We start from the raw sequence: 57671 nt of genomic DNA, 5'->3' as shown, positions 1-57671 counted from the left end.
ACTAATAACCCGAACGTCATATATAAGTAATCCATCATATCATCTCACTTCTATTTTTTTTTGTTACCTAAACCTAATGCTTTCTCGCGATTTTTAAAGTCCTTTTTTGTAATACTGTCTAAATAAGCAATCCCTTTTCTTTCAATTATCTTTGCTGCTTCTAAATCCACTTTAGCTCCGGCACCTTTTGTAATATGAATTCCAGTCTCACGGATAATCTGATCGTAATACTTAACAAAAGCATATCTCGCTATAATAGAACTTGCTGCAATCGCGATTGATTTAGATTCTCCTTTTGTTTCGAAACGGGTTTTCTCGCGTTCGGGTATCGCAGTTAATGCATAATTCTCATAAACGCCTTGCACAGCAAATTGGTCAATCACAATATAATCGAGTGGTGCGCCATCAATTTTTTTCAATACATTCGTAATCGCCTGGTTATGTAACACTGCTTTCATCTTAACTTGAGACCATCCAATCGCTTTTCGTTCATTATATTTAGGATTTTCTAATACTAACAAAGAATGAGGGATAATCGGGATAATTTGTTCTGCTAGTGCAATGATCTTATCATCCTTTAAATTTTTAGAATCCATAACGCCAAGCACTTTTAATATTTCTGCATTTTTCTTTGAAACATAGCTGGCGACTACAGTCATTGGGCCGAAGAAATCGCCTGATCCTGCTTCATCACTGCCGATGCAGTTAAACGCATCATAACTTATTGTTTTTCCGGCAACATTCTTCTTCTCACGACTGGCAGCTACTTTAATGCCTGCATTCCCAAGTAATTTTATCGCAAGCATTTCACTGGCACTACCTTGTACCATAAATTTATTTGAATTATAAATTGTTACTGTATGACCTTCGATTTTCTTACGATATTTCGAACCCGCTGGTAAATTGCTATCGCTCTTAGGCAGTAAACTGATTATTTTAAGTGCTGATTTTTCATCTAATTGGTAAACATTCGAGCTCATATATATATCACTCCGTATTTTTTTCTTCACTTATATGTTTTTATTGTATAACTTCCTCTAAAAATGGTAACATAAACAGTAATAAAAGACGATGTTGGAGTGATTTTATGGGAGAATTTAAAAATCGTATCACTGTAACAATATATGACCAACATTATACGATTATTGGTGAAGATGAGCCGAGTCATATCCGACACGTGGCAAGTCTCGTAGATGACCGAATCAATGAAATTGCCCGTATGAGCGCTGGACTTGATACTTCACGTAAAGCAGTGCTAGCGGCGGTAAATATAATGGATGATTATGTGAAGTTACTAGAAGAGTACGAAATCTTAAAACAAAAGTTAATCAATATAGAAAGAATAGGCGAGCAAAATGATTAATTTATTATTATTATTTTTCTTGATTCTTGGTACTGTGATTGGATTAAGAAGAGGTTTTATATTACAATCGTTGCACTTACTGGGGACGGTTGGTTCACTGATTATTGCACGTATGTATTATGCAGAACTTGCCAAGCATCTTGTACTCATTATTCCTTTTCCTTCAGCTGAAGGTAATTATAAATCCGAATTTTTAAATATGGTTACGAATGAGATGACATTTTATAATGTCGTGAGTTTTATTATCATTTTCTTTATGAGTAAAGTGATTTTACAAATTGTTGCAACAGTCTTTGATTATATTTCGCAGTTACCACTGCTTAAACAATTAAATGCTTCACTAGGTGCGGTGTTAGGGTTTATCGAATGTTATCTGCTGTTATTTATCGTACTATTTTTATTTTCGATGATGCCGAATGGCTGGATTCAGGAACATTTACAAGGTAGTTTTATTTCTAACTTTATCGTCAACTATACGCCTGTCTTAAGCGGAATTGCTAAGTCGTGGTGGGAAAATATCGGATTGATTCACATATTCAAATAAAGTCATAGGCAAAAGTGTCTATGACTTTTATTATGGAGGATGAACATGTTAAATAAAAAAGATTATATAAAGCAACTTGAAACAATTGCTACGTATCTCGAATTATCAGGTGAAAATCCATTTAAAATCTCTGCATATCGCAAAGCTGCAGCGAATATCGAAACTTTTCAGGGGGATATTAACACGCTTCAAAATTTCACAGAAATAAAAGGTGTTGGTAAAGGTGTTGCTGAAGTGCTGGATGACATCAAGCAGAACGGTGAATCTTCACTATTATTAACTTTGAAAGAATCAACACCGCAAGGATTAATCCAGATGCTTAAAATTCGTAATCTAGGTGCTAAAAAAATTGTGAAGATTAATGAAGCACTGGGTATCGAAGATATTGAACAATTGAAGCAGGCATGTATTGATAATAAGATAAGCGAACTACCGGGATTCGGTAAAAAAAGTGAAGAAAATATATTAAAAGGTATTGATGAGATGCTTACGATGACTGAAAAGTTAAGCATTTATCAAATGCATCAATTTACACAGATGATAGATGCGTATCTCGCTGAGTCAAAAGACATATTACAATTTGATGCAACTGGAAGTTTCAGAAGGAAAAATGAATTCTCGAGTGATATTGATTACATCATTAATACCACTGATAGAAAAGCAATTTCAAAATATATCAGTGAAGCACCATTTATAAAAGAGGTTGAGCTGCAGGGAAATGAAAAGATTACAGTGCGGATTGAGCGTGATGATTTAGTGACGACAGCGGATTTCAGATTTACAGATACTATAGGCTATGCACATATGCTACAGCATTTCACTGGCAGTAAGGATCACAATATTCGTATCAGACAGTTAGCTAAAGCAAAGCATGAAAAGATTAATGAATACGGAATTACTAAAGAAGATGGGTCACTTATTCAATATGCAACAGAAAAAGAAATCTACCGTCACTTTAATGTCAACTATATTCCGCCCGAAATGCGCACAGATGGTTCAGAATTTGATATTCAAAATCTTGATGAAATCATTACTTTAAATGACATTAAGGGTGATATTCATATGCATACGACTTATAGCGATGGTGCGCATTCTATCGAACAGATGATCGAACGTGCAATTGAAAAAGGATATGAATACATTGCAATTACTGATCACTCAAAAAGTTTATTTGTAGCAAATGGTTTATCTGAAGAACGTCTGCTTGAGCAAAATGCATTGATTAAGTCTTTGAACAAACAATATAATGAGATAGACATCTATTCAGGTATTGAAATGGATATATTAGGTGACGGCTCGATGGATTATAATGATGATATATTAAAAGAACTCGACTATGTTATCGGTGCAATACATCAATCGCTCACACAATCTGAAGAGGATATTATGAAACGTCTTAAAAATGCCTGCGAAAATCCATATGTCAGACATATTGCACACCCAACTGGAAGATTAATCGGTAAAAGACACGGGTATGCAGTGAATATTGAACAATTGATCCAAATTGCTAAAGAAACAAATACGGTACTGGAAATTAATGCACATCCAATGCGCTTAGATTTATCAGCGAACATATTAATACAATATCCGGATTTACAATTAACCATTAATACGGATGCACATGCGATTAACCAACTTGATTTAATGCCTTATGGCGTAGGTACGGCTATTAAAGGTCGTGTGAAGAAAAATCAGGTTATCAATACGATGGACCGTGCAACGTTTAAAGAATGGGTAACAAAAGGGAAGTAACATTTATGAATAAAAAAGCATTAAATATTTTAGAATACGATAAAATTATAGAACGCGTTGTTGAGTTTTCTCAAAATGAACTGTCTTCACGTATTTTACAATCTACACATCCTACTTCAAATATTGATGAAGTACGTGAAATGATGACGCACCTGGAAGAAGCCCGTGTGATAGAGATGGGGCAAAGCGAACCGGGTATGAGTATGCTTTCTGATATTGAAGGACTTGTGCGACGTGCTGTCATCGGTTCAGTCTTATCTGTAATCGAACTCAATAAAATAAAAAATAACATCAAAGTCATTAACCGTTATAAAACTTATATCTTTAATCAATATGAAGAGCGTGAATTAGAGATTCCGCTCATTTACAATCAATTAAAACAATTACCAACGATAACAGAACTAGCCGAAACTATTCAGGCGAAGTGTGATGAAACGAGTCTATATGACAATGCATCCCCAGAACTTGCTCAAATTCGTCAGGAAATGAATCGTATCAATCGTAAAATCAAAGAAAAATTAGAACAAATTGTGCGTAGTTCAAACAATCAAAAGAAATTGTCTGATGCAATTGTCACTGTTCGTAATGGTCGACAAGTTATCCCTGTAAGAAGCGAATACAAACAGGATTTCCCTGGAATCGTCCATGATACATCATCAAGTGGTCAGACATTCTATATTGAACCGAATAGCATCGTTCAGCTGTCAACAGAATTAAACAGTGTAACACACCGGGAAAACGAAGAAGTAGAACGTATTCTTTATGAACTGACAAACGAAGTAGCAGAGTATGACAATGCACTAACATATTCAACGAAAGTATTAGCTGATTTTGATGTCAATCTTGCCAAAGCGAAATATGGTAACCGCAATAAGATGGTTATGCCTAATATCGCAGATGAACGCACAATAGATTTGCCGCAAGCATGGCATCCGATGTTACCGAAAGAGACGGTCGTTAAAAATAATATTGTTTTTTACCCTGACATTCACACTGTGATTATTACTGGTCCGAATACCGGTGGTAAAACTGTAACGTTAAAGACAGTCGGACTTATTATTCTAATGGCACAAAGTGGTATGATGATTCCCGCATTTGAAGGGGCAACAATAAGTATCTTTGATGAAGTATTCTGTGATATCGGTGATGAACAATCTATCGAACAGTCACTTTCAACATTCTCAAGTCATATGACTAATATTGTATCGATATTAGAAAATATGACTGAGCAAAGCTTTGTAATGTTTGATGAACTAGGTGCAGGGACAGATCCAGCTGAGGGTGCAGCACTTGCGATGAGTATACTTGACCGTTGTTTAAACAGAGGCGTTATGACGATGGCAACGACCCATTATCCTGAACTTAAAGCATACAGTTACAACCGTGATCATGTGATGAATGCAAGTGTGGAGTTCGATGTAGAGACATTAAGTCCGACGTATCGTCTGTTGATGGGCATTCCAGGGAAGAGTAATGCTTTTGATATCGCTAAGAAGCTTGGACTTGATTTGTCAATCATCAAGGAAGCACGTCAAATGATCAATATGGATAATAAAGAAATTGATAATATGATTGCTTCATTAGAGAAGAATGCAAAGCAAATTGAAGATGACCGCGTTCTGACAGAAACTTTAAAGATTGAAGCTCAGAACCTTCACAAAGATTTAAACAAAGCTTTCTCAAGTTACGAAAAACAAAAAGAAAACTTAATTGAAAATGCAAAGCAGCAAGCGAATGATATTGTTAAAAAAGCTGAAAAAGAAGCGGATGAATTATTAAAGCAACTGCGTAATCTGAAATCAAATGCGGATATTAAAGAAAACGAGTTGATAGAACAACGTTCAAAATTATCAGGTATGTATCACGAAACAAAGATTAAACAAAATAAAAAGTCGACTAAGGATGAAGTCATTGCAAAAGGTGATCATGTTAAAGTTTTAAGTTATGGACAAAAAGGTGTTATCTTAGATGTAGATGGGGAAGAAGCTGTCGTTCAGATGGGGATTATCAAGATGAAACTGCCATTAAATGAACTTGAAAAAGAAGCGCCACCGAAACAGGAGAAACACCGCGTTGTACCGCGCGCCAATCGTCAAACGATTAAGATGGAACTGGATCTTCGTGGTGAACGTTATGAAGATGCATTGTATAAAGTTGAGCAGTATTTAGACCAGGCGATTCTATCAAATTACGAACAAGTAACGATTATCCATGGTAAAGGAACAGGAGCACTACAAAAAGGTGTTCAGCAGTATTTAAAGCAATCAAAGGCCGTAAAATCATTTAGAGGCGGTATGCCATCTGAAGGTGGCTTTGGTGTAACTGTTGTGGAATTAAAATAATATAACGTGAGGCGATTGATTTGGATAACTTCGATATGTATAAACTTGCTAAAGTATTGATCGTTGTGTCAATTTTAATGTTAATTGCAGGTGTAATATATTTATTTATTGCATTATAGGGTATAACAAATAGTGAGTGAGCAAAAGTAGTGACCAACGAATTTTAATTTGCTATACTCCATTTATATTAAACAGAAATACTAGGAGGAAATTATATTATGGCTATTATTAAAGGAACTGATACAAACTTTGAAGAAAACATTAAAGAAGGCGTAACATTAGTAGACTTCTGGGCACCTTGGTGTGGACCTTGTAAAATGATTGCACCAGTATTAGAAGATTTAGCGAAAGACGTTGAAGGTAAAGCAAACATTGTTAAAGTTGATGTTGACGAGAACCAGGAAACAGCTGCTAAATTTGAAGTGATGAGTATCCCAACGCTTATCGTATTCAAAGACGGTCAAGCAGTTGATAAAGTTGTTGGTTTTCAACCAAAAGAACAATTACAAGCTGTTTTAGAAAAACATTACTAAGATTTAGCGCATTAATATATTAAGAGTGAAATCTTTTGATTTTGCTCTTTTTATTTTGTTGTGTTTTACTATTTGTAAGTAAAGAAATGTGGTGAACGTAATGGAAGATTATGAATTAAATATTAAACGTAAATTAGCGGTGCTGCCGAATGAACCAGGTTGTTATCAGATGAAAGATAAGAATGGCCAAGTCATCTATGTCGGTAAAGCAAAAAATTTACGTAACCGTGTCCGCTCATATTTTTCAGGTGCACATGATGAAAAAACGACTCGTCTCGTGTTGGAAATACGTGATTTTGAATTCATTGTGACGAATACAGAAATTGAATCATTATTATTAGAGCTGACACTTATCAAGAAGTTTTATCCACGATTTAATATTTTGTTAAAGGATGATAAAAGTTATCCTTTTATTAAAATTACGAACGAGAAGCACCCGAGATTGTTAGTTACGCGTACGGTTAAAAAGAATAGTGGTAAATATTTTGGACCTTATCCGAACGCATATGCCGCTCATGAAACTAAAAAATTATTAGACCGTATTATTCCACTACGTAAATGTAATCATCTGCCGGATAAATTATGTTTATATTATCATATCGGACAATGTTTAGGACCATGTGTCTATAATGTTGAAGAACAGCAGTATCGCCATTACATTCAGGTTGTGACGGATTTTTTAAATGGTCAGGATACAGCAATTATTGATGACTTACGCGCAAAGATGAATGAACGTGCTGAAAATCTTCAGTTTGAAGAAGCAAAAGAATATCGAGACTTAATCTCTCATGTTGAGTCACTTATGTTTAAGCAAAAGATGATGACGAGTGATATGACTACAAGAGACGTTTTCGGATATGCGGTTGACAAAGGATGGATGTGCATACAGGTATTCTTTATTCGCCAAGGTAATCTCATTGAAAGAAAGGTGACGATGATTCCGTTGATTGATGATTCAAAGTCACATTTTTACAATTTTATCGGACAGTTTTATGGTTTAGCCGAAAATTTATTGCCAGCAGAAGTGCATGTACCTACTGGACTGGATGTAAATATGATTAAGTCTGTTGTAGATACAAAAGTCATTCAACCTCAGCGTGGTAAGAAAAAAGAGATGGTCGATCTTGCAGTTAAAAATGCGAAGATTGCTTTGTCAAATAAGTTTGAGATCATTGAACGTGACGAAGAAAGAACTGTAAAAGCGATCGAAGAACTTGGTAATGCAATGGGCATTGAAACACCAGTCCGTATTGAAGCATTTGATAACTCAAATATTCAAGGTGTCGATCCAGTAGCTGCAATGGTGTGTTTTGTTGATGGTAAACCAAGTAAACGAGATTATAGAAAATATAAAATTAAGACTGTAACAGGACCAGATGATTATGAAAGTATGCGAGAAGTCGTTCGTCGCCGTTATTCACGCGTGCTAAGAGAAAATTTACCCTTACCAGACTTAATCGTTGTTGATGGTGGTAAAGGGCATATGAGCAGTGTTATCGATGTGCTTGTTAACGAATTAAATCTGGATATTCCAGTTGCAGGTTTAAAGAAGAATGACAAACATATGACTGCTGAATTACTATACGGTGAAGACTTTGATATCATTCCATTAAATAAAAAGAGTCAAAGCTTCTACTTACTACAACGTATTCAGGATGAAGTCCATCGATTTGCGATTACCTTCCATAGAAACACACGTAGAAAAACAGGTTTATCTTCACAACTAGATGCGATTGAAGGTATAGGTCCTAAGAGAAAATTAATGCTAATGAAACATTTCGGTTCAGTGCGTCGTATTAAAGAAGCATCCATTGAAGAAATAAATCAAATCGGAGTGCCTATTAAACTAGCGACTGAAATACACAATACCTTAAATGCAGAACAGGAAAAAGTTGAACATCAAAGTGAATAATAAAGAATAATATTGAATTAAAATGTTTGTGAAATTACTTAATTGAGAATCATTTTCATACCCCACAGCACGTTAAAGAGTGGTACAATGATGATGAAAATTAAATTTCACAAACTTTTTTTATACGAAATTGTAATCGGTTTCTTGATTTACCGTTTGAACAGGCGTATTATTGAATTTGTGAATTTACTTAAAAAGATGTGTAGGGGGGACTTCACTTGGCAAGCTCAGAAAAATCATTTGCATTACGTAGGTTACATTCTTTACTTGGTGTGATTCCATTAGGTGTATTCTTAATCCAGCACTTAGTGATCAACCACTTTGCAGTAAATAGTCCGGAAGCTTTTAATAATGCTTCAGACTTTATGTGGAATTTACCATTTAAGATTGTATTAGAAACACTTGTTATTTATTTACCAATTTTATTCCATGCAATCTATGGTGTGTATATCGCATTTACTTCTAAAAATAATGTGACTCATTATTCGACATTCAGAAACTGGATGTTCTTGTTACAACGTATTACAGGTATTATCGCTTTTATCTTTATCGCGATTCACGTTTGGCAGACACGTGTTCAGGCAGCATTAGGACATCACATTAATTACGATATGATGGCAGATTTATTCAATAGTCCGATTAATGTTATCGGATACGTTATCGGTATTGTAAGTGTTATCTTCCACTTCTCAAATGGATTATGGTCATTTGCAGTAAGTTGGGGTATTACACAGTCAGATCGTTCACAAAAAATTATGGCTTATGTGTCATTAGGTGCATTTTTAGTCATTACTTTCATCGGATTACGCGCGTTATTTGCATTTATGTAGGATAAGAAATTTAGGGGAGTGACAATATAATGGCAAAAAGTAATATTATTGTTGTCGGCGGTGGATTAGCCGGATTAATGGCAACAATTAAAGCAGCAGAGGCAGGTACAAGTGTTGATCTTTTCTCATTAGTACCCGTTAAACGTTCTCACTCAGTGTGTGCACAAGGCGGTATTAATGGTGCAGTAAATACGAAAGGTGAAGGTGACTCACCTTTAATTCACTTTGATGATACAGTATATGGTGGAGATTTCTTAGCAAACCAACCACCTGTTAAAGCGATGACAGCAGCAGCACCTGGTATCATTCATTTATTAGACCGTATGGGTGTGATGTTCAACAGAACACCAGAAGGATTACTTGATTTCCGTCGTTTCGGTGGAACGTTATATCACCGTACAGCATTCGCTGGTGCGACAACAGGACAACAATTACTATATGCATTAGATGAGCAGGTACGTAAATTTGAAGTTGAAGGTTTAGTTACGAAGTATGAAGGATGGGAATTCTTGGGCGCAGTTATTGATGACGAAGGCGCTGCACGTGGTATCGTTGCTCAAAACTTAACGACTTCTGAAATTAAATCATTTGGTTCAGATGCAGTGATTATGGCAACAGGTGGCCCTGGTATTATCTTTGGTAAGTCTACAAACTCTATGATTAATACAGGATCTGCAGCTTCTGTTGTATATCAACAAGGTGCAATCTATGCCAATGGTGAATTCATTCAAATTCACCCGACAGCAATCCCTGGCGATGATAAATTACGTTTAATGAGTGAATCAGCACGTGGAGAAGGTGGACGTGTCTGGACATATAAAGACGGTAAACCTTGGTACTTCTTAGAAGAGAAATATCCTGACTATGGTAACTTAGTACCTCGTGATATCGCAACGCGTGAAATCTTTGACGTGTGTGTGAACCAAAAATTAGGTATCAATGGCGAGAACATGGTATACCTTGATTTAAGTCATAAAGATGCGCATGAATTAGACGTTAAATTAGGTGGAATCATCGAAATTTACGAAAAGTTCACTGGTGATGATCCGCGTAAAGTACCGATGAAGATTTTCCCTGCGGTACATTATTCAATGGGTGGAATCTGGGTAGATTACGATCAGATGACGAACATTCCAGGTTTATTTGCAGCAGGTGAATGTGATTACTCTCAACACGGTGGTAACCGTCTAGGAGCGAACTCTTTATTATCTGCAATCTACGGCGGTATGGTAGCAGGACCAAATGCTATTAAATATATTAAAGCGCTAGATAAATCTTATACAGATTTACCGGATGATATTTATACGCGTAAAGTTGAAGAAGAGCAACGCCGTTTCGATGCTATATTAAATATGAAAGGTTCTGAGAATGCATATAAACTGCATAAAGAACTTGGTGAAATTATGACAGCTAACGTAACAGTTGTACGTCATAATGACCGATTATTAGAAACAGATAAGAAAATTGTAGAATTAATGGAACGTTACCATGATATTGATATGGAAGACACTGCGTTATGGAGCAACCAGGCAGTATTCTTTACACGTCAATTATGGAACATGTTAGTGTTAGCACGTGTTATGACAATCGGTGCGTATAATCGTAATGAATCACGTGGTGCACATTACAAACCTGAATTCCCTGACCGTAATGACGAAGAGTGGTTAAAAACTACGATGGCTAAGTTTAAAGGCGCTAAAGAAGCACCTGAATTCTACTATGAGCCAGTTGATGTTAGCTTAATCCCACCACGTGTACGTGACTACTCTAAGAAGTCAAAAGGAGGTAAATAATCATGGCAGAAAAAACGATTAAACTGATCATTACACGTCAAAAAGATCAAAATTCTAAGCCTTATGATGAAACCTTTGTGATTCCTTACCGTCCAAATATGAACGTTATTGCTGCGTTGATGGAAATTCAAAGAAACCCAGTAAATGAACGTGGTGAAAAAACGACACCTGTAACATGGGATATGAACTGTCTTGAAGAAGTTTGTGGCGCATGTTCAATGGTAGTCAATGGAAAAGCACGTCAATCTTGTTCAACAATTATTGATACATTAGAGCAACCAATTCGTTTAGCACCTATGGCAACATTCCCTGTTATTCGTGACCTACAAGTTGATCGTACGAAAATGTTCGATAACTTAAAGCGTGTTAAAGCATGGGTTCCAATTGATGGAACATATGACTTAGGACCAGGACCACGTATGCCAGAGAAGAAACGTCAGACAGCATATGAATTATCTAAATGTATGACGTGTGGTGTATGTTTAGAAGTATGTCCGAACGTGAATGCAAATTCTAAATTTATGGGTGCACAACCTATTTCACAAGTACGTTTATTCAACCTACATCCAACTGGAAGCATGAATAAAGATGAAAGAATTCATGCATTAATGGAAGAAGGCGGATTAGCAGAATGTGGTAACTCACAAAACTGTGTAAGAAGTTGTCCAAAAGGCATTCCTTTAACAACATCAATCGCTGCGATGAACCGTGAAGCAACATTCCAAATGTTCAAATCGTTCTTTGGATCGGATCATCAGGTTAACTAAGAGGCTATCGAACTTGCGTTTAGCCCTAAGCAAAATTAGAAAATACCCTATAAATCGTTCTTTGATTTTAGGGTATTTTCGTTTTTGTCGAGAGGACTGCAAGTGAGATGCCGTTTCAGATAAGAGGCTATCGAACTTGCGTTTAGCCCTTATAAAAGGTTTTGAGATTCTACTATCTCAAAACCTTTTTTTATTTGCACATTATTTGATATGATAAGTTTAAAGGTGAATAGAGGTGTAGCGCAGTGGATCAATCGATCGTCACATTAGAATATGAGTTAAGAAGGCTAGCTGAAATTATTAAAAATGAAGGCCGTAGTGAACTAAAAAAACATGAAATTACAGAAACGCAGTTTATTGCAATTCAGTGGATTAAAGAAGCAAGTCCTTTAAATATCGGAACACTTGCAAAACACATGAATTTAGCGATTTCATCCACTTCTGAACTTGTTGACGCGCTTAGTAACAATGGATTTGCAGAGCGTGTGAAACAAACTGATGATAAACGTAAAGTAAGTATACAACTTACTGAAAAAGGTGAATCAGTAATTGAAGCGGTTATCATCAAAAGACAAAAATTTTTGAAGAAGATTGTAGAAGAGAGTATGATTGATACAATACCGATATTTAAGGAACAAATACATAAGTTGTACAGTGCAACAGAAGAAGGTGGAAAGTAGTGTCAGCTCCAATTGGTGTAATTGATTCTGGCGTAGGTGGTTTGACAGTTGCTAAAGAAATTATGCGTCAGCTGCCAAATGAATCAATTTGTTATTTAGGTGATGTCAGTCGTTGTCCTTATGGACCAAGACCACCTGAACAAGTGAAAGATTTTACAATTCAGCTTGCTGAATTTCTATTAACGAAACATATTAAGATGCTCGTAATTGCTTGCAATACTGCAACTGCTGTTGCATTGGAACCTTTGCAGAAAATGCTCTCAATTCCTGTAATCGGTGTAATAGAACCAGGCGCACGTACGGCAATCATGACGACAACAAACAATCAAGTACTTGTATTAGGTACTGAAGGTACCATTAAATCTGAGGCCTATCGTGATAAGATTAAATCCATCAATCCTAAAATAGATGTCAATGGTGTAAGTTGTCCGGATTTTGTGCCTTTAGTTGAGCAGGTAAGATATAAAGATCCTACAATATCAAATATCGTTATCCATAAAACTTTACGCGACTGGCGTCATGATAAGAGTGATACAGTCATTTTAGGATGTACACACTATCCATTATTACAGGATTATATTGAAAAGTATTTTGAAGGTGAAAAGAAAGTAATTTCATCTGGATTAGAAACGGCCAGAGAAGTAAGTGCATTACTTACATTTAGTCAGGAACATGCGAAATATAATGAAACGCCACATCATGAATTTTATGTTAATGGACCAACAGAGAAATTTTCCCGTATCGCTAAAGAATGGTTAAACGATGAAAGCTTAAAAATACAATCAATACACTTGGAGGATATATGAAAGATATCGTAATCGCAACAGGTAATCAAGGAAAAATCAATGATTTTAAACATATCTTTAAAGACTATAATGTTATAGGTATTAAAAGTTTGATTCCAAACTTCGATGTAGAAGAAACGGGAACAACATTTGAAGAAAATGCTGCGTTAAAGTCAGAATACGGAGCAAAAATGTTAAATAAAATTGTTATTAGTGATGACTCAGGATTAGAAGTTGATGCACTTGATAATGCACCTGGCGTATATTCAGCACGTTATTCGGGAGAAGATGCGACTGATGAGAAGAATCTTGAGCTTGTGCTTAAAAATATGCAGGATAAAGATAATCGTCAGGCAAGATTTGTATGTGTGATTGCAGTCAGTATTCCAGGTAAAGATACACGCACTTTCCGTGGTGAAGTAGAAGGAGAATTACTACATGAACCTAAAGGGGAAAATGGATTTGGTTATGATCCGATATTTTATGTAGAAAGTAAAGGTAAGACGACAGCAGAAATGACTGGAGAAGAAAAGGCACAGATTTCACATAGAGGTAAAGCAATACAAAAAATGCTGGATTCTGGCATAATCGAGGAGGCGTAATAATGAAGTGGGTTGTTGTGAGTGATAATCATTCTATGAAAAATATATTAACCGATATTGTATCAATTCATGATGATGCAGACGTCTATATTCATCTTGGTGATTCAGAATTTGATTATAATGATGCTGAATTAAAGCCTTATATTAAAATAAAAGGAAACTGTGATTACGGAAAAGATTTTTATGATACATTTGAATTACAGCAAAAAGATATTAATGCATTTTTAACGCATGGACATCTTTATCAAGTTGGTAATGGGCGTGAACGTTTAGCCAGTGTTGCACGTGATGCAGATTGTCAAATCGCTTTATATGGTCATCTGCATGTTAAACGTGTTGAACTAGTTGAAGGTGTAGTATGTATTAATCCAGGCTCTATTGCACAGTCAAGAAGTCAGGAAGAAGAAACATACGCTGTTCTAACTTTTGATGAAAGTGATAAGATGGTAACTTTCTATAATCAGCAGCATGATATTGTTGGTAAAGAGATATTAATTTTTTAGAGTGTCAATTGAACGATAAAAATTAAGATAACAGTGATGCTATCTTAATTTTTATTGTTAAATTAGAATAAATGTGTAAATATACTTTATTTATTATGGTTATCAATTAATTTCCTTACCAAATGTTATTGACTTTATAGTCAGAAGTTGATTATAATTAATCTTGTCTTAAAAAATTAAGTCCTGGTAGCTCAGCTGGATAGAGCAACGGCCTTCTAAGCCGTCGGTCGGGGGTTCGAATCCCTCCCAGGACGCTAAAAAACCGCTAATTCATTTTAGCGGTTTTCTTTTTGTATTTTTTAAAATACATTACTGATAGTATCTTCAAAAATGATGGCATCTTCCCTTACAGATCGCAGTGGTGTTTTATTGATTACAATGAGATATTTGCCATGAAACAAATCTACAAATCCTGCTGCAGGATAAACTGATAGAGAAGTTCCGGCAACGATCAGCATATCTGCTGAATTGATTGCCTGAATCGCACTTTCTATCGTATTAGTATCTAGCGCTTCTTCATACATAACGATGTCTGGTCTTACAATACCTCCATCTTTAGGGCATCTTGGAATGCCTGCTTCATCTAATGTCAATTCATTAAGTGAATAATTTTGATTGCATTCAATACAAGAGTTATTGATTACTGTGCCGTGTAATTCAAGTACTTTTGATGAACCTGCGAGTTGGTGTAATCCATCGATATTTTGAGTGACGACAGTTACGTCTTTACCGTTATCTTCAAGTGTTCGAAGGAAAGTATGTGCAAGGTTCGGCTGTGCATCTGGATATACAAGTTTGTCGAAGTGGAAATCAAAGTAATGCTTTGGATATCGTTTAAAGAATGAATGAGAAATAATTTGTTCAGGTGAAAATTCTGAATTAGTTTCCTGCATAAATATTCCATTAGCAGATCTGAAGTCTGGTATGCCACTTTCAGTCGATACGCCAGCTCCTCCGAAGAATACGATTTTCTTACTATCAAGTAATGCTTGTTTAAATTGTTGGATACGCATTATTCTTCTCCTTTCATCAATATAATAAGTTTATCATGACGTGTCATTGTGCTCAATTTTGCAACTTTGTATGAATTCAGATATAATCAACATTTGTGAGTTTAGTAATCGTTTCGAATTGTTATCTCATTATAATAAGCTTAAATATATTTGAGTTAGCATAGAAATTTGGTTAAAATTTAACTAAGACAGATTTAAGGAGTATTGTATGAATAAATTTGATGAACAAATAATAGTGGTGAATCGTGAAACCATCTTTAATCATGAGAAAAATCATTTTAATGGCTTTATTTCTATAGAAAATCAAAAGGCGTTAGAAATTTATGAAACACTATCTAAATACGAAGTGAAACGTCGCGGTGATATGGAAGAGGATCCTTCATATAAGCAATTGATTTCATATTGTATCCTAGAAAATGAAAACGATGAGATATTAGTATATGAACGTTTAACAGGTGGTGGTGAAGCGCGTCTTCATGGGTTAAGCTCAATTGGTATCGGCGGTCATATGAATCAGCTAGATGATACTCAGATTGAAGGGGTGTTACTAGATAATGCTGCACGTGAATTAGAAGAAGAAGTAGGCGTTAAAGATGTTAACCCACTAAATTTAAATTTAATCGGTTTTATTAACGATGATGACAATGAAGTTGGCCGTGTACATATCGGTTTAGTATTTAAACTAAAAGTTAAAGCGTCTGAAGTTTATGTGAATGAAACAGATACTTTAAAGATAGAATGGAAACCGGAAAATACTTTAATGCAAGTTGATGAATATGAATCATGGTCACGTATTATCATAGAATCTATATATAATGTAGGTCATTAGTATGTCTGATATTATTATCTTTCCGAAGTTGCAAGGAAATTTAATGAAACAGATAAAAGCAGCAATGAAGCGTGCAGATTATGAAACAGCATATGATTTATTCAATGATTATGAAAAGCATTTCGAGTTAACTGAAGACGAGCATCTTATAAAACTGGATTGTCTTTATCAGTTAGAGAGTTTCCTTGAATTACGTGAAGAATCTAGTATATTGCTTAATCAAGGACATTACGCATATTCAACAATTGTTCCGTATTTTATAGAAAGTTTATTAAAATTGAAACAATATAAAACGGTGATTGAGTTAATTGAAGGGCTGCGTAGTGAAGATGTTGATCACAAACTGATAGTGTCACTTATGCCTTTTTATGATGAGGCAAATCATCAGTTGAATAAAAGAAATGATGCACATTTAAAGTTTATACAGACTTTTAAAGATAATGATTACAATAAACAGCTTGAATTGATTATGGAGTTGATAGAATCTGAAGATTTTCGATTCCAGATGAGCTTTGTTCAGCTATTAGAATATAATGAAATACATCCTGTAATTAGCAGTATGATGATAGAGTATTTATTATTATCGAACTTTAAAGGTGAAGTGAAATTTACTAAGCTCAATGTCGATACTAGAATCAATGTTTCGAATTTAAACACGATGGTCCATTCATCATTCATGTCTGAAGTAGTTGCAGAAGTTAAAGCATACTATGAGAACAATAGTCCGAACATCGTTGATGTTATTGTAGAAACGATGAAGTTACACAATACTGTAATGCATCCAATTCACTTTCAGACATTCTTTAATAGCGCTACTCTAACTGTTGTGGATGCTTATATTGCAATGTTTAATAGACTATTTAATATTGAAGACAGTGCGATAGATTTGTCTAATACACAATTTGAAGATATAATTAAAGCTATTAATTTACTAGAAAATTATAATCTGATACATGAATAAAAACATGTTAGATACATAGATAGATGTAAGTATTATCATGGCATTGATAAAAAAATATAAAAAATGATATTATAGTTTGTAATTTCAGCTAAAAATGTTGAAGCAAGATTGTTATATGCTATAATTAATGAGTTGAAAAAATTTTAGAAAAACGTGGAGGAATTACACATGTCAGCAAAATGGGAAAAACAAGAAGGTAATGAAGGATTATTAACAGTAACAGTTCCTGAAGAGGAAGTTAAAGCTGGATTAGATAAAGCATTCGCTAAAGTTGTTAAACAAGTTAACGTACCAGGTTTCCGTAAAGGAAAAATGCCTCGTCAAATGTTCGAACAACGTTTCGGTGTTGAATCTTTATTCCAGGATGCATTAGATATCATCTTACCGGATGCATATGCTAACGCAATCGATGAAGTAGGTATTAACCCTGTAGATCGTCCTGAAATTGATGTAGAACAAATGGAAAAAGGTAAAGAATTAATCTTTACTGCTAAAGTTACTGTAGAACCAGAAGTTGAATTAGGTGATTACAAAGGTCTTGAAGTTGAAAAATTTGAGACTGAAGTAACTGAAGAAGAATTAAATGAAGCAATCAATGCTGATCTAGCACGTAAAGCTGAATTAGTTGTTAAAGAAGAAGGCGAAGTTGCTGAAGGCGATGTTGTTAACTTAGACTTTGATGGTTATGTTAATGATGAAGCATTCGAAGGTGGAAAAGCTGAAGGATACGATTTAGAAATCGGTTCAGGTCAATTTATTCCTGGTTTCGAAGAGCAATTAGTTGGAACTAAAGTTGGCGACGAAAAAGACGTTAACGTTACATTCCCTGAAGAATACCATGCTGAAGAATTAGCTGGTAAAGAAGCAGTGTTTAAAGTAAAAATCAACGAAGTTAAATCTAAAGAAGTACCTGAATTAGATGATGAAATGGCTAAAGAATTAGATGATTCAGTTGATTCAGTTGATGCTTATAAAACTAAATATAAAGCAGATTTAGAAGAACAAAAGAAATTACAAGCTGAAAACGATACGAAAGAAAGCTTAGTAATGCAAGCAGTTGAAAATGCTAAAGTAGATATCCCTGAAGCAATGATCAACACAGAATTAGATCGTATGATGCAAGAATTTGAACAACGTATTGCACAACAAGGTTTAAATTTAGAATTATACTTCCAGTTCTCAGGTCAAACTGAAGAGCAATTAAAAGAGAGCATGAAAGCTGATGCTGAACAACGTGTTAAAACGAACTTAACTTTAGCTGCGATTGCTAATGCTGAAAATATTGAAGTAAGCGATGCAGATGTTGATGCAGAACTTACAAAAATGAGTGAGCAGTTCGGTATGTCAGTTGAAGATATTAAAGCTGCATTAGGTAATGGAGCAATCTTAAAAGACGATCTTCGTATCCAAAAAGCAATTGACGTTTTAGTTTCTGAATCTAAAACTAAATAATAAGTAGTATTGTATATAGTTTAACTATCAATATAATCAGAAACCGAACAAACCGTAAAATCGCTTTTGATTTTTAAGTTTGTTCGGTTTTGTTATGATAATGATTAATTTAAATTATAGATAAATAAAAAGCAGATGATTTTCGAATTAAAAGTTTGCAAACAACAGGAAACTTTAGTATATTCTTTAAAAGATAGGGGTGTTAAGTGTGTCTAAATTTAATGAAGAAGAGAACTTAAAATGCTCATTCTGTGGTAAGGATCAAGATCAGGTTAAGAAACTTGTAGCAGGTAGTGGTGTATACATTTGTAACGAATGTATCGAATTATGTTCAGAAATCGTTGCTGAAGAACTTAAAACGATTGAACATGAAGAAATCACTGAAATTCCTAAACCACATGAAATGTTAGCTTTATTAGATGAATATGTAATTGGTCAGACAAAAGCGAAAAAAGCGCTGTCTGTTGCAGTATATAATCATTATAAACGTATTTTTAAACCGATGGATGAAGAAGAGGTTGAATTACAAAAAAGTAATATCGCTTTAATTGGTCCAACGGGTTCAGGTAAAACGTTATTAGCACAAACTTTAGCACGTTCATTAAACGTTCCATTTGCAATTGCAGATGCAACAAGTTTAACTGAAGCGGGTTATGTAGGTGAAGACGTTGAAAACATTTTGCTCCGTTTAATTCAAGCGGCTGATTTTGATATTGAACGTGCTGAAAAAGGGATTATCTATGTCGATGAAATCGATAAGATTGCCCGTAAATCAGAAAATACATCGATTACGCGCGATGTAAGTGGTGAAGGTGTACAACAAGCGTTACTTAAAATTTTAGAAGGTACTGTTGCAAGTGTTCCGCCACAAGGTGGTAGAAAACACCCAAACCAGGAATTTATTCAGATTGATACGACGAATATTCTATTTATTTTAGGTGGCGCGTTTGATGGTATTGATGAAGTGATTAAACGTCGTCTCGGTGAAAAAGTTATTGGATTTACCGGAATTAAAGAGAAAGATTTTGATGATGAGACGCTTTTATCACAAATTAAACCAGAAGATTTACAAAGCTATGGGTTAATACCTGAATTTATCGGTCGTATTCCTGTAGTCGCTAACCTTGAACAACTTGATGTTGAAGCGCTGAAAAGTATTTTGACACAACCTAAGAATGCCTTGGTTAAGCAATATACTAAAATGCTTGCTTTAGATGAAGTTGAATTAGAGTTTACTGAGGAAGCTTTAACAGCGATCAGCCAGTTAGCAATTGAAAGGAAAACAGGTGCGCGTGGATTACGTTCAATTATTGAAGAATCCATGATGGACGTAATGTTCGACATTCCTTCACTAGAAAATGTTAAACGCGTTGTTATTACAGAAGCTGCAATAAAAGATGATGCTGCGCCAGAAATGTATGATGCAGATGATAAATTAATTAATGATATTGTAACTTCAGCATAAAACCTGCCGTATGGTGGGTTTTTTACTATTTATAAATCAATTATCATATATTTATTAAAAAATCGTGTATAATAGTAAGACGTAAATGAAGAATAGGAGAAAGTCATGAATATAAATCCAAATAATGTAGAAATATTAATCAGCGCAGTAAAACCTGAACAGTATCCAGATACAGGTTTACCGGAAGTTGCTTTAGCTGGACGTTCGAATGTTGGTAAATCATCTTTTATAAATACGATGATTGGCCGTAAGAGTATGGCACGTATCTCTTCGAAGCCAGGTAAGACACAAACATTAAATTTCTTTAAGATTGATGACCAATTAGTCTTTGTCGATGTACCTGGATATGGGTATGCAAAAGTTTCTAAAACAGAGCGTGAACGCTGGGGAAAGATGATTGAGACATATATTACGACCCGTGAGCCTTTAGCGGTTGTTATTCAACTTGTTGATATACGTCATAATCCTAGTGAAGATGACAGATTAATGTACGACTTTTTAAAACATTATGATATACCAACAATCGTTATCGCTACGAAAGAAGATAAAATTCCTAAAGGAAAAGTTCAGAAACATCTTAAGGTGATTAAACAAGATTTGGATATGGATCCAGATGATACACTTATTAGTTATTCTTCATTAAGTAATGCCAAGAATGATTTAATCCTTAATGCAATTGAGAAGTACTTAAAATAATTTGTGAATTTTTAGTGACGAATATTTATATTTTGTAAATAAAACATAAAAGAAATGTTAGTATAGAAGTAATGGCAAAAAAATGGGGGCGGAATACATGCATATCGTTGTTGTGAGTGTGAATCACAAAACAGCTGATGTGAGTTTGAGGGAGAAACTTACATTTTCAGATGAAACGATTGAACGTGCACATAGTGCACTTATTAATCAAAAATCAGTGTTAGAAGGTGTAATCCTATCCACATGTAATAGAACAGAAATCTATGCTGTCGTTGATCAGGTGCATACAGGTAGATATTATATAAAATCATTTTTATCTGAATGGTTTGATGTGGATATAGACATCGTTAAATCAGTAACAGATGTAAAAGTTGGACATGCTGCAATTTACCATCTATTTAAAGTAATTACAGGACTAGATTCAATTGTACTAGGTGAAACTCAAATTTTAGGTCAAATGAGAGATAGTTTCTTACTTGCTCAAACAGAAGGTACAACAGGTACGATTTTTAATCGTTTATTCAAAGATGCAATTACGCTTGCAAAGAAAGCACATGCTGAAACAGATATTTCTTCAAAAGCAGTATCTGTTTCGTATGCAGCAGTTGAATTATCTAAGAAAGTCTTAGGCACATTAGAAAATAAAAAAATCTTAATCATTGGTGCCGGAGAAATGGCTGAGCTTGCATTAGAGAACTTAGTAGGTTCTGGTGCAGCGGAGATTACCGTAATTAATCGTACAGCAGAAAAAGCAATCTCTCTTGCAGATAAATACGGTGGGAGTCAAAAATCTATGGATGAATTACAATGTGCATTAATTGAAAATGATATTGTTATTTCTTCTACAAGTGCTCAGGATTTTATTATTACGAAACCGATGATGTATGATTTAATGAAGATGCGTAATAATCGTTCAATCGTATTAATTGATATTGCAGTGCCACGTGACATTGATCCTGCTGTGAATGATATTGATCTTATCTTTAACTACGACGTTGATGATCTTAAAGGATTAGTGGATGCAAATTTAGCTGAGCGTCAAAAAGCAGCAAATATCATCGAGACGATGATAGATACACAAGTCGAAGATTTTATTGCCTGGATTAATATGCTAGGTGTTGTACCAGTTATTACTGCATTACGTGAAAAAGCATTACGTATTCAGGAAACAACGATGGAAAGTATTGATCGTAAAATGCCGGACTTAACAGATCGTGAAAGAAAAGTAATTTCTAAACATATGAAGAGTATCATCAATCAAATGTTAAAAGACCCAATTTCACAGGCAAAAGAAATTAGTGGTTCTGAAAATAGAGAAGCAGAACTTCAGTTTTTCCAGGATATCTTTAATATTTCAAATGAAGTTGAAAGTTTAAATCAAAATGTAACGATGGTACATCGTACGGAAGAGAGCTTTACGTTAAGTCCTAAACATTAGGTGATAAAATGAATGAATTATTATTAATGCGTTTACATGAAGCAATACTTATTCTATACATGATAAGTATTGCTTGTTATTTCTTTGACTTTGTAGAGAAGTCACCCCGACTTAAACGTTATGGATATTTATTATTACTTAGCGTATTTGTTTTGCAGTCAATTTCAATTATCTTGTTTATTTTTATAGTGGGGCGAATTCCTATAGAAACGATCAATGAAGGTTTCTATTTTTTTACGTGGCTCATAATTTTGATATCATTAATATTATCTAAGGTAATTCGAACAGAGTTTTTTATCTTTTTGATGAATTTAATAGGATTCGTATTTATGATGATTCATACGTTTCAACCTTTAGATCTTTCTACTGGAACAACTGTTTCACATATGATGAATGAACTATTGTGGATACATGTTACACTTGCAATAGTTTCTTATGTCATGTATTTAATAGCTGCTTTGCATGCCGTGTTATACTTAATACAAATGCACCAATTAAAACAAAAGAAATTTAATCATAAATTTTTCAGAATAAGTGATCTGGAAAGTTTGAGTCGATTTGTACAAATATTCTCGATAATTGGCTGCGTTATGTTAATGATTTCATTAATATTAGGCATTTACTGGGGAATTACTTTTGAAGGGAAATCCATCTGGACGGACTCTAAAGTGTTAGGTTCACTGTTACTACTTATCGGTTATTCCGTATATATATTTTTACATCAAAAAAACAAGTTGATGATGCATAGATTGATGGATTTTAATATCGTGTTATTCTTATTATTACTCATTAATTATTTAATCATTTCTCGTTTTTCAGGATTCCACCAGTTATTCTATTAATATTTGGAGGCTAATATGAAAAAATTTATCGTTGGTTCTAGAAGAAGTCAGCTTGCACTTACTCAAAGCAAGCAGTTTATCGCTAAACTTAAAGAAAAGAATCCAGGCGTTGAAATAGAAATTAAAGAGATTGTGACTAAAGGCGACCAGATTGTTAATGTGCAATTATCTAAAGTTGGTGGAAAAGGATTGTTCGTTAAAGAAATTGAAGCTGCGCTTTATAATAAAGAAATTGATTTTGCGATTCATTCTTTAAAAGATGTACCAAGTGTATTGCCAGAAGGGCTCACATTAGGTTGTATTCCAGATAGAGAAGATGCACGAGATGCATTTATTTCTAAAGGACACGTTAAGTTATCTGACTTAAAAGAAGGTGCAATTGTAGGGACATCGTCTTTACGTCGTGGCGCTCAAATATTAAATTTATACCCACATCTTAATATAGAATGGATTCGTGGAAATATTGATACACGACTTAAAAAGCTTGAAACTGAAAACTTTGATGCCATTATATTAGCTGCGGCTGGACTTAACCGTATGGGTTGGGGTGAAGATATTGTAACAGAATATCTTGATCCTGAAACAATGCTTCCAGCTATTGGGCAAGGCGCTTTAGGGATTGAATGTCGTATTGATGATTTAGAGACGCTTTCATTACTTGCTACCGTTCACAACAGTGAAACTGAAGTATGCACACAGGCAGAGCGCGAATTTTTAAAACTTATGGATGGCAGCTGTCAAGTACCGATTGCGGGACATGCAGTAATGTCTAATGATGAAATTACTTTTACCGGTCTGATTATGTCTACTGACGGTAAAGAGAAATATAAAGTAACTGAATCAGGTACTGACCCTGTTGCATTAGGTGCGAAAGTAGCTGATGCCATGCAACGAAATGGTGCACAAAAGATTATCGAAACTTTAAATAATACGCCAAAATCAAATTAGAGGATGGTAACCATGAAGCCAATTGTATTGATGACAGATAGTAAATTGTATAAGGATGAGCGCGTTGAAATTATTCACCTACCGTTTATCGGTGTTGAACCTCTTCCTGTACAACCTACACGTCAGCACTATGATTGGCTTATTTTTACGAGTAAAAATGCAGTAGAAATCTTTTTTAAACTGTATGCTCATGTTACTTTTGAAAATATCGCTGCGATAGGAATAAAAACAAAAGAACATATTGAACATTACAATCATAAAGTAGCATTTATGCCGTCTCAATTTAATCAGGAAAGTTTCATCGATGAAATGGATAATATATTTTGTCACAGTACAGTGTGTTTACCTATTTCAACAGAAGCGAGACCGAAAATGTATGAAGCATTGAAATCTTTGGCGGATGTCGATAGAATTGATTTATACAGTCCTGTAAAAATTGATGAAAATATTAATTCAGCATTACAATTGATGCGAACACAGCAGGTAGACTGGATAACTTTCATGTCACCATCTAGTGTTAATGCGTTTGGTAAACAGAAATTAGAACAGTATATATCTGTTATGGCGATTGGCCATGTCACGAGCAGTGCATTAAATCAATTAAATATTGAGCATTATGTAAGTCAGTTTGAAACGAAGAAGAGTATGATTGATACTATATTGAATATAGAAAACAAGAGAAAAGGTGGATTATAATGAATTTTGATAGACATAGACGTTTACGTTCTTCAATTAATATGCGAAACATGGTAAGAGAAACGAGTATTGCGAAGAGAGATTTAATCTATCCAATATTCGTCGTTGAAAAAGACGATGTAAAAAATGAGATTACATCAATGCCGGGGATTTACCAGTGGAGTTTAAATATTGTTGAAGAAGAAATTAAAAATGCATATGATTCAGGAATTCGTGCAATTATGTTTTTTGGCATCCCGAATCATAAAGACGAATGTGGTACAGGCGCATTTGATGATGATGGTGTTATTCAGAAGGCAACTCGTTTAGCGAAGTCATTATATCCGGATTTACTCGTATTAGCGGATACTTGTTTATGTGAATATACAGACCATGGTCATTGTGGTGTGCTAGATGATCATACACATGACGTCATCAATGATGAAACGTTACCCCTTCTTGTTAAAACAGCAGTTTCTCAAGCGAAAGCGGGCGCAGATATTATTGCGCCAAGTAATATGATGGATGGATTTGTTGCAGAAATTCGTAAAGGTTTAGATGAAGCTGGCTTTATTAATATTCCGATTATGAGCTACGGTATTAAATATGCGTCAGCATTTTACGGTCCATTCCGTGATGCAGCTGAGAGTGCGCCAAGTCATGGTGATAGAAAGACATATCAAATGGATCCGGCAAATCGCCTTGAAGCACTACGTGAGCTACAAAGTGATGAAAAAGAAGGTTGCGACATGATGATTATTAAACCAGCTTTAAGTTATTTAGATATTATTCGTGATGTACGTAATAATAGTAATCTTCCGATTGTTGCATATAATGTCAGCGGAGAATATTCAATGACAAAAGCTGCTGCAGCAAATGGCTGGATAGATGAAGAACGCGTTGTAATGGAACAGATGCTTTCAATGAAACGTGCTGGTGCAGATATGATTATTACTTATTTTGCGAAAGACATTTGTAATTACATCGATAAAGGAGAATACTAATATGAATTTTAATAAATCACATGATGCATTCAAGTCAGCTATAGAATTAATGCCTGGAGGCGTTAACAGTCCAGTGCGTGCATTTAAAAGTGTAGATATGGATCCAATATTTATGGATCACGGTAAAGGTTCAAAAATATATGATATCGACGGCAATGAGTATATCGATTATGTATTAAGCTGGGGACCGTTAATTTTAGGTCATGCTGATGAAAAAGTTACGGATGAACTTCAAAAAGCTATCTTGAAAGGTAGTAGTTTTGGTGCACCTACAACACTGGAAAATGAAATGGCAAAACTTGTGATTGAACGTGTGCCGTCAGTTGAGATGGTTCGTATGGTATCAAGTGGGACAGAAGCAACCCTTGCTGCACTTCGTTTAGCACGCGGATATACCGGAAAAAATAAAATATTAAAGTTTATCGGATGTTATCACGGACATAGTGATTCATTATTGATTAAAGCAGGATCTGGTGTAGCAACGCTTGGATTACCTGACTCACCAGGTGTACCTAAAGGAACTGCTGAGAATACCATTACAGTTCATTACAATGATTTAGATGCAGTTCAAGTTGCTTTTGAAAAATATGGTGATGATATTGCGTGTATAATTGTAGAACCAGTAGCCGGGAATATGGGCGTCGTGCCACCAGTCAAAGGGTTCTTACAAGGTTTACGTGATATTACGACACAATACGAAGCATTACTTATCTTTGATGAAGTGATGACAGGTTTTAGAGTAGATTATAATTGTGCACAAGGATACTTCGGTGTGACACCTGATTTAACGTGTCTTGGAAAAGTTATAGGTGGAGGACTGCCTGTTGGGGCTTTTGGTGGTAAACGTGAAATTATGGAGAACATCGCTCCAGCCGGTAGTATTTATCAGGCGGGAACGTTAAGCGGTAATCCTTTAGCTATGACAGGTGGATATTATACTTTAAGCCAATTAACTAAGGAGAGCTATGTGCACTTTAATCAATTAGGTGATCAGTTAGAAAAAGGATTATATGAGGTGTTTAATAAACATAACGTACCGATTACTGTAAATAGAGCAGGCAGTATGATTGGTTACTTCCTGAACGATGAAAAAGTGACGAACTTTGAAATTGCTGCTCAATCAGATTTGAAATTATTTGCAGCGATGTACAAGGAAATGGCGAATAATGGCGTGTTCTTACCACCTTCACAATTTGAGGGGATGTTTATGTCTACACAACATAGTAGCGATGATATTGATAAGACGTTAAATGCATTTGATATGTCCTTATCTAAAGTCAAAAAATAAAAAATTAAATACGAAAATTTAAATATAAATATTTTTGAAAAGGAACAATTATCGATTGTATGTGATTATTGTTCCTTTTTTATTATTATTGTAATTTGAAAGAATATAGTACAATATATTTTATTGAATATAGTGAAAATTTCTTTCGAACAATGTCTGCTACAAATTAAAAATGAAAAAAAAGCATCGCGTTATGCATTGATAATAAAGGTTTTTAGGCACTTTTTGAATTTTTTTCGAGCAAAAATGTTTATAACTATGTTTTTAAGGTTATCTTACTTATGTAATTAATTTTCAATTACATAAAAACAATTTGTGGAGGTAGTTATCATGTCAAACAATAGAAACGATAATAACAGAAATAATCAAGACAGAGATGTAATTTATAATTCAGAAACTGATCGTAACAAAACGCACGTTACGCATCAAGCAGACGGCGACACTTACAAAGATGGCCGTAAAGTTCGTGAAGGTGAACATCATGATAAGGTCGTAGTTGAAGAACATGACCGTGTACGTCATGATCACATCGAACGTGAACCTAAGAAGAAAAGCCCATGGGCATGGTTATTACCATTATTATTACTTGCTTTATTAGCAATCTTAGCGTTAAGTTTCTGTAATAATAAAGATGATAATGATGATAAAGACAAAACAGATACAGAAACAACTACTGAAGAAAAAGCAACGACAGAAGAAGAAACTACTGAAGATGCTACAACTGAAGAAGCTTCAATCAAAAAGTTTGATCTTGCAACAATCACAAACTTTGATTTAGCTGCTTAATATAATTAATTAACAGGACTCGATATGAGTCCTGTTTTTTTGTTATAAGCAATTTATATGTTTTTTTTTTATTCTTCTATATATTAATAGTAACAAATGTTATTTTATCGTATTAAATTTGATGGAAGTGTTTTTTATGAGTTATTTATTATTATTTTTAATCAGTATTACTTTTAGTCTCATATTAGCTCAGATAGGTATGATACTACCATGGTTATTTGGTCCGATTTTAGCTACGATAATGCTCAGGAAATTTACCGCCTTAACATATAGGTGGCCAAAGTGGCTTGGTGATATCGGATTATATATTCTTGGCGCGCAAATTGGTGTATCTTTTACGAAAGAAATTTTTGTAGATATTGCTAATGATTTCTGGTCTGTCATATTTTTAAGTTTAATGATTATTCTTTGTGCTGTTGTTATTTCATTTTTATTTAAACGCATTGTTAATTGTACAACGGAGACTGCTTTACTGGCGTCCATTCCAGGTGCATTAAATCAAATGATCGTAATGGCAGAAGACAATAAAAATGCCAACATCTTAGTAGTAACTCTTGCACAAACGTCTCGTTTATTGTTCGTAATTATGATTGTACCGTTTATTTCTAGTATGACTTCAGACAATCATGAACGTTATCAAATTGATAAAGCAAAGCAGTTATTTGAAGTTGTATCGCTTGATCAAATTGTTATGATTGTTGCGATGATTGCGGCAGGTATATATATTTTAAAGCTTATCCATTTTCCTGTGCCAGATATGTTAGGTCCGACATTTGCCATATTAATCTGGAATTTAAGTACGGGATTAAATTTTACTGTTCCGATGCCATTGATAAACTTTGCACAATTATTGTTTGGTGTACGTATTGGATTGCAAATGTATGATTTATCTAGTCAGATAAATAAAAGATTGTTTATAGGGATTTTTGTACAAAATATACTGCTTATCATATGCGCTATTGTTTTGAGTATCGTTATCAATATTTTTACGGATCATAATTTTAACGATGTTTTCTTAAGTGCAGCACCAGGTGGGATGGCACAGATAATCGTGGTCGCTCTTGAGACAGGGGCAAATGTTGCGATGATATCAAGCTATCATATTTTTAGAATTTTTCTTATTTTATTAATTGTAGCGCCAATGATGTCCTGGTATTTAACGCATAGACTGAATAGTGATATAGGCAGTGGTGATTGACAGTTAAATGATAATCTTATACAATATGTTTAACTAAATATTCCTACAGGAAGAGTAGTTAGATGGATATCAAAGAGAGTGCATGGCTGGTGGAAATGCATATTGAAATTTAACGAAGGTAGCCTGACATAAAATGTGCTTTGAACCTAAGTAGAAGTACACGTGTGAGAGCGTTAATCGAAATGAGTGCAGCGTAAGCTGAATTTAGGTGGTACCACGGTTATCCCGTCCTATTGTTATAGGACGGGATTTTTTTGCAGGAAATTTTGGAATATTAATATTGGAGGAATGACTATGGATACAAAATACAATCCACAACAAGTAGAGCAAGGACGTTACCAGGAATGGTTAGATAAAGGTTTATTTAAAGCGACAGAGGACGATCATAAGAAGCCATTTACTATAGTGATTCCGCCACCGAATGTTACTGGTAAATTGCATATTGGACATGCATGGGATACAACTTTACAAGATATTATTACGCGTATAAAACGCATGCAAGGTTATAACACATTATACTTACCTGGGATGGATCATGCCGGTATTGCGACACAAGCCAAAGTTGAAGCGAAGTTACGTGAAGAAGGTATTTCACGTCATGATATTGGTCGTACAAAATTTTTAGAACATACGATGGATTGGAAAGAAGAATATGCAGGTTTTATTCGTGACCAATGGGCGAAACTTGGCTTAGGGCTAGATTATTCTCGTGAACGATTCACCCTAGATGAAGGATTAAGTGAAGCGGTTAAAGAAGTATTCGTTAAAATGTATGATAAAGGTTTAATTTACCGTGGCGAGCGTATTATTAACTGGGATCCAGCAGCGCGAACTGCATTAAGTGATATCGAAGTTATACATGAGGAAGTTGAAGGCGCATTCTATCATATTAAATATCCATATGCAGAAGGTGAAGGATTTATTGAAATTGCAACAACACGTCCTGAAACATTACTAGGTGATACTGCTGTTGTTGTACATCCAGAAGATGAACGATATAAAGATGTAATCGGTAAAACAGTTATCTTGCCAATCGTTGAACGTGAGTTACCTATTTTAGGTGATGATTATGTAGAGATGGATTTTGGTAGTGGTGCAATGAAAGTTACTCCAGCGCATGATCCAAATGACTTTGAAATCGGTAATCGTCATAATCTAGAACGCATCAATGTAATGAATGAAGACGGTACGATGAACGAATTAGCTGGTAAATATGCTGGTATGGACCGCTTTGAATGTCGTAAGGCGCTTGTGCAAGACTTACAGGATGCTGGTCTGATGATTAAAATTGAGAAACATATGCATCAGGTTGGTCATAGTGAAAGAAGCGGCGCGATTGTAGAACCTTATCTTTCAAAACAATGGTTCGTAAAAATGGCTCCTTTAGCAGAGCAATCATTAGATTTTCAAAAGACTGATGAAAAAATTGAATTTGTTCCGCCACGTTTTGAAGGCACATTTAATCGCTGGATGGAAGGTATCCATGATTGGTGTATATCACGTCAGTTATGGTGGGGACATCAAATTCCTGCATGGTATCACAATGAAACAGGAGAATTATACGTAGGTAAAGAAGCACCTGTTGATAGTGAAAACTGGACACAGGATGAAGATGTTCTAGATACTTGGTTCTCAAGTGCACTATGGCCTTTCTCTACGCTTGGCTGGCCAAATGTGGATGCAGAAGATTTCAAACGTTTCTATCCGACAAATGTGCTTGTTACAGGATATGATATTATCTTCTTCTGGGTTGCTCGTATGATCTTCCAGGGTATTGAATTTACAGAGACGAAACCTTTTAATGAAGTATTGATTCATGGACTGGTGCGTGCCGAAGATGGCCGTAAAATGAGTAAATCATTAGGTAACGGTGTAGATCCGATGGACGTTATTGAACAATATGGTGCTGATAGCTTACGCTACTTCTTAGCAACGGGATCAACTCCTGGTCAGGATTTACGTTATTCTACAGAAAAGATTGAAGCAACATGGAACTTTATCAATAAAATATGGAATGCTTCTCGATTCAGTATTATGAACATCGGAGAAGATTTTAAAGCGAGCGATATTAAATTAGATGGAAAAAAATCACTTGCTGATGAATGGATTTTAACACGTCTAAATGAAACGATAGAAGAAGTAACACGTTTAGCAGATAAGTATGAATTTGGTGAAGTTGGTCGAGTACTATATAATTTCATCTGGGACGAATTCTGTGACTGGTATATTGAAATGAGTAAAATACCGATGAACGGTGAAGATGAAGAAGCAAAACAAATGACGCGTTCAATTTTAGCATATACGTTAGATTCAATTATGCGAATGATGCATCCTTTTATGCCTTTCGTTACAGAAAGCATCTGGCAGAACTTACCGGTTGAAGGTGATTCGATCGTTACAGCGAGCTGGCCGGAAGTGCGTCCTGAGCTTTCGAATATTGAAAGTAAGAAATCTATGGAACAGCTTATGGAAATCATTCGTGCCGTGAGAAATACACGTAATGAAGTGAATACGCCAATGAGTAAGCAGATTCCGATGATGATTAAGACGAATCATCAGGCAACGACTGAACGCCTTGAAACAGAAAGACCTTTTATCGAGCGTTTCTGTAATCCAAGTGAATTAACAATCAGTACTGAAGTTGATATGCCTGAAGAAGTGATGACTACAGCTGTAACAGGTGGATTGGTTATCTTACCATTAGAAGGTTTAATTGACATGGACAAAGAAATTGAACGATTAGAAAAAGAGTTAAAGAAATGGGCTTCAGAGTTAGACCGTGTAAATAAAAAGTTAAGTAATGAAAAGTTCGTATCTAAAGCACCTGAGAAAATAATAAATGAAGAAAAAGAAAAACAAGCACTTTATACAGAAAAATATGAAAGTGTTCAAGCACGATTAAATCAATTGAACAGGAAGTAATCATATGAATTATTTAGAGAGCTTATATTGGATCCATGAACGTTATAAATTTGGTATTAAGCCGGGCATTAAACGTATGGAATGGATGCTTGACCGATTAGATCATCCAGAGAGAAATATTAATGGGATTCATGTAGTAGGTACAAATGGTAAAGGTTCAACCGTAAGTTATTTAAAGAATGCATTAATTGAAAATAACTATTCGGTAGGAACTTTTACATCACCTTATATAGAAACTTTCAATGAACGTATCAGTCTTAATGGTTTGCCGATTACGAATGATGAAATCGTTGAACTGGTAAGTATCGTAAAACCGGTGAGTGAGATGCTTGACGCCGAAACTGATTTAGGAGTCGCTACGGAATTTGAAATCATAACGATGATGATGTTTGTGTATTTTGGTCAGGTTCATCCGGTTGATTTTGTAATCGTAGAAGCGGGTCTTGGCGCTAAGAATGACTCGACCAACGTGTTCATGCCTATCATGACCATCTTAACAAGTATCGGTTTGGATCATACTAATATTATCGGAGATTCTTATCTGGATATTGCGAAAGAAAAATCTGGTGTAATTAAGGCTGGCGTGCCTTTCGTCTATGCTGTCAAAAACGATGAAGCAAAGGCATATTTAAATTCAGTCGTCGAAGAAAAGCACGTAAAAGGTATAAAGCTGGATCGTGATATTCAATGTATTTCAAACGGTAAGGAATTTACGTTCAGATATAAAGACTATGAACTAGAAAATATCGAGCTGAAGATGATCGGTACGCATCAACAGGAAAATGCTTCACTTGCGATTGCGACATTATTAGAGATGTTTGATCGTGGAATGATTATGCTTAATTTCAATAAAATGATCGATGCGATTGAAAACACTACATGGACTGGTCGCATTGAGACTGTTCAGGAGAATCCAACGATTATTCTTGATGGAGCGCATAACAAAGAATCTATTGATGTATTAGTAGATACTATGAAAACATATTATCCTGATCGACGTATCGATGTGTTATTCTCAGCAATTGATGGGAAACCAATCGGCAAGATGCTAAAAGCTCTGGAATCAATTGCCGATACATTTTACGTGACAGCATTTGATTTCCCGAAAGCATTACCGGTTGATACAATATATGAGAATGTAGAGCATGAAAAGAAAGTTAAAATTAAAGACTATGCAGATTTTATTAAATCGTACGATGGAGACTTATTGCTTGTTACAGGAAGTTTATATTTTATCAGTGCGGTAAAAGATAAATTAAAAAAATAATCAATATATTTTTGACAAAGCGTCTATTTATAGATTCTTTGTTTTTTTATGCAGAAATTTCAGAAAATTAGGGAATGGTATTCTAAAGGAGGAATTTATATGGAAAAAAAGTTGAAAATGCCCCATACATATTTTTTATTACTATTGATTGTCTGTGTCGCTGCAGTACTGACATATATTATACCTGCAGGTGAATTTGATAGAAAAGTCGTAGATAAACAAAATATTGTCGTAAATGGGTCATATCATGAAGTGGCACAATCTCCAGCACAGCCAATCGAGATATTTAGAGCTGTTCCACAAGGATTGATTGAAGGCGCGGAAATTATTTTTTACATCTTTATCGTCGGAGGCGCATTTGGTGTTATTCATCGCACAGATGCTATTACAACAGGTGTTAATTCTTTGATGAACCGAATTGGAAAAAATGGTAAATGGTTGATTCCAATAACTATGATTATTTTTAGTATATTAGGATTTTCAATTGGGCTGAGTGAAGAAACGATAATTTTTGTACCGATAGGAATCGCACTTGCTACAGCGCTTGGTTATGATGCGATGGTGGGAGCAAGTATGATTGCACTTGGTGCAGGGATTGGATTCCTGGGAGGCATGATAAACCCTTTCACAGTAGGAATCGCACAGAAGATAGCAGAAGTAAAATTATTTTCTGGTTGGGGTTTTAGAACAGTAGTATATTTACTTGTCCTTATATCTGGGATTGCATATGTGATGTTATATGCAAGAAAAGTAAAAAATGATCCAGGAAAAAGTTTGTTAAATCATATTAATGTTGAAGCACGTAGTACAATGAGTGAGGATGTTTTAAATACTAAATTTGATTCATTTAGAAAGCGACATGCGATCATATTAATATTGCTGACAATAACGATTATTATTAATGTATATGGTATTTTTAAATATGAATGGTTCTTGTCACAAATGAGTGCAAACTTCTTATTGATGGGAATCGTTGCTGGCCTCATCGGAGGGTTAGGCTTAAACGGTACATTTGATGCATTACTTGAAGGGATGAAAGATATTTTATTCGGTGCAATTATCGTAGGATTTGCAAAAGCGATTGTCGTTGTTCTAACGTCAGGAAAAATAATCGATACCATCGTATTCTATATGACTGATTTTATTGATCATCTTCCGACAGCATTTTCAGTCATAGCGATGTTCATAACACAGTTAGTATTAAATTTCTTTATTCCTTCTGGATCAGGTCAAGCAATGACTACTATGCCAATTATGGTACCAATCAGTGATTTACTAGGGATTAACCGACAAGTTGCTGTACTTGCTTTCCAATATGGTGATGCAATCAGTAACAACATCATCCCGACATCTGCTTCTTTGATGGGATTACTTGCAGTAGCGGGTATTCCGTATTCAAAATGGTTAAAATTTGTCTGGAAGATTTCCTTGATCTGGGCTGTAATTTGTCTGTCAAGTTTAATTGTATATACTTATTTTTTCTAGTATTAATATTTGCTTCAAAATTAAAATTCTGTAATTATTTTCTGCAGAATATTGATTTTGAAGCTATTTATTTTATTATTCGTATAAATTTTAATGCAATTATTAAATTGCTGCATTTTTACAACAATTTATTTTTGTTTTATATTAGTCGTGACATTTATTAAAGGAGGAGAAGAAAGTGGATACAAGTTTTATATAATCATCTGGTTTATTTTAGGGTCATGCATTGGTTCATTTATGCTTTGTCTGACTTATGAAACGGATTGTATGTGTCGGAAATCAAGGTGTGACCAATGTCATCACAATCTTGCATGGATGGATTTAATACCGGTATATTCATTCTTATTGAATAGGGGTAGGTGCAGATATTGCAATTGTAAATTATCTAGTAAATATTTAATTTGCGAAATATTAACTGGTTTGGCGCTTGTTCATTTAAGTTTGAATCAGCAATTCAATATTGATTTATTAGCTACAATCGCAATCATGCTTATTCCATTATCAATATATGATACTGAACATTTAAAAATACCTAATATAATGCTAATTTTATTATTTATAACGCTAATGCTGATTAATCTAAAAGACATGTTAATCTATCAAATATATTTTTCCTATGAAGTCTTTCTATTTAAACTACTAATTTTTATACTACTTCATTTATTTTTCTTTCTCTCAAAGTGTATTGGTTATGGAGATATTAAATTATTTTCAATACTTCTTCTATTCTTGCCCATTCCATTTTTTATAGCGTTATTTTTTATAACATATTTAATAGGTGGTCTTAGTTGTATCATCTTTTTAAGTTATAAAACTGGGCTTAAAAAAGTACCACTTATCCCTTTTATAACGACATCATTTTTTGTAGTACTCCTATTATATGAACAAATCAAAATATTGTACTTTGGAGGATTTGTCTGATGATTGATATTCCATTAGATATCGATAAACCAAGAGAACGACTAATGATCTATGGTGCCGATAAGTTAACAAACCAGGAACTGTTATCATTGATTATCGGCACTGGTGTACGCGATGAATCTGTTTACCAAGTTTCAGAAAATTTATTGAATCAAGTAGATAATATTAAGGATTTGAGATATTTAACTTTGCAGGAACTGACACAAGTTAAAGGTATCGGTGACAAAAAAGCAGCAACAATGCTTGCAGTAATAGAACTGGCACAGCGTATGCATACACATTCTCTGGAACAGAGGATTAAGATTAACTCACCTCAATGTGTAGCAGATTTATTGATGGAACGCATGCGATATTTTACTCAGGAGCATTTTATAGTATTGATGTTAAATACAAAGAATTACGTCATACATGAGCATACAATCTTTATCGGATCATTAAATGCATCCATCGTTCATCCGCGTGAAATATTTCGAGAAGCCATTAAAAGAAGTGCGGCGAATATCATTGCAGTTCATAATCATCCATCAGGTTGTGCAGAACCGAGTTATGAAGATATTGAAGCGACACGAAGACTCGTAAGTGTCGGAGAACTCGTCGGCATTGATTTACTGGATCATATTATTATCGGAGATGGCACTTTTGTCAGTATTAAAGAAAGGGGACAATTATAATGGGTCTGGATATGTATATCTACTTAAAAGATAAATCTACTGAAGAAATGATTGAATTCTCTTATTTTAGAAAATTTAACGCGTTACACGGATACTTTGATATCAAATATAACCTGGATAATCCATGTAGTATTGAGATTGCAGAGGATGATCTGACGAATCTCATGTTTAAGGTCAATGCCATACGAATGAATGCTAATGTTGCACCTAAAGCTTTACCGGTGTATTACGGACCATTTTTTGGGAGTTATGACTATGGCTATATTTACTTTGAATATATCGATCAGCTATATAAAGATTTAAAGCGTTTGTTACAGGTTGACCGGAAGAAATATGATATATTCTATCAGGCAGATTATTAGATTTTGTAAATTTATTGTTAATTTTGTTCGTAAAGCGAAATTTATTTGTATGAACTATTGAAATTTTCAGAAGATTAATTTATGATTAAAACAACTAATAAAGAAAGGAGGAAAATACAATGAACAACGTTAGACGACAGTATGTTTATTTATCAACAATTTTATATTTTCCTCCTGCATACGAATCAAAAATAACGCTATAATCTTTTCGACGATATTAATATGGAAATGATTATGTATTTTTTTGATTGTCTGTGGGAGTTAATCCCACTCTAAAAATGTGCACATGCTCATCATTTGAGTATGTGTATTTTTTTATGAGTGAACAAGGAGTGTGACACATGTTAGATGTTTTATTTAAGTTAGGATGGTTTTTCAAGCAGGAAAAAAAGAGATATGTTTTTGCGGTAATCTTACTCCTTTGTGCGAATGTTACAGAGATTATTCCGCCTTGGCTAATTGGAAAAACGATTGATTACGTCAATTTAAAAACGTTAACACAAGATACTTTTAACTGGATATTAATCGTATTTACTGTAACGCTAGTGTTGAGTTATTTAATCAATTACTTATGGCGATATCTTTTGTTTAATGGTTCACAATTGCTAGAAAGTATTATGCGCAAGAAAATTATGGCAAAGTTTTTAACGATGAGTCCGAGTTTTTACGAAAAGAATAGAACTGGTGACCTTATGGCAAAGGCTACAAATGATTTAAGTGCCATTCGTCAAACAGTTGGTTTTGGTATTTTGACATTAATCGATAGTACAACATATATGGTAACAATTATTGCGATGATGGCTATTGCGATTTCTTGGAAATTAACGTTAGCAGCGCTTATTCCTTTACCATTTTTAGCATATATTGAACAACGTCTCGGGAAAATGATTCATGAACGATACACTGTGAGTCAGGATGCATTCGGTGATATGAATGACAGTGTATTGGAATCGATTGAAGGCGTCAGGGTAACACGTGCTTTTGCACAGGAAGAACATTTAGATATTCATTTTAAACATATGACGACTGATGTGGTTAACAAATTTATTCACGTAGAAAAATTAGATGCTCTATTCAAACCGATTACGATAATTGTTACATCGTTAAGTTTTATGATAGGTCTCGGTTATGGGAGTTATCTTGTTAATCAAGGTGAAATTACAGTCGGTGATTTAATTGCCTTCAATGTTTATTTAAATATGCTTGTGTGGCCGATGTTTGCAATTGGATTATTATTTAATATTATGCAACGTGGTAATGCATCATTAGACCGTGTAATGGATACATTAAATACTGAAGATGTCATGGAAGATCCGATTGACGCTTCAATTCCAAAGGATCATCACGTTTCCTTTGATGCTGTAACTTTCCAGTATCCATCAAGTGAAGAAGAAAATTTAAAGGATATTGATATAGAGATAAAGGTAGGCGAAACATTAGGTATTGTTGGTCCTACGGGAAGTGGTAAGACGACTTTAATCAAGCAGATTTTAAAAGAATATCCGATGGGAGCAGGGAACATTTCTATTGGTAATTTAAGCGTGAAAGATTTATCCAAGTATGACGTTCGTAATAAGATAGGCTATGTTTCTCAGGAAAATATATTATTCTCAAGAACAGTAAAAGAAAATATTAAGTTTGGTAAGGAGGATGCGACTGACGCTGAAATTGCAGAAGCAATTCGTCTTGCAAACTTTACAAAAGATATTGAAAGATTGCCTCAAGGGTTAGAAACGCTCGTTGGAGAAAAAGGAATCGCTATTTCAGGTGGACAAAAACAGCGTATTTCTATAGCCCGTGCAATGATAAAAAATCCAGATATATTAATATTAGATGATTCATTAAGTGCTGTAGATGCAAAAACGGAGACAGCGATCATAGAAAATATTCAGGCTTCAAGAAGCGGAAAGACGACGATTATATCAACGCATCGACTTTCAGCTGTACAGCACGCAGATTTAATTGTGGTATTAGATCGCGGAAAAATTATCGAGCGTGGTACTCATGAAGCACTGATTGCGAATAATGGCTGGTACAAGTCGCAATTCGATCGTCAACAGTTGGGAGGTGTCTCTTAAATGTCGACTACTAAACGTTTATATTTAGAGGCCAAGAAAGAGAAAACTTTATTTTTCATAGGTTTTATCATATTATTCTTTGCTGTCATTATGGAGCTCATTGGTCCTGTCATCGGGATGTATATTATCGATCACCATATCAAGACGGCAACAGAAGGTATTATTAATATGCAGCCGATATTTTTATTGTTAGCAGTATATTTCATCATTGCAATTATCTATGCGATATTAAGTTACTATCAAACAATCTATTTCCAGACAGCCGGTTCAAATGTTATCAAACACTTACGTACAAATTTATTCAGTCATATACAGAAACTTCCGATTAAGTTTTTTGATAATTTACCAGCTGGAAAAGTTGTAGCACGTATCACAAATGACACACAGACAATATTAGAGTTGTTCACAGTGATGCTTCCAACATATATTGCTGGTATTACAAATATCGTCGGAATTATTGCAGTAATATTTTATTTTAACTTTAAAGTAGGATTGCTTGCGTTAATTGTAGTGCCATTATTATTTGGCTGGTTATTAATTTACCGTAAGATCAGCGATAAATATAATAATATCGTTCGTGAACGTAATAGTGATATGAATGCCATGTTAAATGAATCAATAAATGGTATGACGATCATTCAAGCATTTAATCAGGAAGAGAAGATTCAGCAGGAATTTAATCAGTTGAATGAAGAATATCTAAAGAATTATAGCAAGATTATTCAACTTGATTCTTTTACGAGTCATAACCTTATGGGTACGATTCGATCATTCGTCTTTTTAGTGATGATTTACATCTTCGGACAATCATTCTTAAGTGATGAAGCAACACTTACTGCTGGTATGATGTATATATTAGTTGATTATTTAACTCGTCTATTTAATCCAATGTTCAATATGGTTAATCAGCTAAGTGTTCTAGAGCAGGCACGTGTTTCAAGCAATCGTGTGTTTGAAATGATGGATGAAACAGCAGAAGAGCAGGAAGATAATATCATGACGCATTGTACTGGCCATGTGAAATTTGAAGATGTATCATTCGGATATAAACCTGACGAACTTGTATTAAGAAATATTAATATTGATGCTTTACCTGGTGAGACGATTGGTCTCGTTGGTCATACCGGTTCAGGTAAAAGTTCAATTATGAATCTTCTCTTCAGATTTTATGATCCGACAACGGGTAGTATTACAATTGATGGTATTGATACAACGTCTGTTACTAAACAATCGATGCGTCAATTTATGGGTATTGTATTGCAGGATCCGTATCTTTATTCTGGAACGATTCTTTCAAACATCACTTTAAATGATCCTAAAATTACTCGAGAGATGGCGATTGATGCACTGGAACGCGTGGGTGGATATAGAGTGTTACAGTCACTAGAAAATGGAATCGACACTGAAGTAGTAGAACGTGGCTCAACGCTTTCGAGTGGTCAACGCCAGCTAATATCATTTGCAAGGGCACTGGCGTTCAACCCTAAAATATTAATATTAGATGAAGCGACTGCTAGTATTGATTCAGAAACAGAGTCTGTCATTCAGCAAGCAATGGATGTGTTAAAAGAAGGCCGAACAACTTTTATTATTGCACACCGATTATCTACCATTAAACATGCTGATGAAATTATTGTTCTGGATAAAGGGGAAATCATCGAACGTGGTACACATGATATATTAGTCGAAAAAGGCGATGTTTATGGTAAAATGTATGCATTGCAATCCGGTGTGAAATAATCGAGGTGTAAGTATGTATAACATTATTCCGATGCATCGAACTGCTGCCGAAGAAATAAGCAGGTGGGATTTTGGCAAAGGTTATGAATTTTATAACATAGAAGAAGATCCATATGTTATAGAAACATTTTTGAATGGTCATTATTATATTGTCTATAAAAATGATGAAATATTTGGTTTCTTCTGTGATGGTGAAAGTGCGAGAATCAATGAAACATATCCTATAGATGATGATATCTTAGATGTTGGATTCGCATTAAATCCGAAATGGATCGGTAAAAAAATGGGGGAACTGCTATTAAACATTATGTTTGAATATTATTATGCGCTTTATGACGTTCATATATTTCGGTTAACGGTAGCTTCATTCAATGTAAGAGGTATTAAACTATATGAAAGAATAGGATTTTACGAAGTAAATACGTTTTACGAAACGATTGATAATGAAGCTATTAAATTTATTGTAATGTGCTATAATCAATCCCAGGACTGATGAATCTTTTTCTAAATAACGTTAAAATTGTATCAGAAAGTAGGGGATACAATGTTTAAGTTAATCAGAAGACTTATTAAATTAAGTCTACTTGTAGTTATAGGCGTTATGATATATTTTATCTTTGTTACTAATCCATTTAATGGTGAGGCAAATCAAACAGTAAATGAACCAGTTCAAAATGCATCGACGTATACTTTAGAAGATAATGTGCTGTTTAGAAATATTCCGTTATCTCAGGTGAAGAATGCATTTAATTTTATGGATAAGCAGGAATTTATGGATGTGTCCGGATTAACTCGAATGGGTTATAATGATGAATACTTGATTGGTCAGCGTGGCAGTGACTTTATCATGTATCGATTTGGTGAAAATAAAGTATCTGTATTTCAATCAGAAAATGATTTATATCATGCTCTAAGTGAACGTCAGCAATCTATTGATATGAAAGATAAAAGTTTTTATTAAAGGTTAGAGATTCTAAAGGGGTTTGGAGATAATATTTATTTCCGGACCTTTATTTTGTTTTTCTAATAATTTTGTTTATAATAAATACGGTATATGTAGTAACATCAATCATTTTGACTGGATGGAGTTGTTTTTTTGTTTTATTTTAATAAACCAATCCGCATCATATTTTTATCTATTATTTGTCTCCTATTATCATCATGTAATCAACAATATAGTTTTAAGTCACATTACAGTACTCCGATTATAAAACCGCTAAATCAAGTTTCGCTCTTGCCGTATATAATGAGTAAAATGACTTTAGAACAAAAGATTGCCCAGCAATTTATTTTAGGTTTTCACGGCACGACATATAATAATGTATTGGAAGAATATAATCAGCTGAATATTGGAGGTGTGATTTTATTTGCCCGAAATATCCAGTCAGCTGAACAAACAAGACTGCTTAATCAAACAATTTACGACCAAAATAAAGGTGTTCCAATGTTTATAGCGGTGGATCAGGAGGGTGGACGTGTGAATCGTTTCCCCACGGGTATTCAGAATATTGAACCTGCATTTCAAATTCGTAGCAGTGGTGATCCGCGCGTTGCATATGACAAAGGTGAATACATTGGAAGACAATTAAATGCATTAGGATTTAATGTAGACTTTGCACCATCTTTAGATATTTGGAGTAATCCCGCAAATAAAGTAATCGGGGATCGTAGTTTTGGTACGACTTATCAGGACGTCATAAAGTATGGCATACCTTTTAATAGAGGCATTAATGATCAGGATGTCATTACAAGTGCGAAACACTTTCCTGGGCATGGCGATACTTTTACTGATAGTCATGAATCTTTACCGGTAAGTCATTTGTCAGAGGAACGTTTATTTGATAGTGAGTTACAACCATTTAAATCAGCGATTAAGGATGATATCGACATGATTATGGTCAGTCACATATTATTCCCATCAATTGATGCAAACGCCCCAAGTTCAATGAGTAAAGCTATGGTTACAGACATACTCAAACAAAAATTAGGTTACAAAGGTGTCATAATTACCGACGATCTGGCTATGGGTGCTGTTGTTAAAAATTACTCTCGAGAGCAGGCGCTAATGAATGCAATAAATGCCGGGGAAACATGTTTATTGATTGGTTCAGATATTGGTGATATTCACTACCAGATAGAATTTATTAAATCACAAGTGAAATCCGGTAAGATAGATGAGAAAATTATTGATGAAAATGTTCAAAAAATACTCAAGTTAAAGCAAAAATATGGTATCGTATAATATATTAAAGTCATTTTAATGAGGTGTTAAGTTTGCCCAATTTTTATAAGAGAAATAAATTAGTTTTCTTTCTTTTTGGACTCATCATATTTATGGTTCTGGTTGGATTTTCACTGAGAGAAAGAGAAACGACGACAGTTGAATCTTTTGTAGGTGGTACAACTGCCATCGGTCAAAGAATCGTGTCATATCCTGCAATGTTTGTTACAGGTAATTTCGGTAATCTCATTAATATGTGGGATGCAAATGAAGAAAACAAAAAGTTGAAAGAAAAGATAAAAGGTTTTGCTCAAGTTGAAGCTGATAATTATCGTCTAGAAAAAGAAAATCAGGAACTAAGACAAGCTTTAAAAACGGATAGTATTTCAGAATATGATCCGGTGATTTCTACGATAATCGCTAGAAATCAAGATCAATGGATGAATACTTTTATCGTCAATAAAGGTAAATCATCTGGCATACGTGAAAATATGGCTGTGCTTACAACTGAAGGCTTAGTAGGACGTATCAAGAAGGTTAACAGTTATTCTTCACAAGTAGAATTAATCACTTCTAGTATAAAATCTAGTAAGATTAGTGTTACATTGCAACAAGAAGGTCAAGATATATTTGGTATGATTGATCATTTTGATGAAAGTAAGAATTTACTTGTCTTATCTGATATAAATAATAATGTGAAAGTTAAACTTGGAACAAAAGTAGTTACAAGTGGACTTGGCGGTCAATTCCCTAAAGGCATCTTAATTGGAGAAGTAAAGAAAGTTGAAAATGATGAATTTGGATTGAGTCAAATTGCATATGTCGAAACGCAAGCTGATATTAATGAACTCACACAAGTTTATGTTGCTAAAAAAAGTCCTAAAGTGATTTCATTAGAAGGAAGTGGCGAGTAATGCAGCTTGTGATTATGCCGCTTATTGCGCTCGTGTTGTTTTACATTGATTCATTAATCAACTCAATTTGGCCGGTCACTATTTTTAATTTTGATTATTATTTTAAATCACATTTATTATTTATGTATTTGTTGATAATAACGGTGTATAAAAATCCGAAAGTAGCATTAATACTAGGTGTGTTATTTGGAATCATTTCAGATATTTATTTTGGCACAATCTATGGTATATATCTATTCGGTTTTATCATTGCTATACTTCTTATGGATCAATTATTTAAAGTCTTCTACAAAGATTTAAAGATGATGATTGTATTGTTCTTGGGATTTATCTTTCTTTTTGAAAACTTTTATTACATTGTCTTTGCAATTCTTGGAATCGCACATATCAATTATTTTTTATTTTTGTGGACACATGTTTTACCGTCGTTACTTATTAACTTCATTTTAATACTCGTCGTTTTTCCATTTATCCTGAAATTACTTGATAAGTATATGAAATAATGATTGACGTCGCATTTTTAAAATGATAATATATTGAAGTTGAGTAGTTTCATAAGCTACATACAACCGCACAACTTTAGGTTTCAAGTGAGCAATCCACCTGAAGATGGCGTGACTTAAATAAAATAGGAGGTGCAAGTATGTTTGCAATTATTGAAACTGGTGGAAAACAATTAAAAGTTGAACAAGGTCAAGAAATCTGGGTTGAGAAATTAGACGCAGAAGCTGGTTCAACATTCACGTTTGATCAAGTATTAATGGTTGGTGGAGATTCAGTTAAAGTAGGTTCACCTGTAGTTGAAGGTGCTACTGTTACAGCGAAAGTTGAAAAACACGGTCGCGGTAAAAAAATCACTGTATTCAAATACAAACCAAAGAAAAACTACAAACGTAAACAAGGTCATCGTCAACCTTACACTAAATTAGTTATCGAAGCGATTAACGCGTAATGATTAACGTTACTATCTTAGTAAATGATGAAGGTCAAGTGACTGAGTTTACTATGGAAGGACATGCAGATAGTGCACCACACGGACAAGATCTTGTTTGTGCAGGCGCTTCAGCAATCGTCTTTGGTAGTATGAATGCAGTGATTGGTTTGACAGATGAACGACCGGACATTGATTATGCGGATGATGGTGGTTACTTTACTGCAAGGGTCGTTGACCTGAACAATAAAGAAGCACAGCTCATTATTCAATCAATGCTCGTGTCATTACAGACGATTGAAGCTGAATACGGACAATATATTAAACTAAACTATAAGTGAGGTGTAACTCATGTTAAAATTAAACTTACAATTCTTCGCATCGAAAAAAGGGGTAGGTTCTACACGTAACGGACGTGACTCTGAATCAAAACGTTTAGGTGCTAAACGTGCTGATGGTCAATTCGTAACAGGTGGTTCTATTTTATATCGTCAACGCGGTACTAAAATTTATCCAGGTGAAAACGTTGGACGTGGTGGCGATGATACTTTATTCGCTAAAATCGACGGCGTTGTTAAATTCGAACGTTTCGGACGCGACAAAAAGAAAGTTTCAGTATACGCTGAAGCAAAATAATTAGATGATAAGGGACTGAGACATAACCATGTCTCAGTTCTTTTTTCATTTGTTTACCTCAGTCGTACAATTATTTAATCCATGATATAATATGAGCAGGTGATTTAATGCATAATGTTGAAACTTATATGAAAACTAAACATGATTTAGCGAACCAATTGCAGTTGTTAGATGCTTATTTTACATTAGGTCAACGAGATAAAGCTGAGCGTTTATCCAAAAACATCGTTGCACAGTTTAGAGATGAACAACAATTCCTAAAATTAAATTGTCCCAAATCCATACAGTATTACGTTGATACTATATTAGATGAACGTTTATTTGAATGGGCGTTTGAAATTGAGCTTCTAACCAGTGCAATTGGCAATTATGATGAAATATTAAAAGCGTTTATTCAGACATGTATTATGGATTACAAAAATAGAGTCGATACTAAATCATTGGTTACAATGAGTTTATTTGAAACTGATGATGAGATTGAATGTATTTTCGCATTAACAGGCAATATTAAAGACACGTCAAATGTATTATCAAGTTGTACAATCGCAAATGACGAAATTATTGAATACAAATTAGAAATTAGAAAATAAGAGGTGTTTATATGTTTATAGATCAGGTCAAAATTAATTTAAAAGCAGGTGACGGTGGTAACGGTATCGTTGCATATCGTCGTGAAAAGTATGTACCGTTAGGTGGTCCTGCCGGGGGAGATGGCGGTAAAGGCGCTTCTATTATATTCCAGGTAGATGAAGGGTTACGTACATTATTAGATTTCCGTTTCCAACGTATGTTCAAAGCTGAAAAAGGTGAGAACGGTCAGACGAGCAACATGCATGGAAGAGGAGCAAAAGATTTAATACTAAAAGTACCACCCGGCACGATTGTTAAAAACGCTGAAACCGGAGAGATTATAGCAGATTTAGTGTTACATGAACAAAGTGCAGTAGTAGCACGTGGTGGACGCGGTGGACGTGGTAATTCACGTTTCGCATCAGCAAGTAACCCTGCACCAGATTTCTGTGAAAATGGTGAACCAGGTGAAGAATTAGAAGTTTCTTTAGAACTTAAATTATTAGCCGACGTTGGTTTAGTTGGTTATCCAAGTGTTGGAAAATCTACATTACTTTCAATTGTTTCAAAAGCGAAGCCAAAGATTGGTGCTTATCATTTTACGACAATTAAACCTAATTTAGGTGTTGTACAAACAAAAGATAATCGTAGTTTTGTAATGGCTGATTTACCCGGTCTAATAGAAGGTGCTTCTGAAGGTGTTGGTTTAGGGCATCAATTCTTAAAACACGTTGAACGTACACGCGTTATTATTCATATTATTGATATGGGACGTACTGATGGAAGAGATCCTTATGAAGACTACGTTACTATCAATAAAGAGTTAGAAAACTATAATAAAAAATTAGCGCGACGCCCACAAATTGTCGTTGCAAACAAGATGGATATGCCAAATGCGGATGAATATTTAGCAGAATTCAAAGAAAAAATTGGTGATGAAGTTGAAATTATTGAATTAAGCGCAGCAACCTACCAAAACATAGATACGTTATTATATCGAGCAGCAGACTTATTAGATGCAACGAAAGATGTCGATTATGACATTGATGAAGAAGATACTGCGGTGCACCGTGTTATGTATAAACATGAAAAATCTGCAGATCACTTTGAAATTACACGTGCAGATGATGGTGCTTATGTTGTGAGTGGTAACTCAATCGAACGTTTATTCAAGATGACAGACTTCACGCGTGATGCATCTGTACGTCGTTTCGCTCGCCAAATGCGTACGATGGGTATCGATGATGCATTGCGCGAACGTGGCTGTAAAAATGGAGACATCGTTCGAATTATGCGCGGTGAGTTTGAATTTGTAGAGTAGCAGGTGAAGATATGACGGATCAAAATAAAAAGTTTTATTTAATTCGCGAAGATGTATTGCCTGAATCAGTAAAGAAAACATTATTAATTAAAGATTTACTCGATAAAAATCCAAAGCTATCAATATTTGATGCAGTTAAAACATACGATTTATCCAGAAGTGCTTTTTATAAATATAAAGATACAATTTTTCCGGTAGATGAAAAAACACGTGAACGTAACATTACAATGATGGTCCAGGTTGATGATAAAGTTGGTTTGTTAAGTCGTATATTAGAATTTATCGCAAGTGAGAATGGTTCGGTGTTAACAATCCATCAGACGATTCCAATTAAAGATAAAGCGACGATTACAATTTCATTAAATGCTACGAATATGGATTTAACGATTAATGAACTGATTGAAAAGATAGAAACACTTGATTATGTTAATCAAGTGCAGTTACTTGGTATGAGTTTATAGGAGGGTACGATGTACGCTTATTTAGAAGGTCAATTAAATGAGATTTTACCGACACATCTAGTTGTTGGAGTCAACGGTATTGGATACGAATGTCATGTACCAAATCCATACCGCTTTCAAAAATATATCAATAAAGATTTTAAATTATTTACGCAGCTGATTGTGCGTGAAGATGCACATACACTATATGGTTTCGATTCAATGGAAGAAAAACAATTATTTTTATCTTTAAATAAAGTGACGGGTATAGGTCCAAAGTCTGCTTTAGCTATATTAGCATCAAGCTCACCAAAGGAAATTAAAAATGCGATTGAAAGTGAAAATGATAGTTATTTAATTAAGTTTCCTGGCATCGGTAAGAAGACAGCACGACAAATGATACTTGATTTAAAAGGTAAGCTGATTATTACGGATGAAACAGAAGTATTTAAGGAAATAACTGAACAGAAGACCGAAGTAATTGATGAAGCATTACTGGCGCTAGAAGCATTAGGTTATACGAAACGTGAACTTCAAAAAGTCGAAAAAGTGTTAAAACAAGAACAACTAGCAACTGTTGATGAAAATGTCAAACGTGCCTTTCAAATGCTTGTCTCATAAAGGAGTTGAAATGATTGGATGACAGAATTATAGATGATACACTTTTAAACTCAGAGGAACTGCAAGATGAATTAAGTTTGCGTCCGACAAAACTTTCTCAGTATATAGGGCAGGAAAAGATAAAACATAATCTGGATGTATTTATTCAGGCAGCAAAATTGCGTAACGAATCACTAGACCATGTGCTGTTATATGGTCCACCCGGCTTAGGTAAGACAACGCTTGCTACAATAGTGGCAAATGAACTTGATGTCAATATCAGGACGACTTCAGGACCGTCAATAGAGCGTCCCGGGGATTTAGCAGCAATTCTTTCAAGTTTAAATGCAGGTGATGTGCTTTTTATCGATGAAATTCATCGTTTAAGTCGCGTAGTTGAAGAAGTATTATATCCTGCTATGGAAGACTTTATGTTAGACATCGTAGTAGGTAAAGGTGAAGAGGCAAGAAGTATACGTATCGAATTACCACCATTCACTTTGATTGGTGCGACAACGCGTGCCGGAAGTCTTTCAGCACCTTTACGTGACCGTTTCGGAGTCCATTTAAGACTCGATTACTATTCTATTGATGATTTGTCTCAAGTTGTCAGTCGTACAGCTGATGTGTTTGATGTGGCAATTGATAATGCATCAGTTACAGAACTGGCCATGCGTAGTCGTGGGACACCACGTATCGCTAATCGTTTGTTACGTCGTGTACGTGATTTTGCACAAGTTAAGAATGATGGTCATATTGATTTTAATATTACATCAAATGCCTTGAATTTATTGCAGGTTGATGCGTATGGATTAGATCATATCGATCATAAAATATTAATGGCTATCATTGAGCGTTATAACGGTGGCCCGGTTGGTCTCGATACGATAGCAGTGTCCATCGGTGAAGAACGCATGACGCTTGAAGATGTTTATGAACCTTATTTAATACAAAAAGGGTTTTTAGAACGAACACAACGTGGGCGTGTAGCCACACCACTTGCTTATGAACATTTTAATATTCCGTTTGATAATGAAAAGAGGAAATAAAGTTGGATGTAAATGAATTTGATTTTGAATTACCAGAAAGATTAATTGCACAAACGCCTTTGCTTGATCGTACAGCAAGTCGATTACTTGCTTTAAACAAATTAACTGGAGAGATCACGCATACACATTTTAAATCAATAATTGATTATTTAAATGAAGGTGATACGCTTGTTCTTAATGATACGAAAGTTATGCCGGCACGTCTTTTTGGTGTTAAAAGTGATACAGGTGCAAAAATAGAAATGTTGATGCTTACTGAACATGATAATGGCTGGGAAGTTTTGATTAAACCCGCAAAGCGCGTTCAAATCGGAACGAAAGTATCTTTTGGAGATGGTAAGATTATAGCGACATGTGTCGATATGCTTGAGCAGGGCGGTCGTATCATGCAGTTAAAGTATGATGGGATTTTACAGGAACGACTAGATGAATTAGGTTTAATGCCACTACCACCTTATATAAAGGAAACACTTGATGATCAGGATCGTTATCAAACAGTGTATGCAAAAGCTGTTGGCTCTGCTGCAGCACCTACGGCTGGTCTTCACTTTACAAAAGAATTATTAGCAGCAATAGAAGAAAAAGGCGTTAACATTGCTTATATCACATTGCATGTCGGTCTAGGTACGTTCAGACCAGTAAGTGTTGATTCGATTGAAGATCATGATATGCACAGTGAATACTACGAGATGACTGCAGAAACTGCACAATTGTTAAATCGTACAAAAGCGAGTGGCAAACGCATTATCTCTGTAGGTACTACTTCAACACGAACACTAGAGACAATTGCAGATGAAAATGGTCACTTTGAAGCACAAAGTGGATGGACAGATATCTTCATCTATCCTGGTTATAAATTTAAGGCGATAGATGCAATGGTAACAAACTTCCATCTGCCTAAATCAACACTTGTAATGTTAGTATCAAGTTTAGCAACAAGAGAAATTATATTAGATGCATATCATGAAGCTGTTAAAGAAGAATATCGCTTCTTTAGTTTCGGAGATGCAATGTTTATTTATTAAAAGGAGAACATTTATGCCAGCAGTAACTTATGAACATATAAAAACTTGTAAACAATCTGGAGCGCGACTAGGTATTGTCCATACACCACATGGTTCTTTTGAAACACCGATGTTTATGCCAGTTGGAACGCAAGCAACAGTAAAAACGATGAGTCCGGAAGAATTAAAAGCAATGAACGCTAAAATTATTCTAAGTAATACATACCACTTATGGCTTCGACCAGGGAGTGATATCATTCGCGAAGCGGGTGGATTACACAAATTTATGAACTGGGATAGACCTATCTTAACAGATAGCGGTGGCTTTCAAGTATTTAGTTTAAGCGATATGCGTAAGATTGAAGAAGAAGGTGTACATTTCAGACACCATTTAAATGGTTCTAAATTATTCTTAAGTCCTGAAAAAGCAATGCATATTCAAAATGATTTAGGATCAGATATAATGATGGCATTTGATGAATGTCCGCCGATGCCTGCTACGTATGAGTATGTAAAAGCGAGTATCGAAAGAACTAGTCGTTGGGCTGAACGCTGTTTAGAAGCGCATCAAAGACCAAATGATCAGGCATTATTCGGTATTATTCAGGGTGGAGAATATGAGGATTTACGTACACAATCTGCTAAAGATTTAGTTTCATTAGATTTTCCGGGATACGCGATAGGTGGTTTATCTGTAGGAGAACCTAAACCAATCATGTATAGAATGTTAGAGCATACGACACCACTCATGCCATTTGATAAACCACGTTATTTAATGGGCGTTGGATCTCCTGATGCACTCATTGAAGGTGCAATTCGTGGTATTGATATGTTTGACTGTGTTTTACCAACACGTATTGCACGTAATGGCACATGTATGACAAGCAAAGGACGTGTTGTCGTAAAGAATGCGAAATACGAACGTGATTATACGCCACTTGATGAAAATTGTGATTGTTACACTTGCAAAAATTATACGAAAGCATATATTCGTCACTTAATTAAAGCTGATGAGACTTTTGGAATTCGCTTAACGACAATCCATAATTTACATTTCTTATTGAATATGATGGAACAGGTAAGAGAAGCAATTCGTAATGACCGTCTACTTGATTTCAAGGAAGAATTCTTTGAAGCATACGGTTTAAATGTTGAAAATCCAAAAAACTTCTAGGAGGACTATTATGACACCAGAAATGCAGGCAATTATCGTACAAATATTGCCATTAATCGTATTATTATTTGTGGCATATTTTTTAATGATCAGACCACAGCAAAAAAGAACGAAAGAACAACAGGAACTGCTTAGAAACTTAAAAAGAGGCGACAAAGTTGCAACGATTGGTGGGCTACAAGGAACTGTGAAATCAGTTGATGCAAACTTTGTAACGATCATTGTCAATAACAAAGGTACAGAAATGACTTTTGATAAGATGGCAATCAAAAAAGCTAAGTAAAAGTATTGTGTATAATAATTAATAAAAATTTATATTCAAATAGATAAATCTTAATAAATTAAATATTTTTAATTATTTATCAAATTTTACACATCTTTAATATCGTTTTAAGTTGAGATTATGTTATTATTTATTAAATTGGTAAAATGTGTTTTTAAATTTGAGTTTTGAGGTGGAACTGTGAAAAAACGTAGCAGATTAATAGCATTACTGTTATTAACAATACTTTTGTTTAGCTCAATGGGTGTAACAGTAAAAGGTATTATGGAGAAAGTAAATCTGGGATTAGATTTACAAGGTGGTTTTGAAGTACTTTATAAAGTAGATAAACTAGATAAAAACGACAAAATCGATAGTGAAGTCGTTAAAGCGACGAGTAAGACACTTGAATCGCGTGTCAATGTTTTAGGGGTATCAGAACCAAAAATTCAGATAGAAAATAATGACAGAATTCGTGTTCAGCTTGCTGGTGTTAAAAATCAAAATGAAGCACGAGAGATTTTATCTACAAGTGCGAACCTTACGATTCGTGACGCTAATGATAAATTACTTCTTTCAGGTAAAGATTTAGTACAAGGTGGTGCTAAACAAGCATTTGATCAAAATAGTAATGCACCTGTTGTTACCTTAAAATTAAAATCAGCGAAAAAATTTGCTGATGTTACACGTAAGATTTCAAAACAGAACCCAAATATAATGGTTATCTGGATGGACTTTGAAGAAGGTAAAGATAGCTATAAAAAAGAAGCTAAGCGTGAACAGGCTGGAAAAGAACCGAAATATGTGAGTGCTGCCGGCGTATCACAGGAAATCAATTCGCAAAATGTTGAGATTTCAGGTGGATTCCAGGGTGAAGAAGGATTAATACGTGCAAAACAAATTGCTGACTTATTAAACTCAGGTTCACTACCAGTTAAACTTACAGAAGTTTATTCAACTTCTGTTGGTGCTCAGTTTGGTCAAGATGCGTTACATGATACAATGTTAGCATCTGCAGTCGGAGTAGGATTAATTTTCTTATTTATGATTTTTTATTACCGTCTACCAGGTATATTAGCTGTCATCTCTTTATCTGCTTATATTTGGTTAACGATGATAGCATTTAATATGATCCATGGTGTACTAACGTTACCGGGTATTGCAGCGTTAGTGTTAGGTGTAGGTATGGCTGTTGATGCCAATATCATCATGTATGAACGTATTAAAGATGAATTGAAGATTGGGCGTAGCGTAAAACAGGCATTTAAAAAAGGATCTAGTTCATCATTTTTAACGATACTCGATGCCAACTTAACGACAGTACTTGCTGCTTTAGTATTATTCTTCTTAGGAACAAGTAGTGTTAAAGGTTTTGCGACAATGCTGTTACTAGGTATCTTAATGATCTTTATTACACAAGTATTCTTTACACGTTTATTATTGAGTCTTGCTGTAAATTCAGGATTCTTTGATAAGAAATTTAGTTTCTTCGGAGTAAACAGTAAACAGCGTCATCACTTATCAGAAGGCATCGATGTACATGATCTGAAGACACGCTGGGATCGTATTAATTTTGTAAAACTTGCGAAACCATTGCTTACTGCATCATTAGCATCTATTATTATAGGAAGTATTATCATTGCTATAATGGGATTAAATTTAGGCATCGACTTTAAATCAGGATCTCGTGTGGATGTGAAGAGCGATCAGGTGATAAAAGTTGATGATGTGAAAACATCATTGAAATCATTAGATTTAGAAACTGATAATATTATTGTCAATTCTGATACAAATAAAACAGCAGTTATTCAATTTAAAGATCCGCTGACTAAAAATCAAATTAGAGATTTAAAATCTGATTTTGATAAGAAATTCGGACATGAACCGAATGTAAATACTGTTTCAAGTGAAATTGGTAAAGAATTAGCAAAAAATGCGATTAAATCTGTAATCATTGCATCTATCGGTATCATCATCTATGTAACATTCCGATTTGAATGGAGAATGGGATTAACATCAGTACTTTCTTTATTACATGATGCATTTTTAATTATAGCTTTCTTCAGTATCTTCAGATTCGAAGTGGATGTAACCTTTATCGCAGCGATACTGACAATTATCGGTTATTCAATCAACGATACAATCGTTACATTTGACCGTGTACGTGAGAACCTGCATAAAATGAAAGTGATTACACATCCTGAACAGATTGATGAGATTGTTAATAGTTCTATTCGACAAACATTAACGCGATCAATCAACACTGTTCTAACTGTAATTATCGTAGTTGTTGCACTGATGTTACTTGGAGCATCTAGTATCTTTAACTTCTCGCTTGCATTACTTGTCGGGTTAATTTCTGGGGTATTCAGTTCAATCTTTATTGCTGTTCCACTTTGGGGTATTTTGAAAAAACGTCAACTTAAAGCAAACGGCGGACGTTTGACGGTATATGAGGAAAAGAAAGCAAATGATGAAAAGATATATGTTTAAATAAAAAAAGAAAAATCATGTCTATACATGATTTTTCTTTTTTTTGTATAAATTTCACAAATTACATTAAAATTTTATTATGATGAATATAACAGTCATTTGGAGGAGAATTATGAAAATCACAAAAATTATTGGCCATTATATTCAACTACCTTTGAAAGAACCTTTTATTATTAATTATGCTACTTACGATAGCATGCACTCAGTAATCGTAGAAATACATACGGATACAGGTATTATAGGATATGGTGAAGGCGTTGCTGATGAGCATGTTACAGGGGAAAGTGCAGCTGGCATCTATGCTAATCTGGAAATAATAGCGCCTAAGCTTATCGGAGAAAATCCATTAAATATTGAAAGTATTCATTTATTGCTCGATGAAATGATTTTAGGTAATCCCGCATTGAAGGCAAGTATAGATATCGCATTGTATGATATTTTAGGTAAGCACGCTAATTTACCAATTTATCAGCTGCTTGGAGGTAAAACTGTTGATAGACTGGATTACGCAAAAGTATTAAGTGTGAAACATATTGAAGCAACAAAAAAAGATATCGATATTTTACTCGAATCCGGGTATAAGGTTATAAAAGTTAAGCTTGGTGGTAATATATTTGATGATATTCTAAAACTGAAACAGATATTAGAGTATATAAAAGAAACAGATGCAATCGTTCGTGTAGACTGCAATCAAGCATGGTCAAATCCAAAGGCAATCGTACAAGCTTTGAAATCAATAGAAGATTCGAAATTAAAATGGATTGAACAACCATTGAAATATAATGATATTGAAGGCATGAAATATTTATATGAAAATATGAATGTAAATCTGATGGCAGACGAAATGATTAAAGATGTCCATGATTTAGCAAGACTCAAAACACCACATTTTGATTTATTAAATGTGAAACTTATGAAGTGTGGCGGAATTCATAATGCAGTGAAGTTAATACGATTTGCAGAAGGTTTAGGCATTGAATGTCAAATCGGATCAATGGTGGAATCTTCTATTGGTAGTGCTGCAGGTTATCATACAGCAATGGCATTAAATAATGTTAAATCAACGGAACTTACAGGACCATTATTATTCAGTCAAGATATTGGTGATTTAAAATATGATATACCGTTTGTTGATTTAGGTGATGCACCTGGATTAGGTATTACTATCAATAAAGAAACATTAGCAGCATTAACTGTAAAAAAATTTGAAGTATGAATAATTTAATGAATAATAATATTGATAAATAATAATATATAATATAAATAAATTTAAACAATTTAATAAAAAGGGGATTAACATGAATAACACAGATTTTCATGATAGGATATTAGACATTAATCGTGAACTGAATTTAAGAGCTGAAGTAAGTTGGGATGAAGAGAAAACAACAAAATATATAGAAAAGTTATTTAGAGATGAATACGAAGTTCATCGATTTAACAAGACGGGATTATATATAAAAATACCAGGTGAAATTGATAAGACAGTAGCATTTAGAAGTGACATTGATGCACTGCCTTATAATTTTGAAGATGGTTTGAAAGTCATCCATGCGTGTGGTCATGACGCGCATATGACAACTTTGATCGGTCTGTTGTTTAAATTGAAACTAACGAATTATCAACCTAAATATAACTTATTGTTTATCTTCCAGCCGGCTGAAGAAGCTGGAAGTGGTGCAAAATATGTTTTAGAACATGATATTTTAAATGATGTTGAATTCATGTTTGGTATGCATGTCAGACCAAAAAATGAATTAAAAGGAAATGAATTCTCAAGCAGTATTCAGCATGGAGCGAGTGCAACGCTTCACGTAGATATAACAACGACGGAAGGTCATGCGGGTCGACCATGGGAATCTATCAATAGCATTGATATTGCAATGACACTCAATCAAAAAATAAAAGCGCTGAACAATGAAAAAGACAGATCTTATTCTGTGAAGATGACGACGATTGAAACACTTGGAGGCACACATAATACGATTCCCGGCACGGTAAATTGTGTGTTTGATGTTAGAGCACAATACAATGATAAAATGGCTGCTTTACAAGAAAATATAGATAACATTTGTGAAATGATAAAAGGCCAGTATGATTGTACAATAAAATATTATTATACAAGTAATACAGTAGCAGCTGAAGTAAGTGATGAAGCAAGAAATATCTTAACAGAAGTGTTACGTGAACAGCAGCATGATTATATTGAAACGATTGTAACGCCTGGTGCAGAAGATTTTCATACGTATTCTAACACATTACCTGAAATAAAAACGACGATGCTCGGAATTGGATGTAATATGAATCACGGATTACATCATCCTGAAATGAAATATGATAAAGAATCGATATTTACTGCTATTAATATTTATTTTGATGTGATTAAAAAACTAGATAAAAAAGTGAGTTAATTTGGGGGCATTCATTTTCTAAAATGAATGCCTTCATGTATAATTCTACAGTGTAGGGGGATTGTTATGAAGAAAATGAAATGGCAAGTGTCTAGGATAGAAAATACAATTCCTGATGACTTAATTAAAAAATATAAAATTTCTAGTATCAATCAAAAAATATTAAATGCACGAAATATTATTACAGACGAACAGCTTAGTGATGTTTTTTCTGAAGGGAATATTCATGATCCGTTTTTAATGTTTGATATGGACAATGCAATAGTAAGAATAAAAACAGCAATTGAAAATGGTGAACCGATTCTCGTTTATGGTGATTATGATGCAGATGGTGTGACAAGCACTACAGTACTTGTCAAAACTTTAGAATCCATGGGCGCTATAGTCGGCTGGTATATTCCGAATCGATTTACTGAAGGATATGGACCGAATGAAGATGCATTTCGTCAGGCAGCAGATGAAGGCGTTAAATTAATTATTACAGTCGATAATGGCATTCAAGGTCATCATGAAATTGATGTTGCCAATGAACTTGGAATAGATGTCATCATTACCGATCATCATGAAATTGGTGAGACTTTACCGAATGCTTTTGCAATCATTCATCCGATGCACCCCGAAGGTACTTATCCTTTTGGACATCTTGCAGGTGTGGGGGTTGCATATAAAGTCAGTCATGCACTTCTTGGACAACAAAATGAACAATTTTTACCGTTTGTTGCGATAGGAACAATCAGCGATCTTGTTTCAATGACCGGAGAAAATAGAGCAATGGTAAAGCGAGGCCTTAAAATACTTAATCAGACGCCACCTGTTGGCGTAGCAGCGCTATTAAAACAAGCAGGTTTCTCAGGAATGATAGATGAAGAGACAATAGGTTTTATTATTGGTCCGAGATTAAATGCTGTTGGCCGTCTGGACGACGCAAGAATTGCTGCAGAACTTTTACAGCTGGATGACCCTGTGGAAGCAGAATGGATGGCTGAACAAGTTGATAGTTTCAATGTTGAACGTAAAGCGATTGTAGAGACAATTACACAGGAAGCGATGATTGAAGCAGAAGAGAAAATCAGTAACGGTAATCGTTTTTTAGTGCTTGCTAAAGAAAATTGGAATGAGGGTGTCCTTGGTATAGTTGCGAGTCGAATCGTTGAAAAATATAATCTGCCGGCCATCATTTTAAATATAGATTATGTGA

At 34.5% G+C, this 57671-nt stretch carries 56 protein-coding genes, 1 tRNA gene and 2 other annotated features (1 of these 59 cut by a window edge); of the genes, 55 read left to right on the top strand and 2 right to left on the bottom strand.

Annotation, left to right across the window (positions count from 1 at the left end; genetic code table 11):
- Positions 1 to 50 precede the first annotated feature (50 nt).
- Positions 51 to 980: a ribonuclease HIII gene (gene rnhC, locus BHU61_RS06055; RefSeq protein WP_111715358.1), complete on the bottom strand. Its 930-nt coding sequence runs from the start codon at positions 978 to 980 to the stop codon at positions 51 to 53.
- Between the two features lie 107 nt (positions 981 to 1087).
- On the opposite strand from rnhC, the gene zapA reads away from it, so the two are divergent.
- From zapA to BHU61_RS05985, 14 genes are all read left to right on the top strand, one after another.
- Positions 1088 to 1363 carry a cell division protein ZapA gene (zapA, locus tag BHU61_RS06050; protein WP_111715356.1) on the top strand — a complete coding sequence of 92 codons (276 nt, stop codon included), beginning with the start codon at positions 1088 to 1090 and terminating at the stop codon, positions 1361 to 1363.
- On the top strand, positions 1356 to 1907 hold the full coding sequence (locus tag BHU61_RS06045) for a CvpA family protein (RefSeq protein ID WP_111715355.1): 552 nt from the start codon (positions 1356 to 1358) through the stop codon (positions 1905 to 1907). The genes zapA and BHU61_RS06045 overlap by 8 nt, the downstream gene beginning before the upstream one ends.
- A 45-nt stretch (positions 1908 to 1952) precedes the next feature.
- The gene (gene polX, locus BHU61_RS06040; RefSeq protein WP_239242494.1) at positions 1953 to 3659 is read left to right on the top strand and encodes a DNA polymerase/3'-5' exonuclease PolX; all 1707 of its coding nucleotides are present in this window, start codon (positions 1953 to 1955) and stop codon (positions 3657 to 3659) included.
- A 5-nt stretch (positions 3660 to 3664) separates the two neighbouring features.
- The gene (locus BHU61_RS06035; protein ID WP_170122466.1) at positions 3665 to 6001 is read left to right on the top strand and encodes an endonuclease MutS2; all 2337 of its coding nucleotides are present in this window, start codon (positions 3665 to 3667) and stop codon (positions 5999 to 6001) included.
- A gap of 218 nt (positions 6002 to 6219) precedes the next feature.
- Complete coding sequence (gene trxA, locus BHU61_RS06030; protein ID WP_096076221.1) at positions 6220 to 6534, top strand: thioredoxin; 315 nt, start codon at positions 6220 to 6222, stop codon at positions 6532 to 6534.
- Positions 6535 to 6634: 100 nt separating this feature from the next.
- Positions 6635 to 8446 carry an excinuclease ABC subunit UvrC gene (gene uvrC, locus BHU61_RS06025; RefSeq protein ID WP_111715350.1) on the top strand — a complete coding sequence of 604 codons (1812 nt, stop codon included), beginning with the start codon at positions 6635 to 6637 and terminating at the stop codon, positions 8444 to 8446.
- Positions 8447 to 8664: 218 nt separating this feature from the next.
- A complete protein-coding gene (locus BHU61_RS06020) occupies positions 8665 to 9276 on the top strand; it encodes a succinate dehydrogenase cytochrome b558 subunit (RefSeq protein ID WP_096076223.1) in 612 nt (203 codons plus the stop codon).
- 29 nt (positions 9277 to 9305) lie between these two features.
- The gene (gene sdhA, locus BHU61_RS06015) at positions 9306 to 11069 is read left to right on the top strand and encodes a succinate dehydrogenase flavoprotein subunit (RefSeq protein ID WP_111715349.1); all 1764 of its coding nucleotides are present in this window, start codon (positions 9306 to 9308) and stop codon (positions 11067 to 11069) included.
- A 2-nt stretch (positions 11070 to 11071) separates the two neighbouring features.
- A complete protein-coding gene (sdhB, locus tag BHU61_RS06010) occupies positions 11072 to 11836 on the top strand; it encodes a succinate dehydrogenase iron-sulfur subunit (protein ID WP_099580027.1) in 765 nt (254 codons plus the stop codon).
- A 245-nt stretch (positions 11837 to 12081) separates the two neighbouring features.
- The gene (locus BHU61_RS06005; protein ID WP_111715347.1) at positions 12082 to 12516 is read left to right on the top strand and encodes a MarR family winged helix-turn-helix transcriptional regulator; all 435 of its coding nucleotides are present in this window, start codon (positions 12082 to 12084) and stop codon (positions 12514 to 12516) included.
- Positions 12516 to 13322 (top strand): glutamate racemase, encoded by an 807-nt coding sequence (racE, locus tag BHU61_RS06000; protein ID WP_099580030.1) that lies wholly within the window; start codon positions 12516 to 12518, stop codon positions 13320 to 13322. The genes BHU61_RS06005 and racE overlap by 1 nt, the downstream gene beginning before the upstream one ends.
- Entirely contained in the window at positions 13319 to 13903 is a 585-nt protein-coding gene (locus BHU61_RS05995) for an XTP/dITP diphosphatase (protein ID WP_111715346.1), read from the top strand. The genes racE and BHU61_RS05995 overlap by 4 nt, the downstream gene beginning before the upstream one ends.
- Positions 13904 to 13905: 2 nt before the next feature.
- Positions 13906 to 14406, top strand: a complete 501-nt coding sequence (locus tag BHU61_RS05990; protein WP_111715344.1) for a YfcE family phosphodiesterase — start codon at positions 13906 to 13908, stop codon at positions 14404 to 14406.
- A gap of 180 nt (positions 14407 to 14586) precedes the next feature.
- A tRNA-Arg gene (locus BHU61_RS05985) sits at positions 14587 to 14660 on the top strand.
- Between the two features lie 45 nt (positions 14661 to 14705).
- Here BHU61_RS05985 and BHU61_RS05980 read toward each other — a convergent pair.
- Entirely contained in the window at positions 14706 to 15419 is a 714-nt protein-coding gene (locus BHU61_RS05980; RefSeq protein ID WP_111715343.1) for an NAD-dependent protein deacylase, read from the bottom strand.
- A 208-nt stretch (positions 15420 to 15627) separates the two neighbouring features.
- On the opposite strand from BHU61_RS05980, the gene BHU61_RS05975 reads away from it, so the two are divergent.
- The 41 genes from BHU61_RS05975 to recJ form a co-directional block, all read left to right on the top strand.
- Positions 15628 to 16248: an NUDIX domain-containing protein gene (locus tag BHU61_RS05975; RefSeq protein ID WP_111715341.1), complete on the top strand. Its 621-nt coding sequence runs from the start codon at positions 15628 to 15630 to the stop codon at positions 16246 to 16248.
- A gap of 1 nt (position 16249) precedes the next feature.
- The gene (locus BHU61_RS05970) at positions 16250 to 17209 is read left to right on the top strand and encodes a hypothetical protein (RefSeq protein ID WP_111715340.1); all 960 of its coding nucleotides are present in this window, start codon (positions 16250 to 16252) and stop codon (positions 17207 to 17209) included.
- Between the two features lie 168 nt (positions 17210 to 17377).
- Positions 17378 to 18661, top strand: coding sequence for a trigger factor (gene tig, locus BHU61_RS05965; protein ID WP_111715338.1), 1284 nt, complete (start codon positions 17378 to 17380; stop codon positions 18659 to 18661).
- Between the two features lie 208 nt (positions 18662 to 18869).
- Positions 18870 to 20126 (top strand): ATP-dependent Clp protease ATP-binding subunit ClpX, encoded by a 1257-nt coding sequence (gene clpX, locus BHU61_RS05960; protein WP_111715337.1) that lies wholly within the window; start codon positions 18870 to 18872, stop codon positions 20124 to 20126.
- Between the two features lie 105 nt (positions 20127 to 20231).
- Positions 20232 to 20822 carry a ribosome biogenesis GTP-binding protein YihA/YsxC gene (gene yihA / locus BHU61_RS05955; protein WP_111715335.1) on the top strand — a complete coding sequence of 197 codons (591 nt, stop codon included), beginning with the start codon at positions 20232 to 20234 and terminating at the stop codon, positions 20820 to 20822.
- 97 nt (positions 20823 to 20919) lie between these two features.
- The gene (hemA, locus tag BHU61_RS05950) at positions 20920 to 22260 is read left to right on the top strand and encodes a glutamyl-tRNA reductase (RefSeq protein ID WP_111715334.1); all 1341 of its coding nucleotides are present in this window, start codon (positions 20920 to 20922) and stop codon (positions 22258 to 22260) included.
- An 8-nt stretch (positions 22261 to 22268) separates the two neighbouring features.
- Positions 22269 to 23102 carry a cytochrome c biogenesis protein CcsA gene (gene ccsA, locus BHU61_RS05945; protein WP_111715332.1) on the top strand — a complete coding sequence of 278 codons (834 nt, stop codon included), beginning with the start codon at positions 22269 to 22271 and terminating at the stop codon, positions 23100 to 23102.
- 15 nt (positions 23103 to 23117) lie between these two features.
- Complete coding sequence (gene hemC / locus BHU61_RS05940) at positions 23118 to 24050, top strand: hydroxymethylbilane synthase (RefSeq protein WP_099580052.1); 933 nt, start codon at positions 23118 to 23120, stop codon at positions 24048 to 24050.
- Between the two features lie 12 nt (positions 24051 to 24062).
- Positions 24063 to 24746, top strand: coding sequence for a uroporphyrinogen-III synthase (locus tag BHU61_RS05935; protein WP_170122465.1), 684 nt, complete (start codon positions 24063 to 24065; stop codon positions 24744 to 24746).
- Entirely contained in the window at positions 24746 to 25729 is a 984-nt protein-coding gene (gene hemB / locus BHU61_RS05930) for a porphobilinogen synthase (protein WP_111715329.1), read from the top strand. Before BHU61_RS05935 ends, hemB begins: the two co-directional genes overlap by 1 nt.
- Before the next feature lies 1 nt (position 25730).
- On the top strand, positions 25731 to 27017 hold the full coding sequence (gene hemL / locus BHU61_RS05925; protein WP_111715327.1) for a glutamate-1-semialdehyde 2,1-aminomutase: 1287 nt from the start codon (positions 25731 to 25733) through the stop codon (positions 27015 to 27017).
- Positions 27018 to 27347: 330 nt separating this feature from the next.
- A complete protein-coding gene (locus BHU61_RS05920; protein WP_111715325.1) occupies positions 27348 to 27803 on the top strand; it encodes a hypothetical protein in 456 nt (151 codons plus the stop codon).
- Positions 27804 to 27939: 136 nt separating this feature from the next.
- Positions 27940 to 29001: an AbrB family transcriptional regulator gene (locus BHU61_RS05915; RefSeq protein ID WP_242444222.1), complete on the top strand. Its 1062-nt coding sequence runs from the start codon at positions 27940 to 27942 to the stop codon at positions 28999 to 29001.
- Between the two features lie 32 nt (positions 29002 to 29033).
- Positions 29034 to 29237 (top strand) — a binding site (T-box leader).
- Positions 29238 to 29289: 52 nt separating this feature from the next.
- A complete protein-coding gene (locus tag BHU61_RS05910; RefSeq protein ID WP_111715322.1) occupies positions 29290 to 31923 on the top strand; it encodes a valine--tRNA ligase in 2634 nt (877 codons plus the stop codon).
- A 4-nt stretch (positions 31924 to 31927) separates the two neighbouring features.
- The gene (locus BHU61_RS05905) at positions 31928 to 33190 is read left to right on the top strand and encodes a bifunctional folylpolyglutamate synthase/dihydrofolate synthase (RefSeq protein ID WP_111715321.1); all 1263 of its coding nucleotides are present in this window, start codon (positions 31928 to 31930) and stop codon (positions 33188 to 33190) included.
- 99 nt (positions 33191 to 33289) lie between these two features.
- A complete protein-coding gene (locus tag BHU61_RS05900; RefSeq protein ID WP_111715319.1) occupies positions 33290 to 34675 on the top strand; it encodes a YfcC family protein in 1386 nt (461 codons plus the stop codon).
- 93 nt (positions 34676 to 34768) lie between these two features.
- Positions 34769 to 35596, top strand: a complete 828-nt coding sequence (locus BHU61_RS13745; protein WP_111715318.1) for a prepilin peptidase — start codon at positions 34769 to 34771, stop codon at positions 35594 to 35596.
- Positions 35596 to 36267, top strand: a complete 672-nt coding sequence (gene radC / locus BHU61_RS05890) for a RadC family protein (protein WP_111715316.1) — start codon at positions 35596 to 35598, stop codon at positions 36265 to 36267. Before BHU61_RS13745 ends, radC begins: the two co-directional genes overlap by 1 nt.
- Entirely contained in the window at positions 36267 to 36629 is a 363-nt protein-coding gene (locus BHU61_RS05885) for a hypothetical protein (protein WP_099580074.1), read from the top strand. The genes radC and BHU61_RS05885 overlap by 1 nt, the downstream gene beginning before the upstream one ends.
- Positions 36630 to 36970: 341 nt before the next feature.
- Complete coding sequence (locus BHU61_RS05880) at positions 36971 to 38707, top strand: ABC transporter ATP-binding protein (RefSeq protein WP_111715314.1); 1737 nt, start codon at positions 36971 to 36973, stop codon at positions 38705 to 38707.
- Positions 38708 to 40447 carry an ABC transporter ATP-binding protein gene (locus tag BHU61_RS05875; protein WP_111715313.1) on the top strand — a complete coding sequence of 580 codons (1740 nt, stop codon included), beginning with the start codon at positions 38708 to 38710 and terminating at the stop codon, positions 40445 to 40447. It begins immediately after the preceding gene.
- Between the two features lie 13 nt (positions 40448 to 40460).
- Positions 40461 to 40940 carry a GNAT family N-acetyltransferase gene (locus BHU61_RS05870; RefSeq protein WP_111715311.1) on the top strand — a complete coding sequence of 160 codons (480 nt, stop codon included), beginning with the start codon at positions 40461 to 40463 and terminating at the stop codon, positions 40938 to 40940.
- A gap of 51 nt (positions 40941 to 40991) precedes the next feature.
- Positions 40992 to 41408 carry a DUF4930 family protein gene (locus BHU61_RS05865; protein WP_111715310.1) on the top strand — a complete coding sequence of 139 codons (417 nt, stop codon included), beginning with the start codon at positions 40992 to 40994 and terminating at the stop codon, positions 41406 to 41408.
- Positions 41409 to 41702: 294 nt separating this feature from the next.
- A complete protein-coding gene (locus tag BHU61_RS05860; RefSeq protein WP_170122464.1) occupies positions 41703 to 42689 on the top strand; it encodes a glycoside hydrolase family 3 protein in 987 nt (328 codons plus the stop codon).
- A 23-nt stretch (positions 42690 to 42712) separates the two neighbouring features.
- The gene (gene mreC, locus BHU61_RS05855) at positions 42713 to 43582 is read left to right on the top strand and encodes a rod shape-determining protein MreC (protein ID WP_242444221.1); all 870 of its coding nucleotides are present in this window, start codon (positions 42713 to 42715) and stop codon (positions 43580 to 43582) included.
- Positions 43582 to 44085: a rod shape-determining protein MreD gene (gene mreD / locus BHU61_RS05850; RefSeq protein ID WP_111715305.1), complete on the top strand. Its 504-nt coding sequence runs from the start codon at positions 43582 to 43584 to the stop codon at positions 44083 to 44085. The genes mreC and mreD overlap by 1 nt, the downstream gene beginning before the upstream one ends.
- 54 nt (positions 44086 to 44139) lie before the next feature.
- Positions 44140 to 44212: a sequence feature (ribosomal protein L21 leader region), on the top strand.
- A gap of 13 nt (positions 44213 to 44225) precedes the next feature.
- A complete protein-coding gene (gene rplU, locus BHU61_RS05845) occupies positions 44226 to 44534 on the top strand; it encodes a 50S ribosomal protein L21 (protein WP_096076258.1) in 309 nt (102 codons plus the stop codon).
- Positions 44534 to 44854, top strand: coding sequence for a ribosomal-processing cysteine protease Prp (locus tag BHU61_RS05840; RefSeq protein WP_099580090.1), 321 nt, complete (start codon positions 44534 to 44536; stop codon positions 44852 to 44854). The genes rplU and BHU61_RS05840 overlap by 1 nt, the downstream gene beginning before the upstream one ends.
- A 10-nt stretch (positions 44855 to 44864) precedes the next feature.
- On the top strand, positions 44865 to 45149 hold the full coding sequence (gene rpmA, locus BHU61_RS05835; protein WP_096076260.1) for a 50S ribosomal protein L27: 285 nt from the start codon (positions 44865 to 44867) through the stop codon (positions 45147 to 45149).
- A 107-nt stretch (positions 45150 to 45256) separates the two neighbouring features.
- Positions 45257 to 45739 carry a Spo0B domain-containing protein gene (locus BHU61_RS05830; RefSeq protein ID WP_111715303.1) on the top strand — a complete coding sequence of 161 codons (483 nt, stop codon included), beginning with the start codon at positions 45257 to 45259 and terminating at the stop codon, positions 45737 to 45739.
- 11 nt (positions 45740 to 45750) lie between these two features.
- Complete coding sequence (obgE, locus tag BHU61_RS05825) at positions 45751 to 47040, top strand: GTPase ObgE (protein WP_111715302.1); 1290 nt, start codon at positions 45751 to 45753, stop codon at positions 47038 to 47040.
- Positions 47041 to 47051: 11 nt separating this feature from the next.
- Entirely contained in the window at positions 47052 to 47501 is a 450-nt protein-coding gene (locus BHU61_RS05820; RefSeq protein WP_111715300.1) for an ACT domain-containing protein, read from the top strand.
- 9 nt (positions 47502 to 47510) lie between these two features.
- Positions 47511 to 48101, top strand: a complete 591-nt coding sequence (ruvA, locus tag BHU61_RS05815) for a Holliday junction branch migration protein RuvA (RefSeq protein ID WP_111715299.1) — start codon at positions 47511 to 47513, stop codon at positions 48099 to 48101.
- A 14-nt stretch (positions 48102 to 48115) separates the two neighbouring features.
- Positions 48116 to 49129: a Holliday junction branch migration DNA helicase RuvB gene (gene ruvB / locus BHU61_RS05810; protein WP_111715297.1), complete on the top strand. Its 1014-nt coding sequence runs from the start codon at positions 48116 to 48118 to the stop codon at positions 49127 to 49129.
- 2 nt (positions 49130 to 49131) lie between these two features.
- Positions 49132 to 50154 (top strand): tRNA preQ1(34) S-adenosylmethionine ribosyltransferase-isomerase QueA, encoded by a 1023-nt coding sequence (gene queA, locus BHU61_RS05805; protein WP_111715296.1) that lies wholly within the window; start codon positions 49132 to 49134, stop codon positions 50152 to 50154.
- 13 nt (positions 50155 to 50167) lie between these two features.
- Positions 50168 to 51307: a tRNA guanosine(34) transglycosylase Tgt gene (tgt, locus tag BHU61_RS05800; protein WP_096076267.1), complete on the top strand. Its 1140-nt coding sequence runs from the start codon at positions 50168 to 50170 to the stop codon at positions 51305 to 51307.
- Positions 51308 to 51317: 10 nt separating this feature from the next.
- Positions 51318 to 51590, top strand: a complete 273-nt coding sequence (gene yajC, locus BHU61_RS05795) for a preprotein translocase subunit YajC (protein WP_372486727.1) — start codon at positions 51318 to 51320, stop codon at positions 51588 to 51590.
- A 180-nt stretch (positions 51591 to 51770) separates the two neighbouring features.
- A complete protein-coding gene (secDF, locus tag BHU61_RS05790; RefSeq protein WP_111715294.1) occupies positions 51771 to 54062 on the top strand; it encodes a protein translocase subunit SecDF in 2292 nt (763 codons plus the stop codon).
- 112 nt (positions 54063 to 54174) lie between these two features.
- Complete coding sequence (locus BHU61_RS05785) at positions 54175 to 55278, top strand: mandelate racemase/muconate lactonizing enzyme family protein (RefSeq protein WP_111715293.1); 1104 nt, start codon at positions 54175 to 54177, stop codon at positions 55276 to 55278.
- Positions 55279 to 55360: 82 nt separating this feature from the next.
- Positions 55361 to 56473: an amidohydrolase gene (locus BHU61_RS05780; protein ID WP_111715291.1), complete on the top strand. Its 1113-nt coding sequence runs from the start codon at positions 55361 to 55363 to the stop codon at positions 56471 to 56473.
- A 60-nt stretch (positions 56474 to 56533) separates the two neighbouring features.
- Positions 56534 to 57671: the 5' portion of a single-stranded-DNA-specific exonuclease RecJ gene (gene recJ / locus BHU61_RS05775; RefSeq protein WP_379883797.1), read on the top strand. 1118 nt of this gene lie beyond the right edge of the window; only the first 1138 of its 2256 coding nucleotides appear in the window; it begins with the start codon at positions 56534 to 56536; its stop codon lies off the right edge, out of view.

It is taken from the genome of Macrococcus epidermidis (assembly GCF_003259695.1).
Taxonomy (GTDB): Bacteria; Bacillota; Bacilli; order Staphylococcales; family Staphylococcaceae; genus Macrococcoides; species Macrococcoides epidermidis.
The sequence above is the reverse complement of the archived record's forward strand: the minus strand, read 5'-3'. Positions and strand labels throughout refer to the sequence as shown.

Coding starts and splice junctions, on each gene's coding strand:
- rplU (WP_096076258.1), top strand. CDS start 44,226: ATGTTTGCAATTATTGAAACTGGTGGAAAACAATTAAAAGTTGAACAA.
- BHU61_RS05990 (WP_111715344.1), top strand. CDS start 13,906: ATGAAGTGGGTTGTTGTGAGTGATAATCATTCTATGAAAAATATATTA.
- BHU61_RS05980 (WP_111715343.1), bottom strand. CDS start 15,419: ATGCGTATCCAACAATTTAAACAAGCATTACTTGATAGTAAGAAAATC.
- obgE (WP_111715302.1), top strand. CDS start 45,751: ATGTTTATAGATCAGGTCAAAATTAATTTAAAAGCAGGTGACGGTGGT.
- BHU61_RS05995 (WP_111715346.1), top strand. CDS start 13,319: ATGAAAGATATCGTAATCGCAACAGGTAATCAAGGAAAAATCAATGAT.
- sdhA (WP_111715349.1), top strand. CDS start 9,306: ATGGCAAAAAGTAATATTATTGTTGTCGGCGGTGGATTAGCCGGATTA.
- hemA (WP_111715334.1), top strand. CDS start 20,920: ATGCATATCGTTGTTGTGAGTGTGAATCACAAAACAGCTGATGTGAGT.
- BHU61_RS05780 (WP_111715291.1), top strand. CDS start 55,361: ATGAATAACACAGATTTTCATGATAGGATATTAGACATTAATCGTGAA.
- BHU61_RS05905 (WP_111715321.1), top strand. CDS start 31,928: ATGAATTATTTAGAGAGCTTATATTGGATCCATGAACGTTATAAATTT.
- BHU61_RS05875 (WP_111715313.1), top strand. CDS start 38,708: ATGTCGACTACTAAACGTTTATATTTAGAGGCCAAGAAAGAGAAAACT.
- BHU61_RS05820 (WP_111715300.1), top strand. CDS start 47,052: ATGACGGATCAAAATAAAAAGTTTTATTTAATTCGCGAAGATGTATTG.
- ruvA (WP_111715299.1), top strand. CDS start 47,511: ATGTACGCTTATTTAGAAGGTCAATTAAATGAGATTTTACCGACACAT.
- rnhC (WP_111715358.1), bottom strand. CDS start 980: ATGAGCTCGAATGTTTACCAATTAGATGAAAAATCAGCACTTAAAATA.
- BHU61_RS13745 (WP_111715318.1), top strand. CDS start 34,769: ATGCAATTATTAAATTGCTGCATTTTTACAACAATTTATTTTTGTTTT.
- tgt (WP_096076267.1), top strand. CDS start 50,168: ATGCCAGCAGTAACTTATGAACATATAAAAACTTGTAAACAATCTGGA.
- BHU61_RS05880 (WP_111715314.1), top strand. CDS start 36,971: ATGTTAGATGTTTTATTTAAGTTAGGATGGTTTTTCAAGCAGGAAAAA.
- hemB (WP_111715329.1), top strand. CDS start 24,746: ATGAATTTTGATAGACATAGACGTTTACGTTCTTCAATTAATATGCGA.
- BHU61_RS05870 (WP_111715311.1), top strand. CDS start 40,461: ATGTATAACATTATTCCGATGCATCGAACTGCTGCCGAAGAAATAAGC.
- BHU61_RS05935 (WP_170122465.1), top strand. CDS start 24,063: ATGAAGCCAATTGTATTGATGACAGATAGTAAATTGTATAAGGATGAG.
- BHU61_RS05970 (WP_111715340.1), top strand. CDS start 16,250: ATGTCTGATATTATTATCTTTCCGAAGTTGCAAGGAAATTTAATGAAA.
- trxA (WP_096076221.1), top strand. CDS start 6,220: ATGGCTATTATTAAAGGAACTGATACAAACTTTGAAGAAAACATTAAA.
- BHU61_RS05975 (WP_111715341.1), top strand. CDS start 15,628: ATGAATAAATTTGATGAACAAATAATAGTGGTGAATCGTGAAACCATC.
- hemC (WP_099580052.1), top strand. CDS start 23,118: ATGAAAAAATTTATCGTTGGTTCTAGAAGAAGTCAGCTTGCACTTACT.
- ccsA (WP_111715332.1), top strand. CDS start 22,269: ATGAATGAATTATTATTAATGCGTTTACATGAAGCAATACTTATTCTA.
- yihA (WP_111715335.1), top strand. CDS start 20,232: ATGAATATAAATCCAAATAATGTAGAAATATTAATCAGCGCAGTAAAA.
- mreD (WP_111715305.1), top strand. CDS start 43,582: ATGCAGCTTGTGATTATGCCGCTTATTGCGCTCGTGTTGTTTTACATT.
- polX (WP_239242494.1), top strand. CDS start 1,953: ATGTTAAATAAAAAAGATTATATAAAGCAACTTGAAACAATTGCTACG.
- BHU61_RS06045 (WP_111715355.1), top strand. CDS start 1,356: ATGATTAATTTATTATTATTATTTTTCTTGATTCTTGGTACTGTGATT.
- BHU61_RS05920 (WP_111715325.1), top strand. CDS start 27,348: ATGTCAAACAATAGAAACGATAATAACAGAAATAATCAAGACAGAGAT.
- BHU61_RS06035 (WP_170122466.1), top strand. CDS start 3,665: ATGAATAAAAAAGCATTAAATATTTTAGAATACGATAAAATTATAGAA.
- BHU61_RS05830 (WP_111715303.1), top strand. CDS start 45,257: ATGCATAATGTTGAAACTTATATGAAAACTAAACATGATTTAGCGAAC.
- sdhB (WP_099580027.1), top strand. CDS start 11,072: ATGGCAGAAAAAACGATTAAACTGATCATTACACGTCAAAAAGATCAA.
- yajC (WP_372486727.1), top strand. CDS start 51,318: ATGACACCAGAAATGCAGGCAATTATCGTACAAATATTGCCATTAATC.
- rpmA (WP_096076260.1), top strand. CDS start 44,865: ATGTTAAAATTAAACTTACAATTCTTCGCATCGAAAAAAGGGGTAGGT.
- BHU61_RS05900 (WP_111715319.1), top strand. CDS start 33,290: ATGGAAAAAAAGTTGAAAATGCCCCATACATATTTTTTATTACTATTG.
- BHU61_RS05910 (WP_111715322.1), top strand. CDS start 29,290: ATGACTATGGATACAAAATACAATCCACAACAAGTAGAGCAAGGACGT.
- uvrC (WP_111715350.1), top strand. CDS start 6,635: ATGGAAGATTATGAATTAAATATTAAACGTAAATTAGCGGTGCTGCCG.
- tig (WP_111715338.1), top strand. CDS start 17,378: ATGTCAGCAAAATGGGAAAAACAAGAAGGTAATGAAGGATTATTAACA.
- zapA (WP_111715356.1), top strand. CDS start 1,088: ATGGGAGAATTTAAAAATCGTATCACTGTAACAATATATGACCAACAT.
- hemL (WP_111715327.1), top strand. CDS start 25,731: ATGAATTTTAATAAATCACATGATGCATTCAAGTCAGCTATAGAATTA.
- BHU61_RS05885 (WP_099580074.1), top strand. CDS start 36,267: ATGGGTCTGGATATGTATATCTACTTAAAAGATAAATCTACTGAAGAA.
- BHU61_RS05865 (WP_111715310.1), top strand. CDS start 40,992: ATGTTTAAGTTAATCAGAAGACTTATTAAATTAAGTCTACTTGTAGTT.
- BHU61_RS05915 (WP_242444222.1), top strand. CDS start 27,940: ATGAGTTATTTATTATTATTTTTAATCAGTATTACTTTTAGTCTCATA.
- BHU61_RS05785 (WP_111715293.1), top strand. CDS start 54,175: ATGAAAATCACAAAAATTATTGGCCATTATATTCAACTACCTTTGAAA.
- radC (WP_111715316.1), top strand. CDS start 35,596: ATGATTGATATTCCATTAGATATCGATAAACCAAGAGAACGACTAATG.
- BHU61_RS05860 (WP_170122464.1), top strand. CDS start 41,703: ATGACTTTAGAACAAAAGATTGCCCAGCAATTTATTTTAGGTTTTCAC.
- BHU61_RS05840 (WP_099580090.1), top strand. CDS start 44,534: ATGATTAACGTTACTATCTTAGTAAATGATGAAGGTCAAGTGACTGAG.